The organism is Nocardia neocaledoniensis (assembly GCF_029868625.1).
GTDB classification, from domain to species: Bacteria; Actinomycetota; Actinomycetes; order Mycobacteriales; family Mycobacteriaceae; genus Nocardia; species Nocardia neocaledoniensis_A.
Genome location: NZ_JARWOJ010000133.1, coordinates 1 through 55,643 on the forward strand (window position 1 = coordinate 1; position 55,643 = coordinate 55,643).

At 69.7% G+C, this 55,643-nt stretch carries 52 protein-coding genes and 1 pseudogene; 34 read left to right on the forward strand and 19 right to left on the reverse strand.

Annotated features, from left to right (window positions below):
• The coding region (locus QH270_RS09570) for a dihydroxyacetone kinase subunit DhaK (RefSeq protein ID WP_280340238.1) at window positions 1-656 on the reverse strand (656 nt) is incomplete at its 3' end.
• Window positions 657-667: 11 nt separating this feature from the next.
• On the reverse strand, window positions 668-1,405 hold the full coding sequence (locus tag QH270_RS09575; RefSeq protein WP_280340239.1) for an MIP/aquaporin family protein: 738 nt from the start codon (window positions 1,403-1,405) through the stop codon (window positions 668-670).
• Window positions 1,406-1,521: 116 nt separating this feature from the next.
• Between QH270_RS09575 and QH270_RS09580 the strand changes: the two genes are divergently transcribed.
• The 9 genes from QH270_RS09580 to QH270_RS09620 all read left to right on the forward strand — a co-directional run bounded on the left by QH270_RS09580 (window position 1,522) and on the right by QH270_RS09620 (window position 10,754).
• Complete coding sequence (locus QH270_RS09580; RefSeq protein ID WP_280340240.1) at window positions 1,522-2,268, forward strand: IclR family transcriptional regulator; 747 nt, start codon at window positions 1,522-1,524, stop codon at window positions 2,266-2,268.
• Between the two features lie 106 nt (window positions 2,269-2,374).
• Entirely contained in the window at window positions 2,375-3,109 is a 735-nt protein-coding gene (locus QH270_RS09585; protein WP_280340241.1) for an IclR family transcriptional regulator, read from the forward strand.
• Between the two features lie 308 nt (window positions 3,110-3,417).
• Window positions 3,418-4,500 carry an ABC transporter substrate-binding protein gene (locus QH270_RS09590; RefSeq protein WP_280340242.1) on the forward strand — a complete coding sequence of 361 codons (1,083 nt, stop codon included), beginning with the start codon at window positions 3,418-3,420 and terminating at the stop codon, window positions 4,498-4,500.
• Window positions 4,497-5,357 carry an ABC transporter ATP-binding protein gene (locus tag QH270_RS09595; RefSeq protein ID WP_280340243.1) on the forward strand — a complete coding sequence of 287 codons (861 nt, stop codon included), beginning with the start codon at window positions 4,497-4,499 and terminating at the stop codon, window positions 5,355-5,357. The genes QH270_RS09590 and QH270_RS09595 overlap by 4 nt, the downstream gene beginning before the upstream one ends.
• Window positions 5,350-6,243: an ABC transporter permease gene (locus QH270_RS09600; protein ID WP_280340244.1), complete on the forward strand. Its 894-nt coding sequence runs from the start codon at window positions 5,350-5,352 to the stop codon at window positions 6,241-6,243. Before QH270_RS09595 ends, QH270_RS09600 begins: the two co-directional genes overlap by 8 nt.
• Before the next feature lie 14 nt (window positions 6,244-6,257).
• Complete coding sequence (locus QH270_RS09605; protein ID WP_280340245.1) at window positions 6,258-7,598, forward strand: LLM class flavin-dependent oxidoreductase; 1,341 nt, start codon at window positions 6,258-6,260, stop codon at window positions 7,596-7,598.
• A gap of 105 nt (window positions 7,599-7,703) precedes the next feature.
• On the forward strand, window positions 7,704-8,639 hold the full coding sequence (locus tag QH270_RS09610; RefSeq protein WP_280340247.1) for a TauD/TfdA dioxygenase family protein: 936 nt from the start codon (window positions 7,704-7,706) through the stop codon (window positions 8,637-8,639).
• A 190-nt stretch (window positions 8,640-8,829) separates the two neighbouring features.
• Window positions 8,830-10,419, forward strand: coding sequence for an FAD-binding protein (locus QH270_RS09615; protein ID WP_280340248.1), 1,590 nt, complete (start codon window positions 8,830-8,832; stop codon window positions 10,417-10,419).
• Window positions 10,416-10,754 carry a ferredoxin family protein gene (locus QH270_RS09620; RefSeq protein ID WP_280340249.1) on the forward strand — a complete coding sequence of 113 codons (339 nt, stop codon included), beginning with the start codon at window positions 10,416-10,418 and terminating at the stop codon, window positions 10,752-10,754. Before QH270_RS09615 ends, QH270_RS09620 begins: the two co-directional genes overlap by 4 nt.
• On the opposite strand, the gene QH270_RS09625 is transcribed toward QH270_RS09620, so the two are convergent.
• A complete protein-coding gene (locus QH270_RS09625; protein ID WP_280340250.1) occupies window positions 10,744-11,469 on the reverse strand; it encodes a 2'-5' RNA ligase family protein in 726 nt (241 codons plus the stop codon). The two genes, QH270_RS09620 and QH270_RS09625, sit on opposite strands and share 11 nt — an antisense overlap.
• Before the next feature lie 254 nt (window positions 11,470-11,723).
• On the opposite strand from QH270_RS09625, the gene QH270_RS09630 reads away from it, so the two are divergent.
• The gene (locus tag QH270_RS09630; protein ID WP_110038771.1) at window positions 11,724-12,065 is read left to right on the forward strand and encodes a hypothetical protein; all 342 of its coding nucleotides are present in this window, start codon (window positions 11,724-11,726) and stop codon (window positions 12,063-12,065) included.
• A 52-nt stretch (window positions 12,066-12,117) separates the two neighbouring features.
• Here the strand turns inward: QH270_RS09630 and QH270_RS09635 are convergent, their stop codons facing one another.
• A complete protein-coding gene (locus QH270_RS09635; protein WP_110038772.1) occupies window positions 12,118-12,489 on the reverse strand; it encodes a YybH family protein in 372 nt (123 codons plus the stop codon).
• A 668-nt stretch (window positions 12,490-13,157) separates the two neighbouring features.
• Here QH270_RS09635 and QH270_RS09640 point away from each other — a divergent pair.
• The 9 genes from QH270_RS09640 to QH270_RS09680 all read left to right on the forward strand — a co-directional run bounded on the left by QH270_RS09640 (window position 13,158) and on the right by QH270_RS09680 (window position 23,545).
• Window positions 13,158-13,691, forward strand: a complete 534-nt coding sequence (locus QH270_RS09640; RefSeq protein WP_280340251.1) for a hypothetical protein — start codon at window positions 13,158-13,160, stop codon at window positions 13,689-13,691.
• Between the two features lie 15 nt (window positions 13,692-13,706).
• Window positions 13,707-15,311 (forward strand): MFS transporter, encoded by a 1,605-nt coding sequence (locus QH270_RS09645; protein ID WP_280340253.1) that lies wholly within the window; start codon window positions 13,707-13,709, stop codon window positions 15,309-15,311.
• A gap of 171 nt (window positions 15,312-15,482) precedes the next feature.
• The gene (locus QH270_RS09650; RefSeq protein WP_280340255.1) at window positions 15,483-15,914 is read left to right on the forward strand and encodes a DUF7144 family membrane protein; all 432 of its coding nucleotides are present in this window, start codon (window positions 15,483-15,485) and stop codon (window positions 15,912-15,914) included.
• Between the two features lie 28 nt (window positions 15,915-15,942).
• Complete coding sequence (locus QH270_RS09655; RefSeq protein ID WP_280340257.1) at window positions 15,943-17,259, forward strand: diacylglycerol kinase family protein; 1,317 nt, start codon at window positions 15,943-15,945, stop codon at window positions 17,257-17,259.
• Between the two features lie 431 nt (window positions 17,260-17,690).
• Window positions 17,691-19,112 carry a condensation domain-containing protein gene (locus QH270_RS09660; protein ID WP_280340258.1) on the forward strand — a complete coding sequence of 474 codons (1,422 nt, stop codon included), beginning with the start codon at window positions 17,691-17,693 and terminating at the stop codon, window positions 19,110-19,112.
• A 4-nt stretch (window positions 19,113-19,116) separates the two neighbouring features.
• Window positions 19,117-20,373, forward strand: coding sequence for a glycosyltransferase (locus QH270_RS09665; RefSeq protein WP_280340260.1), 1,257 nt, complete (start codon window positions 19,117-19,119; stop codon window positions 20,371-20,373).
• The gene (locus QH270_RS09670) at window positions 20,370-21,317 is read left to right on the forward strand and encodes an ATP-binding cassette domain-containing protein (RefSeq protein WP_280340261.1); all 948 of its coding nucleotides are present in this window, start codon (window positions 20,370-20,372) and stop codon (window positions 21,315-21,317) included. The genes QH270_RS09665 and QH270_RS09670 overlap by 4 nt, the downstream gene beginning before the upstream one ends.
• A gap of 21 nt (window positions 21,318-21,338) precedes the next feature.
• Window positions 21,339-22,160 (forward strand): ABC transporter permease, encoded by an 822-nt coding sequence (locus QH270_RS09675; protein WP_280340262.1) that lies wholly within the window; start codon window positions 21,339-21,341, stop codon window positions 22,158-22,160.
• A gap of 11 nt (window positions 22,161-22,171) precedes the next feature.
• The gene (locus QH270_RS09680; protein WP_280340263.1) at window positions 22,172-23,545 is read left to right on the forward strand and encodes a hypothetical protein; all 1,374 of its coding nucleotides are present in this window, start codon (window positions 22,172-22,174) and stop codon (window positions 23,543-23,545) included.
• Between the two features lie 69 nt (window positions 23,546-23,614).
• Here QH270_RS09680 and QH270_RS09685 read toward each other — a convergent pair whose 3' ends face one another.
• The 3 genes from QH270_RS09685 to QH270_RS09695 form a co-directional block, all read right to left on the reverse strand.
• On the reverse strand, window positions 23,615-24,520 hold the full coding sequence (locus tag QH270_RS09685; RefSeq protein WP_280340264.1) for a CPBP family intramembrane glutamic endopeptidase: 906 nt from the start codon (window positions 24,518-24,520) through the stop codon (window positions 23,615-23,617).
• A 107-nt stretch (window positions 24,521-24,627) separates the two neighbouring features.
• Entirely contained in the window at window positions 24,628-25,284 is a 657-nt protein-coding gene (locus QH270_RS09690) for a response regulator transcription factor (RefSeq protein WP_280340265.1), read from the reverse strand.
• On the reverse strand, window positions 25,281-26,420 hold the full coding sequence (locus QH270_RS09695) for a sensor histidine kinase (protein WP_280340266.1): 1,140 nt from the start codon (window positions 26,418-26,420) through the stop codon (window positions 25,281-25,283). Before QH270_RS09695 ends, QH270_RS09690 begins: the two co-directional genes overlap by 4 nt.
• A gap of 160 nt (window positions 26,421-26,580) precedes the next feature.
• Between QH270_RS09695 and QH270_RS09700 the strand changes: the two genes are divergently transcribed.
• The gene (locus tag QH270_RS09700) at window positions 26,581-27,045 is read left to right on the forward strand and encodes a DUF6326 family protein (protein WP_280340267.1); all 465 of its coding nucleotides are present in this window, start codon (window positions 26,581-26,583) and stop codon (window positions 27,043-27,045) included.
• A 31-nt stretch (window positions 27,046-27,076) separates the two neighbouring features.
• Here the strand turns inward: QH270_RS09700 and QH270_RS09705 are convergent, their stop codons facing one another.
• The 4 genes from QH270_RS09705 to QH270_RS09720 all read right to left on the reverse strand — a co-directional run bounded on the left by QH270_RS09705 (window position 27,077) and on the right by QH270_RS09720 (window position 31,348).
• Entirely contained in the window at window positions 27,077-27,943 is an 867-nt protein-coding gene (locus QH270_RS09705) for an alpha/beta hydrolase (protein ID WP_280340268.1), read from the reverse strand.
• 66 nt (window positions 27,944-28,009) lie between these two features.
• Window positions 28,010-28,756, reverse strand: coding sequence for a helix-turn-helix transcriptional regulator (locus tag QH270_RS09710; protein ID WP_280340269.1), 747 nt, complete (start codon window positions 28,754-28,756; stop codon window positions 28,010-28,012).
• Window positions 28,757-28,792: 36 nt separating this feature from the next.
• On the reverse strand, window positions 28,793-30,016 hold the full coding sequence (locus QH270_RS09715; RefSeq protein ID WP_280340270.1) for an MFS transporter: 1,224 nt from the start codon (window positions 30,014-30,016) through the stop codon (window positions 28,793-28,795).
• 6 nt (window positions 30,017-30,022) lie between these two features.
• The gene (locus QH270_RS09720) at window positions 30,023-31,348 is read right to left on the reverse strand and encodes an FAD-dependent oxidoreductase (protein WP_280340272.1); all 1,326 of its coding nucleotides are present in this window, start codon (window positions 31,346-31,348) and stop codon (window positions 30,023-30,025) included.
• Between the two features lie 100 nt (window positions 31,349-31,448).
• Here QH270_RS09720 and QH270_RS09725 point away from each other — a divergent pair, with 100 nt between their 5' ends.
• A complete protein-coding gene (locus tag QH270_RS09725) occupies window positions 31,449-32,369 on the forward strand; it encodes a helix-turn-helix domain-containing GNAT family N-acetyltransferase (RefSeq protein WP_280340273.1) in 921 nt (306 codons plus the stop codon).
• Here QH270_RS09725 and QH270_RS09730 read toward each other — a convergent pair.
• The 7 genes from QH270_RS09730 to QH270_RS09760 all read right to left on the reverse strand — a co-directional run bounded on the left by QH270_RS09730 (window position 32,327) and on the right by QH270_RS09760 (window position 37,862).
• The gene (locus QH270_RS09730) at window positions 32,327-32,845 is read right to left on the reverse strand and encodes a MerR family transcriptional regulator (RefSeq protein ID WP_280340275.1); all 519 of its coding nucleotides are present in this window, start codon (window positions 32,843-32,845) and stop codon (window positions 32,327-32,329) included. The genes QH270_RS09725 and QH270_RS09730 overlap by 43 nt on opposite strands.
• On the reverse strand, window positions 32,842-33,189 hold the full coding sequence (locus tag QH270_RS09735) for a hypothetical protein (protein ID WP_280340277.1): 348 nt from the start codon (window positions 33,187-33,189) through the stop codon (window positions 32,842-32,844). The genes QH270_RS09730 and QH270_RS09735 overlap by 4 nt, the downstream gene beginning before the upstream one ends.
• A 123-nt stretch (window positions 33,190-33,312) precedes the next feature.
• Window positions 33,313-33,723: an arsenate reductase ArsC gene (locus tag QH270_RS09740; protein WP_280340278.1), complete on the reverse strand. Its 411-nt coding sequence runs from the start codon at window positions 33,721-33,723 to the stop codon at window positions 33,313-33,315.
• A 35-nt stretch (window positions 33,724-33,758) separates the two neighbouring features.
• Complete coding sequence (locus tag QH270_RS09745; RefSeq protein WP_280340280.1) at window positions 33,759-34,430, reverse strand: arsenate reductase ArsC; 672 nt, start codon at window positions 34,428-34,430, stop codon at window positions 33,759-33,761.
• A gap of 70 nt (window positions 34,431-34,500) precedes the next feature.
• On the reverse strand, window positions 34,501-35,613 hold the full coding sequence (gene arsB, locus QH270_RS09750; protein ID WP_280340281.1) for an ACR3 family arsenite efflux transporter: 1,113 nt from the start codon (window positions 35,611-35,613) through the stop codon (window positions 34,501-34,503).
• Complete coding sequence (locus tag QH270_RS09755; protein ID WP_280340282.1) at window positions 35,610-35,978, reverse strand: ArsR/SmtB family transcription factor; 369 nt, start codon at window positions 35,976-35,978, stop codon at window positions 35,610-35,612. Before QH270_RS09755 ends, arsB begins: the two co-directional genes overlap by 4 nt.
• A gap of 87 nt (window positions 35,979-36,065) precedes the next feature.
• A complete protein-coding gene (locus tag QH270_RS09760; protein ID WP_280340284.1) occupies window positions 36,066-37,862 on the reverse strand; it encodes a lipase family protein in 1,797 nt (598 codons plus the stop codon).
• Between the two features lie 354 nt (window positions 37,863-38,216).
• On the opposite strand from QH270_RS09760, the gene QH270_RS09765 reads away from it, so the two are divergent.
• The 5 genes and pseudogenes from QH270_RS09765 to QH270_RS09785 all read left to right on the forward strand — a co-directional run bounded on the left by QH270_RS09765 (window position 38,217) and on the right by QH270_RS09785 (window position 42,782).
• Entirely contained in the window at window positions 38,217-38,672 is a 456-nt protein-coding gene (locus QH270_RS09765) for a hypothetical protein (RefSeq protein WP_280340285.1), read from the forward strand.
• 157 nt (window positions 38,673-38,829) lie between these two features.
• Complete coding sequence (locus QH270_RS09770; RefSeq protein ID WP_280340287.1) at window positions 38,830-41,754, forward strand: AAA domain-containing protein; 2,925 nt, start codon at window positions 38,830-38,832, stop codon at window positions 41,752-41,754.
• 69 nt (window positions 41,755-41,823) lie between these two features.
• Window positions 41,824-42,075 (forward strand): annotated as a pseudogene (locus QH270_RS09775) (ATP-binding domain-containing protein); the annotation flags it as partial.
• Window positions 42,076-42,092: 17 nt separating this feature from the next.
• The gene (locus QH270_RS09780) at window positions 42,093-42,455 is read left to right on the forward strand and encodes a VOC family protein (RefSeq protein WP_280340289.1); all 363 of its coding nucleotides are present in this window, start codon (window positions 42,093-42,095) and stop codon (window positions 42,453-42,455) included.
• Between the two features lie 141 nt (window positions 42,456-42,596).
• A complete protein-coding gene (locus QH270_RS09785; protein ID WP_280340290.1) occupies window positions 42,597-42,782 on the forward strand; it encodes a DUF6119 family protein in 186 nt (61 codons plus the stop codon).
• 177 nt (window positions 42,783-42,959) lie between these two features.
• On the opposite strand, the gene QH270_RS09790 is transcribed toward QH270_RS09785, so the two are convergent.
• Window positions 42,960-45,140, reverse strand: a complete 2,181-nt coding sequence (locus tag QH270_RS09790; protein WP_280340292.1) for a malate synthase G — start codon at window positions 45,138-45,140, stop codon at window positions 42,960-42,962.
• 223 nt (window positions 45,141-45,363) lie between these two features.
• Here QH270_RS09790 and QH270_RS09795 point away from each other — a divergent pair, with 223 nt between their 5' ends.
• From QH270_RS09795 to QH270_RS09830, 8 genes are all read left to right on the forward strand, one after another.
• A complete protein-coding gene (locus tag QH270_RS09795) occupies window positions 45,364-46,023 on the forward strand; it encodes a TetR/AcrR family transcriptional regulator (protein WP_280340294.1) in 660 nt (219 codons plus the stop codon).
• A gap of 2 nt (window positions 46,024-46,025) precedes the next feature.
• Window positions 46,026-47,315 carry an acyl-CoA dehydrogenase family protein gene (locus tag QH270_RS09800; protein ID WP_280340295.1) on the forward strand — a complete coding sequence of 430 codons (1,290 nt, stop codon included), beginning with the start codon at window positions 46,026-46,028 and terminating at the stop codon, window positions 47,313-47,315.
• 87 nt (window positions 47,316-47,402) lie between these two features.
• The gene (gene betT / locus QH270_RS09805) at window positions 47,403-49,556 is read left to right on the forward strand and encodes a choline BCCT transporter BetT (RefSeq protein WP_280340296.1); all 2,154 of its coding nucleotides are present in this window, start codon (window positions 47,403-47,405) and stop codon (window positions 49,554-49,556) included.
• A 14-nt stretch (window positions 49,557-49,570) separates the two neighbouring features.
• Window positions 49,571-51,085, forward strand: coding sequence for an aldehyde dehydrogenase family protein (locus QH270_RS09810; RefSeq protein WP_280340298.1), 1,515 nt, complete (start codon window positions 49,571-49,573; stop codon window positions 51,083-51,085).
• Window positions 51,082-52,635 carry a GMC family oxidoreductase gene (locus QH270_RS09815; protein WP_280340299.1) on the forward strand — a complete coding sequence of 518 codons (1,554 nt, stop codon included), beginning with the start codon at window positions 51,082-51,084 and terminating at the stop codon, window positions 52,633-52,635. Before QH270_RS09810 ends, QH270_RS09815 begins: the two co-directional genes overlap by 4 nt.
• Before the next feature lie 272 nt (window positions 52,636-52,907).
• On the forward strand, window positions 52,908-53,450 hold the full coding sequence (locus tag QH270_RS09820; RefSeq protein WP_280340301.1) for an HNH endonuclease: 543 nt from the start codon (window positions 52,908-52,910) through the stop codon (window positions 53,448-53,450).
• Complete coding sequence (locus QH270_RS09825; RefSeq protein WP_232998661.1) at window positions 53,447-53,701, forward strand: WhiB family transcriptional regulator; 255 nt, start codon at window positions 53,447-53,449, stop codon at window positions 53,699-53,701. Before QH270_RS09820 ends, QH270_RS09825 begins: the two co-directional genes overlap by 4 nt.
• 110 nt (window positions 53,702-53,811) lie before the next feature.
• Window positions 53,812-55,479 (forward strand): VWA domain-containing protein, encoded by a 1,668-nt coding sequence (locus QH270_RS09830; protein WP_280340302.1) that lies wholly within the window; start codon window positions 53,812-53,814, stop codon window positions 55,477-55,479.
• Window positions 55,480-55,643 lie beyond the last annotated feature (164 nt).

Consider the following 55,643-nt stretch of genomic DNA (forward strand, 5'->3'; position numbering starts at 1 on the left):
TGGATGCCGATCCCGATCTCCATCTCGTCCGCACCGAGTTCGAACGTCGGTTTCCCCGCGGCGGGCACGGTGCACGAGGTGAGCGCCATGCCCATGCTCCTGGTGCGCTCGTTCACGGCACGGGCGACGGCGGCCACCTCGGGCAGCGCACGTCCCTGCTCGGCGGCGGCACCCGCGATCTTCTCGACCAGCACGGTGCCGCCGACCCCGCGCCTGCCCGCGGTGTAGGTGCTGTCCCGTACGGCCACGTCGTCGTCGACGATCACCGAGACCACCTCGGTGCCGGTCTCGGCGGCGGCCAGCTCGGCGGCCATCTCGAAGTTCATCACGTCGCCGGTGTAGTTCTTCACCACGTGCAGCACCCCGGCGCCGGTATCGACCGCGGATGTCGCCGCCAGGATCTGGTCCGGCACGGGCGAGGTGAACACCTCACCGGCACAGGCCACATCGAGCATGCCCTGCCCCACGAACCCGCTGTGCAGCGGCTCGTGCCCGGACCCACCGCCGGAGAGCAGCGCGACCTTGCCGGGCCGGGCCGGCTCGGCGCGGAACACCAGGCGGTTGTCCAGGTCGACCCGCAACGCAGGGTGCGCGGCGGCCAGTCCCGACAGCGCGTCGTTGATCACCGTGGCCGGGTCGTTGATCAGTTTCTTCATCTGCCTTCTCCTCAGGCGGTCGTGTCGGCGGTGACACGGACGGTGTCGGTGCGGGTGAGCGCGCGCACCACCAGCGCGGCGGCGGCGCCCGCACAGAATTCGGCGGCGAGATAGACCGGGGCCTGGCTCCAGTCGACGGCGCCGCCCCAGAGCTGCTGCACCAGCATGGGCCCCAGGGTGCGCGCGGGATTGATGGACGCGCCGGTGGCGGGGGCGACGGGCACGATCGCGGCGAAGACGACCAGCCCGATCGCGATCCCCGCGAAACCGGGCGGCGCGGCCCGCTGGATCACCAGCAGGACCGTCAGCACCAGGATGAACGTGCCGACGAACTCCGCCACGAAGGCCTGCCCCGCACCCACGCCGTCGGCGTAGGCCGCGACGCCGAGGCCCACCTCGCTGGCCCGCCGCCCGAGCACCCCGACGATCGCGAGCGCGCCGAGCACCGCGCCCACCAGTTGCGCGGCGAGATACGCCGGGACACGTCGCCACGGGAACTGGCCGGACAGCGCCAGCGCCAGCGTCACGGCCGGATTGATGTGGTTGCCCGAGACATGGCCGAACGCGTAGACGGTGGCGACGACGACCGTGCCGAAGGCCAGTGAGATGACGCCGAGGTCGGCCATCGTGAACGGCGCGTCTCCGTTGACGATGAGGGTGGCGGGTACCGAGCCGACACCGATGAAGACGAGGAACGCCGTGCCGAGCACCTCGGCGGCGAGCTGCTGCGGGATGCGCAGTCCATCCATGGGGATCTCCCGAGTGTTTACGAATCACATTCGACAATGTCGAATTGAATTCGTAGAGTACGTTGATGTTGCGTGGGTCACAAGACCCCCTCGATGATTCCTCGAAAGGGCGCAATGTGATCCAGTCGGTCGATCGAGCCGTCCGCATCCTGTTCGCCCTGCAGGGCTCCCGGCGGATGACGTTGTCGGAGCTGGCCGCCGAGCTCGGGCTGCCCGCCACCACGGCACACGGCATCGTCCGCACCCTCACCGCGCACGGCATGGTGGTCCAGGAACACGGCGGCGGCCGCTATCAGCTCGGCCCCGCGGTGCTGCGGCTGGGCAACGTCTACCTCGACACGCTCGACCTGCGCGCCCGCGCCCTCACCTGGGCACACGAGCTGGCCAAACAGACCGGGCTCGCGGTACGGGTCGGGGTGCTCCTCGGCGAGGACATCGTGATCATCCACCACGAGCCGCGACCCGACGGGAGCAGGCAGATGCCGGAGGTCGGCATCGAGATCCCCGCGCACGCCAGCGCCCTCGGCAAGGCCGTCCTCGCCCACCTCGAGCCCGCCCAGGGCGCGCTGCGCAGCATGACCGGGGCCACCGTCACCGACCCCGCCCTCCTCACCGACCAGCTCCGCGAGGTGGCCGCCACCGGTATCGCCTACGAGTGCGACGAAGCCGTGCTCGGCGAATCCTGTGTCGCGGGTACGGTTTTCGACCGGGCGGGCGCCGCCGTCGGCGCGGTCGGCGTGGTGTTGCCGACCACCGAGTGGCCGGCACCGGAGGCCACCGTCGACGCCGTCCGCACCACCGCCCGCACCATCTCCCGGGAACTCGGCGCCACCACCTGGCCCGCACCGCCCGCGCGGTCCTGAACCGCCCCCGCCGCGGCCGCGAATTCCGCTATCGCTGCGCGGAAGCATTGTGCCCGCGCTCCGCAGTGGCCATAGTTCACGGCACTTCGTCCCGAGGGAGGCCGCCATGACCGCTACCGAACCGCCGCGTTCCGGCGCGCAGGCAGTCGACCGTGCGGTGCACGTGCTCAACTGCTTCCACGGCGGCGATCCGGAACTCTCGCTGAGCGAGCTGGCACAGCGCTCAGGGCTCCCCGTGAGCACCACCTTCCGTCTCGCGCAGGCGCTCGTGCGCGGCAGGCTGCTCGAACAGGACCGGGCCACCGACCGGTACCGGATCGGGCACGGTCTGGCCTGCCTGGCGCGCCCGGCGCTGTCGCGGCTCGGCCTCGACGCGGCCGCGCCGCACCTCTACGCACTCGCCGCGGGCATCAAGATCACCGTGAGCCTCAGCGTCCCCGATGCCGGCGAGGCGCTCACCGTATTCCAGGCTCGACCACCGGTGTCCTTCTGCCACAACCAGATTCCGCAGGAGCGCAGGCCCCTCGAGGCCAGCGCCGTAGGTCACGCCCTGCTCGCGCACACCGCCACCGATCGCGGCAACGGCGAACTTTTCGACACGGTGCGCCGACGCGGGTTCGCCGTGGAGGAGATCGACGCCGACGAGCCGATCCGCGCGATCGCCGTCCCCGTGCTCGGCCCCGACCGCCAGGTCTGGGGTGCGCTCGGCGTCCAAGCGCGCGCGATCCGGCTCGACCGCGAGCTGGTGCGGGCGGTCGTGCCCGCCATGCATCAGATCGCCGTGCGGATCGGCCCGTACTTCCACACCGCCGCCGCTGGTACGGGATTCGACGCACCATGATTTTCACGATGCGAAAACGCCGTTGCCGCGCCGAGACCGCAGAGCGCACTATGGAATTCGATGCGGCGTAGCCTCCGCCGCACCTGTCACGAGAGTCCCGACATGATCGATTCCCCCGCGCTCGTCCGCCGCCGCACGGTGGACCTCATGCGCCTGTCGCCCGGATTCTGTCGCCGCTGACGACGCGGCGGCACCGTCCGTCGCCACTTTCTCCTTCTTCCCGGATATCCGTTCGCGCGGATCGTCGCGGCGTGCGCCCGTGTGGGCTCGCCGCGCGGTGACGCGTGCCGTCGAAAGCACCCCGAATCATGTTGTCCACCTTCTTCCGTCGACGTCCGCTCCGAGCGCTCGCCGCCACGCTCGTCGTTCCCGCCGCCCTCGCGGTGGTCACCGCGTGCGGCGCCGCCGAGGCGCCGACGACCGCCGACGGCAAGACCGTGCTGCGCTATCAGGGCCAGACCGGCCTGGTCACCCCCTACGAACTCGCCGACCATCTCGGCTACTTCAGCGAGATCAGCCTGAAGTGGGAAGGCGACACCACCAGCGGACCGGCCAATATCCAGGCCGCGGCCACCAAGCAGATCGAATTCGGCAGCGCGTTCAACGGCGCGGTGGTCAAGCTGGCCGCCGGTGGCGCACCGGTGCAAGCGGTACTGAGTTCCTACGGTTCCGACGCCAAGTCCTACACCGGATATTTCGTCCGTGAGGACTCCGGGATCACCGGTGCCCGCGACCTGATCGGCAAAAAGGTCGGCGTGAACACGCTCGGCGCGCACCACGAGTTCGTCACCCGCGAATGGCTGCATCAGCAGGGGTTGACCGAGGCCGAGATCAAGCAGGTCCAGCTGATCGTGGTGCCGCCGGTCAATACCGAGGAGGCGTTGCGCAGCGGTCAGATCGACGTCGGCGCGCTGAACAGCGTGTGGCGCGAGACCGCCGTCGGGCGTGGGGGTGTGCGTCCGTTGTTCACCGACACCGCCATATTCGGCGAATTCGATTACGGCACCTACGTTTTCCGCAAGGACTTCATCGCGCAGAACCCCGAGGCCGTCAAGGATTTCGTGCAGGGCACGGCCAGAGCCACCCGCTGGTTGCAGATCACCCCGCGTGACGAGGTGATCGCGAAGTTCACCGCGATCATCAACCAGCGTGGACGCAACGAGAACCTGAAGCTGCTCGACTACTGGCGCAGCTCCGGCATTCCGGTCCCTGGCGCGGTGATCGCGGACAAGGAGATCCAGATCTGGATCGACTGGCTCGAGCGCAACGGCGAACTGCCCGAGGGCAAGATCGCCGCCGCCGACCTGTTCACCAACAAGGACAACCCCTACGCCAACGGCACCTACCAGCCGGCCAGCGGCCCGACCGGAGAGGTGGTGGCCGCGAAATGAGCAGCACCACAGCCAAACTCGCCCTGCGCGGCGTCGGCAAGCAGTTCGTCGTGCGCGGCGCGGCCGAGAAGTTCACCGCGATCGACGACATCAGCATCGAGGTCGGCGCCGGCGAATTCCTCGTGCTCGTCGGGCCCAGCGGGTCGGGGAAATCCACACTGCTCGATCTGCTGGGCGGGCTGAGCACGCCGAGTTCGGGACAGATCCTGCTCGACGGGGCGCCGATCACCGGCCCCGGCCTCGACCGCGGCGTGGTGTTCCAGCAGTACGCCCTGCTGCCGTGGCGGACCGCCCGCGCCAATATCCAATTCGGGCTCGAAGCCAAGGGCATCGCCCGCAAGGAGCGGCGCGCGATCGCCGACCACTATCTGGAGCTGGTCGGTCTCGCCGGGTTCGGCGACCGATATCCGCACGAGTTGTCCGGCGGCATGAAGCAACGCGTCGCTATCGCCCGCAGCCTGGCCTTCGACCCGGAGGTGTTGCTGATGGACGAACCGTTCGCCGCGCTCGACGCCCAGACCAGGGAGTCGCTGCAGGACGAACTGCTGCGCATCTGGCGGGCGACGGGCAAGACGATCCTGTTCATCACCCACGGCATCGACGAGGCCGTCTACCTGGGCCAGCGAGTAGCGGTGCTCACTTCACGCCCGGGCCGGGTCAAGGCCGTGATCGACATCGAGATCGACCGCACCGGCGAGCTCGACGTCCGTTCCAGCGAACAGTTTCGCGACTACCGCCACCGCATCTGGACCGAACTGCGCAGCGAGGTCAGCCGGGCCCAGCGGCTCGAGCTCGCCACCGAAGACAGTGCCGCCGCGGCGGCCGCCTCGACCGACAGGAGCCCCGCCCATGCCTAGCGCCGTCCCCCTGCTCGTCCGTCCGCGCTCGGTAGCCGCCGCGCCGACCGCGGCGCCGACCCCCGTCCCGGCCTCGCCCGCCCTCGCGACCGGCCCGGCCCGCGCGGCCCGCACTTCGGTCGCCGCGCTGGTGCGCCTCACCAAACCGCTGCTCGCGTTCGCGCTGCTGCTCGGCGCCTGGGAACTCGCACCGCGGTTCGGCCTGGTCGACGAGGTGTTCCTGCCGCCGTTCTCGGTGGTGGTCCAGGCCTTCGCCGAGCTCAGCGCCAACGGGCAACTGGGCGAACACGTCTCGGCCAGCCTCACCCGCTCCGTGACGGGGTTCTCGATCGCGCTGGTGATCGCCGTCCCGGTGGGCATCGCCATCGCCTGGTACAAGCCGGTCTCGGATTTCCTCAACCCGGTGCTGGAGCTGTTCCGCAACACCGCCGCCCTGGCGCTGCTGCCGGTCTTCGTGCTGATCCTCGGCATCGGTGAGACCTCGAAGATCGCGTTGATCGGCTACGCGACCTTCTTCCCGATCCTGCTCAACACCATCACCGGCGTGCGCACCGTCGACCCACTGTTGGTCAAATCAGCCGTCTCGCTGGGTTTTTCGCCGATCCGGCTGTTCCAGAAGGTGATCCTGCCCGCGGCCATCCCGTCGATCTTCACCGGGATCAGGATGGCGGCGGCGGGCTCGATCCTGGTCCTGATCGCCGCCGAGATGGTCGGCGCCCGCGCCGGACTCGGCTATCTCATCACCGCAGCCCAGCAGAATTTCCAGATCCCGCAGATGTACGCGGGCATCGTCGCCATCTCACTGATCGGCCTCGCCTTCAACTTCGCCCTCGTCGCGCTGGAACGCCGCCTCTCGCGCTGGCGCACCTCGCCGACCGACGCCTGACCAGGAGAACCACCATGTCCCGCAAGACCTTCCACCTCAATGCCTTCCTCATGGGTGTCGGCCACCACGAGGCCGCCTGGCGCCATCCGCGGACCGACGCGCACCGTGTGCTCGATGTGCGCCACTTCCAGGATCTGGCGCGCATCGCCGAGCGCGGCACGCTCGACTCGGTGTTCTTCGCCGACACCCTCGCCGTCGGCCCGCGCATCGAACGCAACACCCTCGCGGTGTTCGAGCCGGTCACGCTGCTGTCGGCCATCGCCGCGGTCACCGAGCGGATCGGCCTGATCGCCACCGCGTCGACCAGCTACAACGAACCGTTCAACCTCGCCCGCAAGTTCGCCTCGCTCGATCACATCAGCGGTGGCAGAGCCGGGTGGAACATCGTCACCTCCGGAAACGCCGACGAAGCCTACAACTTCGGTCTCGACGCGATCCCCGAGCACACCCGCCGCTACGAGCGCGCGGCGGAGTTCGTCGACGTGGCCCTCGCCCTGTGGGACAGCTGGGAGGCCGAGGCGATCGTGCTCGACACCGAGGCCGGCGTCTTCGCCGACCCCGCCCGGGTGCACACCCTCGACTACGCCGGGGAGCGTTTCCGGGTACGCGGCCCCCTGAATTCGCCGCGCGGCCCCCAGGGCAGGCCGTTGCTGGTGCAGGCGGGTTCCTCCGAGTCCGGCAAGGAATTCGCCGCGCACCGCGCCGAAGCCGTGTTCACGGCGCAGCGTACCCTCGACGAAGGGGTCCGGTTCTACCGTGACCTCAAGTCGCGGCTGGCGAAATACGGTCGCGCCGAGCACGAGTTGAAGGTGCTGCCCGGCCTGGTGCCGTTCATCGCCGACACCGCCGCGGAGGCCAGGGCGCTCGAACGGGAGTTCACCGCGCTCATCTCGCCCGACTACGCGCTGCGCCAACTCTCGTCCATGCTCGGCGTCGACCTCACCGCGCACGCGCTGGACGCGCCGCTGCCCCCGCTGCCCGCCGAGAGCGAGATCGAGGGCGGCAAGAGCCGCTTCACGCTGGTCAAGGAGCTGGCCGAGACCGAGGACCTCACGGTGCGCCAGCTCATCGGCAAACTCGGCGGCGGCCGCGGGCACCGCACCTTCGCCGGAACGCCGGACCAGGTCGCCGACGAGCTGCAGACCTGGTTCGAGGCGGGCGCCGCCGACGGCTTCAACATCATGCCGCCGTACCTACCGGGCGGGCTCGAGGATTTCGTCGATCGGGTGGTCCCGATCCTGCGGGAGCGCGGGCTGTTCCGCAGCGCCTACGAGGCCACGACGCTGCGCGGTCACTACGGCCTCGATCCGGTGGAAAACCGCTTCGCCCAGCGCGATTCACGGGCGAGTGCCTGATGCCGCCGCGACGGCTCGACATCGAGTACATGCGGACGGTGAGCAGCTCCTGTCCGGGCCGCTGAGCACCCGCCTCCCGCCCGGCTTTCCCGAAGGACCAGACACATGACCACCATCGAAACCCCCGCCACCGCGACCACGCTGGACATCGCTCCCGTCGCCGGGCACATCGGCGCCGAGGTCACCGGCGTCGACCTGCGCACCGACCTCACCGACACCCAGGTCGCGGACCTCACCGCGGCCCTGCACCGGCACAAGGTGCTGTTCTTCCGCGACCAGCACATCGGCCACGCCGAGCAGATCGCGTTCTCCCGCCGCTTCGGTGCCGTCACCCCGTCGCACCCCTACGACGACGACGCGCCCACCGAGCACCCGGAGATCCTGGCCGTCGACAGCCGCCTCTACGAGAAGCGGTTCGGGCGCAAGAAGTTCAGCTACACCAACCAGTGGCACACCGACGTCTCGCCACTGATCAACCCGCCCGCCGCCTCCGTCCTGCGCGCCGAGATCGCCCCGGAACAGGGCGGCGACACGCAGTGGACCAATCTGGCCGCCGCCTACGCCGGTCTGCCGGAGTCGCTGCGCACCTTCCTCGACGGACTGCGCGCCGAACACCGCTTCGGCGGCCGGATCCCGCCGTGGGACGCCGACAGCGACTACGCCCGCAAGATCGCGGCGTCGCCGCTGGTCACCGAACACCCGGTGGTGCGGGTGCACCCGGTGACCGGCGAGCGCGTGCTGTTCGTCAACCCCGGCTTCACCACGCGGATCATCGGCCTGACCCCGGCCCAGAGCGACGCTCTGCTGCGGCTGCTCTTCGACGAGATCTCGCATCCGGCCTACACCGTCCGGTTCCGGTGGGCGAAGGGCAGCATCGCGTTCTGGGACAACCGCGCCACCGCCCATCTGGCCCCGAGCGATCTCGACCATCTCGACGTCACCCGGGTGCTGTACCGCACCACCCTCGAGGGTGACGTCCCGGTCGGCGTCGACGGCGCGGCCTCCCGCCCGATCGCCGGCGCGAAGTTCACCGGCGCCTGACATCCCCCGCGGGGGGGGGGGCCCCCCCCCCCCCCCCCCCCCCCCCCCCGGGGGCGGAGGGGGGGGGGGGGCACCCCCCCCCCGCCCCCCCCCCGCCGGGGGGGGGGCCCCCCCGCCCCCCCCCCCCCCCCCCCGGGGGCCCCCCCCCCCCCCCCCCCCCCCCCCGCCCCTCGAGGAAGAGAACGATGCGATGAGCGAAACCCTGCACGCGAGCACCGACGTCCTGGTGATCGGCGGCGGCCCGGCCGCCTGCTGGTCGGCGATCCACGCCAGAGAGGCCGGCGCGGAGGTGATCCTGGTCGACAAGGGCTACTGCGGAACCAGCGGCGCCACAGCGCCTTCGGGCACCGGCGTCTGGTACGTCGCACCCGAGGCCGAGGCCCGCGCTTCGGCCAAGGCGGCCAGGGAAGCGCTGGGCGGTCACCTGGCCGACCACTACTGGATGGACCGGGTCCTCGACCAGACCTACACCAATATGAATCGGCTCGCGGTCGAGGGCCGCTATCCGTTCCCCGCCGACCCGGTGTCGGGCGAGCCGCTGCGTACCGGTGTGCAGGGCCCGGAGTACATGCGCCGGATGCGCGCCTGGCTGCAGCGGATCGGCGTGCGGATCCTCGACCACTCCCCCGCGCTGGAGTTGCTCGTCGACGACGCGGGCTCGGTGCGCGGTGCGGCGGGACACCAGCGCCAACTCGACCGCGACTACCGGGTCACCGCGGGCGCCGTGGTGCTCGCCTCGGGTGGCTGCGCGTTCCTGTCCGGGGCACTGGGCACCAACGTCGACACCGGCGACGGCGCGCTGCTGGCCGCCGAGGTGGGCGCCCGCTTCTCCGGCATGGAGTTCTCCAACGCCTACGCGATCGTGCCCAAGGGTTCGACCATCACCAAGACCGCCTACTACGGCTACGCCACCTTCTTCGGCGAGGACGGCCGGGTGCTCGAGGACGCGGGCTCCACCAGGGGCCGGTCGGTGATCGCCCGGACTCTGTTGCGGGAGAAGGTGTTCGCCCAGCTCGACCGCGCCGATGCCACCGTGCAGGCACAGATGCGGGTGGGGCAGCCGAACTTCTTCCTCCAGTTCGACCGGCGCGGAATCGACCCGTTCACACAGCGTTTCGAGATCGATCTGCTCGCGGAGGGCACCGTGCGCGGCACCGGCGGCATCGACGTGGTCGACGACGACTGCGCCACCACGGTCCCCGGCCTGTACGTGGCGGGGGACGCGGCCACCAGGGAGCGCATCTGTGGTGGGTTCACCGGCGGTGGCAGTCACAACGCGGCGTGGGCGATGTCGTCGGGCAGCTGGGCCGGGGCGGGCGCGGCCCGTCACGCGCGCACCGCGCCCGGCGGTGGACAGCTCACCGGCGCGGGCCGGGTCGGGTTGCGGCCCAGCGGTTCCCGAACGCTCACCGCGGCCGAGGTGGTGACGGCCGCCCAGGCCGAACTGCTGCCGTTCGAGAAGAACTATCTGCGCCACGGCGACCGGCTGCGACCCGCACTAGCCCGGCTCGACGAGCTGTGGACGGCGGCGGCCCACGAGCTGGGCGGTGCGACCGGCGGCGAGCGGATCCGCGCCAGGCAGGCCGCCGCGATCACCGCCGTCGGCCGGCTCATGTACCGGTCGACGTTGTCGCGCACCGAAACTCGCGGGATGAGCAAGCGCGGCGATCACCCCGAACTCGATCCGGCGCAGCATCATCACGTGCTCTCCGGTGGGCTGGACGCGCCGTGGACCGCCACCGCCGCGCCCCGCCGTTCCGGGTCGGCGGTGGCGTCGTGATCGAACTGCTCCGCGCGCGGGATTGCATCGGCTGCGACAAGTGTGTCCTGGCCTGCCCCACCAACGTCTTCGACCGCACCGACGACGGGATACCGGTCATCGCCCGGCAGTCCGACTGCCAGACCTGCTTCCTGTGCGAGGCCTACTGCCCTACCGACGCGCTCTACGTGGCGCCCGACGCGACGCCGCTCGCGACGACGGACCCCCTGCCGCTCGAACAGATCGGCCGCTACCGCGAGCAGCTCGGGTGGGGACACGGCCGGACCGCCGGAGCCCGCCTTGCGGTGGGCCCGCGCCTGCCGCACGGGACGCCACCGCCGCGGCTCACCCCCTGAGGCCGGCCACCGGCCACCGCAGATCACCGAACAGCGGATCGTCGTACACGGTGCGCTCCACGACCGGCTCCGGTACCCGGAGCAGGTCGGCGCGGCTCACCTCGGCGAAGTCGTATCGTCCGTTCTCGCACTGCAATTCGGCCAGGGTGAGCGCCGCGACGGTGTCGTCGAGGGCGAAGTCGTCGAAACCGTCCGCGGCGAACACCGCGCGCACCTCGTCGACCGGTGCCGGGTCCCGCACGTGGGCCAGCGCCAGATAGGGCTTCAGTGGCTCACCGAATTCGGGGACGCGTTCACGGATCCACACGTCGGTGAGCGCCTCGGTCAGCTCTTCGCGGACGGCGAGCAACGGCGCGGGCGCGGTGATCGGTAACCGGATCGAGTCGGCGGCGACCACCGGCGGGCCGAACGTCACCTGGAACGGGGCGTGCCCGGCCAGCCGGGTCCGCGACCCGTCGACCAGCGCCGCCAGGTGCACACCCTTGACCCCGTCGACGAAGCCGACCCCCTGCACGCCGACGCGCAGGCGGGCCGCGTCGACCGGTTCGAGTCCGGGCAGCCGGGACAGCGTGGGTGCGAAGATCTCCACCAGCTTGTCGGCGACCGGCTGGGTCGGGGTGACCTGCCAGTCGTAGAAGGATCGTCCCGCCGTCCACCCCGGCCGCCACCACCAGCGGCTGGCAACAGTCATCTCGCCCGCGATCATCGTGCCCACCTCCCGATCCACGCCCAACGCCCCCAGCGAACATCCGGTTGACCGGCGAGGCTGTCCACCATCGACAGCTTCGACCAGTTCACCCCGACGCGACCGGACACGATCGGCACCCATGCTGCGATGTCAGTTACCTGTCAGCGACGGTATTACCCGCTCCGGCCGCCCGCAACACGACGAGACCGATCCGTTGCAGCTTCGATCCCCGGCACACGCACTGCCCCGCCGGCGCCGCCGCGCGCACTACACTGGCCGTCATGCCTGTTCGTCGGCTGATCACGCTCTCCGCGTTCGCCCTCCTGCTGCCCTTCGCCGCCTCCGCCTGTTCCATGTCGGGTGACGGCTACTCCTCCGAGTGCACGGTCAGCGGGTGCACCGTCACCTTCGACCGCGGCGTGAACGCGAAGGCCTCGGTGCTCGGGATCGACGCCGAACTCGTCGCGGTCGACGGCGACATGGTCACGCTGAAGATCGGCGGCCAGAACGTCACGGTGCCGGTGGGCCAGTCGCAGGAGTCCAACGGCACCGATGTGCGGGTCACCGAGGTGACCGACCAGAAGGTGGTCGTCGTCCTGAACTCCGGCCTGACCCCGAACTGACCCACGAAATCCGTTGGGTGGCGGCGGTTCCCGGCCGGGCCCGCCGCCGCGCTCAACCCAGCACGTTCGGCTGGTCCAGGATCCAGCGCCAGCTCCCGTCGGGTTGCCTGCGCGCCACTTCGACGGTGGCGCCGGTACCGCCAGGAAGCCGCGTCGACGTCATCGCCAGGTCGCCCGCGCGCAGGGCGGGGGCCTGGGCGCCCGGCTGGAACACCGGACGGTCGGCGACGAGCCGGGTGTAGGCCGCCCGGATCTCCTCGATCCCGGTCGCCACGACGCCGTCGGGCAAGGCCAGGACCGCCTCGGACTCGTAGAGCTCGACCAGCCCCTCCACATCACCGGCGTTCAGCCGCTCGACCACCAGGCGGCTCAGATCCTCCGGCCGCCGCGCTCGTTCACGCACACCGTCGACACTGTCGGTCATCGTCACCCTCCTCGATATGGGCTGTGCGCCAACGGTAGCGCCGGGGTACGACACAACCGGCCTTCGCCTTCGTGACAGCGAAAACCCCCGGCGCCGAGGGCTTCCGGGGGTTTTCGCGGGGCAGAACTCAGACGGTCACAGCGGCGGGAATCCCGACGAGCCGGTCGCCATCCAGTTCCAGAACTCGGCGGCGCGGTTGAGAACCAGGGCCATGATGTCGAGGACAGTGCTTCCCATCAAGCTTCCTAACATTCGGATGTACGATTCGCTTGCCCACCATAGCAACTCGCCACGAACGATCACGAGGCGATCTCGACGGGCTGGAACATTTCCAGCCGGATCGCGCGCGCATTCGTTTCACCGACCACCCGAACATCGTTTCAGCAGGTGAGAGCCTTGCTGGGGCGGATCGGCCCGATGCGGTGAGGGCTGTCCGCGACGGGAACTTCCACTGATCAATTGCGGGCCTGCCGCATTTTCGACGGCCGCGTCGAGCCCGCGATATTCACCCGCGACATATTCGACGCATGGTCGAAACGTCACCGTCGCCACTTCGCCGCGGCACCGATGTCGAACATCCTCGCGGCCGTGGCGAACCGAATACAGTACACAGGGAGTGAACCTTCCGACGTGCGACCGGTAGTGCCCCACGAACACGGTGAGGACAGATGGACGGCACCCCCCACGAGCTCCTGCACAGGCCCCTGTTCTCCCGGGTCCCCCTCGACCAGCGGAACGCGGCCAGCCGCATCAGCGCCTATATTTACGGGAACGTGCTGATCCTGGCCGCCCTGATCCCGGTCGCGCCGTCGGTCGAGCACGTCGGCATCCTGGTCGTCCTCGGGACCGCTGTCTCCACGTTCGTCGCGCACGCGTTCGCGGAGAGTGTCGGGCAATCGGTGCGCCAGGGTGGGGCCGTGCCGGCCGCTCCGCGCTGGGCGAATCTGCGTGATTCGCTGCCCATTCTCACTTCCGCTGTGCTGCCGTGCGCGATTCTCGCGGCCGCGGCCGTCGGGTGGCTGCAACCACGCACCGCGCAGATCCTGGCGGAGGTCGTGATGCTCGTGCGCATCGCGGGCATCGTGTTCGTGATCCAGCGGCTGCAGGGCCGTCGCCCCGATCGCTCGACACTCATCGGCGCGGTCCTGCTCGGCTGCGCGGCCACCACCGTCGTAGCGGTCAAGATCGCCCTGACCCACTGAGCAGAGGAGGAGCGGATGTCGGCGCCCCCGGTGAGATCCCGGTCGTTCGTCCTGATCGTCCTCGCGGCGGGCCAGTTCCTGATGACCCTGGACAGTTCGGTCATGAATGTGTCGATGGCCACCGTCGCCGACGATCTCGACACCACGATCACCGGAATCCAGACCGCGATCACGCTCTACACCCTGGTCATGGCCTCGCTGATGATCACCGGCGGCAAGGTGGGCGCCATCGTCGGCAGGCGCCGGGTGTTCGGTATCGGACTGGTGATCTACGGCCTCGGCTCGTTCGTCACCGGCCTGGCGCCGAATCTCGCCATCCTGCTGGTGGGCTGGTCGCTGCTGGAGGGTGTCGGCGCGGCGCTGATCATGCCCGCGATCGTCTCCCTGGTCGCGGGCAACTTCCCCGCGGAGCGGCGGGCGGCGGCCTACGGGATGGTCGCGGCGGCGGGCGCCATGGCGGTCGCGGTCGGGCCGTTGCTCGGTGGGGCGGTGACGACATTCGCGTCCTGGCGCTATGTGTTCTTCGGCGAAGTGATCATCGTGGCGGCGATCCTGCTGGTGCTGCGCCGCATCGAGGACGCACCCGCCGAGCGGATCCGGCTCGACCTGCTCGGCTCGGTCCTGTCGGCCGTCGGGCTCGGCGCGATCGTATTCGGCGTGCTGCGGTCGAGCGAATGGGGCTGGGTGCGCCCGGAATCCGGCGCACCGGTGTTGTTCGGGTTGTCGGCGGTCATCTGGCTGCTGCTCGGCGGACTGTGCACGCTGTATCTGTTCCTGCGCAGGCAGGGCTACCTGGTGGACCGCGGCCGGGATCCGCTCGTCGACCCGGCACTGTTGCGGAACCGGCAGCTCGTGGGCGGGTCGACGATGTTCTTCGCGCAGTTCGCCGTGCAGGCCGGAGTGTTCTTCACCGTGCCGCTGTTCCTGTCGGTGGTGCTCGACCTCAGCGCGGTCGAGACCGGGGTGCGCATCGTGCCGCTGTCGGTCGCGCTGGTGCTGGCCGCCGCCGGTATTCCCAAGTTCCGTCCGCGGGCCGACCCGCGCCGGGTCGTGCGGCTGGGATGGGGCGTGGTCATCGTCGGGGTGCTGATGCTCGCGGCAGGGATGGATCCCGGCGCCGACGCGGCGGTGGTGTCGATCCCGATGCTGCTGATGGGATTGGGACTGGGTGCGCTGGCCTCCCAGCTCGGTGCGGTCACCGTCTCGGCCGTGCCCGATTCGCGCAGCTCCGAGGTCGGCGGGATCCAGAACACCGCCACCCAGCTCGGCGCCTCGCTGGGGACCGCGCTGATCGGGTCGGTCCTCATCGCCACGCTGACCACCTCGGTCGTCACCGGCATCGAGCAGAACTCCGCAGTGCCGGTCGCCGTGCAGCAACAGGCCACCACAGAGCTGGCCGCGGGCGTGCCGTTCCTGTCGGACCGGCAGCTCGCCGACGCCCTCGACAACGCCGGGGTCGACGACGCCACGGCCGAGGCCATCCGGTCCGTCAACGCCGACGCCCGCCTCGAGGCGCTGCAGGTGGCGTTCGCGGTGACCGCCCTGATCGCGGTGCTGGCACTGTTCGGCACCGGCCTGCTGCCACGCCGGCCGACGGCGGCGCCCTCCTCGACGACATGAACCCGAAGCCCGTCCCATTCCTTGTTCAGCGGAAACTGTTTCGGTAAAATCAGGACGTTCTTCGATCGATGTCGTCGAGCTCGCCGACTTCGTCCCCTCGGAGTGTCGGCCGAATTTTCGTCGACCTCTTTCGCGACGGGCCGGTGGCCTCAAAATCGCGAGGAGTGGAACATGACCGGCAATACCTCGTCGGCGCATCGCGCGCCACCCGACGCAGAACCGTTCCAACGACAAGCGGTGGCGGAGGGAATTTCCATCACCGCCGCGTGCATGCTGCTCATCTTGGCGGCCGTCTCGGTCCTCCAGGGTATTTCCGCATTACTGGAAGACGAAATATACGTCGCCGGAGTCGACTACGTGTACGAGTTCGACACGACGACCTGGGGATGGATTCATGTCGTGCTCGGCGCGCTGGCACTGCTCGTCGGCGTCGGCCTCGCCATCGGCGCCACCTGGGGCCGATACAGCGCGCTCGCCGTCGCCGGGCTCGTGATCGTCGCGAACTTCCTCTCCCTGCCCTACTATCCCGCCTGGTCTTTCATCATCATCGCCCTCAGCGTGGTGATCATCTGGGCGGTCTCCACCTGGAAACCACAGCACTGAGCCGCCCTGTGCCACGATGGGCCGGGTGATGAGCGGCGACTCCGGAACGCGGCTCCGGAGCTGGTCGGCGCGTGGCGCCTTCGTGTTCGCGGCCCTGACAGCGGCGATCCCGATCCTGTTCGCGGGCGTGGCGGGAACCCTCGGTGTGCTGATCGTCGGTACCGGCGGCGTGGTCGTCACGATCGCCGCGCTGTACTGGTTCCTGACCAGGTACGGACTGCTGCGCTGGGTGGCGCTGGCGATCGCGGCGCTCACGCCGATTGTCGTCGTGATCGTGTTCGTCCGGGCCCGGCTGCTGTGGGTGGTGGTGCTCGCCGTCGCGGCGGCCCTGCTCGCGGTGGCCTGCGCGCGCGTCGCGCTGCGCGCCCGACCATCACCCGCCGCGTCCGCCGTGCCTGCCCCGCCGGCCCGGCGCCCGTTCCTGATCATGAATCCGCGGTCCGGCGGCGGAAAGGTCGAGAAGTACGACCTGCGTCGCCGCGCCGAAGAGCTGGGCGCGGAAGTAGCGCTGCTCGACGGCGAGGTCGATATCGAGGAGCTGGCCCGGCAGGCCGTCGCGCGGGGCGCCGACCTGCTCGGAGTCGCGGGCGGTGACGGGACCCAGGCGCTGGTGGCCGGTGTCGCGGCCGAGCACGATCTCCCGTTCTTGGTGATCAGCGCCGGGACACGGAACCACTTCGCGATGGACCTCCACCTGGATCGCGATGATCCGGCCGCCGGGCTCGACGCGCTCCGTGACGGCGCGGAACTGCGCGTCGACCTGGGCCGCATCAACGGCCTGCCGTTCATCAACAACGCGTCGTTCGGCGTCTACGCCGAGATCGTGCGCAGTCCCGCCTACCGTGACGACAAGACCGCGACGGTCCTGCACCTACTGCCCGATCTGCTCGCCGGCCACACCGGCCACCGGCTCGTCGCCCGGATCGACGGCACGACGGTCGCCGGGCCGCAGGCGATCCTGGTGAGCAACAATCCGTACCGCACGGGCGATCTCGCCGGCCTCAACCGCCGCGATCGGCTCGATCTCGGCATGCTCGGCGCGGTCACCGTCTCCGTCGCGGGCACCCGCGACGCGGTCGGTCTCCTCCGGCACACCCGCGGCCGCGGGCTCACCCAGCACACCACCACGCAGGTCGATGTCGACGCTGACGCGCCGCAGATCCCGGTCGGCGTCGACGGTGAATCCCGCCGGTTCGACACGCCCGTACGCTGCGTCATCGAGCGGGGCGCGCTGCGCGTCCGGGTGCCGCGGAACCGGCCGAGCGCGCCGCCCGCACCGCCGACGATCGATTGGCTCCGCCTGCGCGACTTGGCCCTTCGCGGCGATGCGGGGACGACGCACTGAGGACGCCCCGATTCCGGCGGATCACTCGCTGCCGGCCATGCGCAGGATGAACGGCGGGAGAACAGCACAGGACAACGGGCCACTCGCGCTGTGATGACCGCGACAACGCGCGCCGGCTTCGGATGAACAAAAATATCGGCGGACAATACTGTGCACGACTGATTCCATCCGAAATATTCTGCGGGACAGCCGCAGTCCATCACGTCCTCGTCGATGAGCGCGCGCGGCGGAGTTTTGTTCAGCGAAACCGGTGACGGCTGTCACAGGCATGAATTCCGACCTCCCGGTTATAGCATCAGATCCGCCGAGACTTCCCGGAACATCTGCCGCCGAAGTACCCGCGCACCAGTGGTGACACATCGACGTGCCCCCTCTTTTTCGAATCCACCTTCTGCCGTTCCGGCAGGTATTCGTCACGAGGTGAACCGGTCATGGAATACACCCATTTGTCCGAATTCGAGATTCGTTCCGGCACGTTGTCGCTCTGGACGCCGGAACTCCCCGCGGACGCGTGGCAGCCCGACGACCGACCACTGTCCAGCGTGCACGCCGGCTATTGCGCGAGCATCGACCCCGCCGACCCGCGGCCCGGCCGTGGCCGCTGGATCGGCACCGTCTTCGAGATGGACGCTCCGCTCGATCGCGCCGCGTGGCGCGAGACCCTGCGCCGCTGGCATGCCAGGCACGAAGGGCTGCGCACGACGGTGCGCGCCGACGGCGAGGGCGAGCCCCGCAGGCTCCTCGCGCCCGCCACCGCGGTCGACATCGCCGAACAGGTGGTCGACGGACACACCGACGGGGCCCGTATCAACGAATTCCTCTGCGGTGCACTGGAACTGCGCCTGTCACCGCTGGTGTGGCCGCATCTGCTCGCCGTGACCGTCGAACACACCGCGACCGCGGACTTCACCGTGCTGGTGGCCGCGGACCACTCGGTGCTGGACGCCTACTCCCAGGCCATCCTCATTCTGGAGCTGCGCACCCTCTACAGCGAGGTGCTGGCGGGCGCGCGGCCACGTGAATCGGCCACGTTCGGTAGCCCCGCGGACTTCGCGGTCGCCGAACGGGCCGCCGCCGCCCAGCTCGACACCGAGTCGCCCGCCGTGGCGGTCTGGCGGGAGTTCCTCGCCGGCGACGACGGCACCATGCCACGGTTCGCCCCGCACGCGCACCGGCCCGTGGCCGCCGAACTCGCGCAGCCGAGTGTGTCGCGGCGGGTGATCGCGCTCGACCGGCTCGAGCAGATCGAGGCAGCCCTCGACCAGGTGCGGCATCGGATGTCGGTGGCGGTGTTCGCCGCACTGGCCGTGGCCCATCAGCGCCGGTTCGGCACGGAGCGGATGCGCACGGTGATGCCGATCGCCACCCGGCCCGACCTGCGCTGGCTGGAAGCGATGGGCTGGTTCGTCAATGTCGTCCCGGTCGACATCCGGCTCGAGGCGGGTGCGGGGATGACCGCGGCGATGGAGAGCACACGCACGGCGTTGCGCCGGTCGCGGACGGCCAACGACGCGTCGTGGTGCCGCGTCCTGGACATCCTCGGTGTGCGGGACACGCCCCGGTTCGGCATCTCGTTCCTCGACATCCGCGTGCTACCCGGCTACGAGCTGGTCGCGGACCTGCGCGGACGTACCCTGCGGGCCGAATCGTATTCGAGCGACGAGGTGTTCCTGTGGATCGTGCGCGCCGCCGACGGCCTCTACGTCTCCACCCGCTACCCCGCGGGCCTGCCCGCCGAGGTGATGGACGAGTTCCTCACCGCCTTCGGCGAGGCGCTCTCGGAGATCACGGCGGCGGTCCACCTCGACGCGCTCGCGCCCGTCACGGCGCCGGTCGTCGCGCAGGCGGTGTGAACCGATGCGAGCACTGTTGGCTTTCACCGGCAGCCGGGGCGACGCACAGCCCGGTATCCTGCTGGCGCGCGCCCTGCGCGCCCGCGGGCACGAGGTGACCCTCGCGCTCGCGCAGAACCTCGTCGACTTCGCGACCGAGCGCGGGGTACCCGCCGTTCCGTTCGGCCGGGACAGCGCCGAGCTGCTGCGCGCCCAGCGCGGAGACCCTCGACTCGGTTCCCACAATCCGTGGTCACGCGCGCGGGCCGTGCTCGACCTGCAGCGGCGCGGGGTGCCGGAGATGGTCGCCGACCTGCGCGAACTCGTGGCCGGTCACGATGTGATGGTGGCAGGTATGGCGGGCGAGGAGGCCGCCGCGGCGGTGGCGCGCGAGACGGGGCGGCCGTTCGCGGCGATGCATTTCTTCCCCATTCAGGCCAACACGGTCGTCCCGGTCGTTCCGGCGCGGTGGGCGGAGCGGGTCCCTGGCGTCGTGCACCGCTGGGGGTGGTCGGCGCTGGCCCGCGCGCGGGCCGCCGCGCTGGCCCCGGTGCTGACGCCGGGCGAACCACCCGTCCGAGTGCGCATCCAGGCGTACGACCCCGCGCTGTTCCCCGGCCTGCGCGACGAGCTGCCCGGACCGTTCACCGGATTTCCGGTCGACGCCGACGGTTTCCTCGCCGCGGCGCCGACCGATCCCACCTCCGGTGGCGATGCCACGACGGCGGTCCACCGGTGGCTGGCCGCCGGTTCCGCACCCGTCTACGTGGGGTTCGGCTCGATGGATGTCGGCGATCCCGTCGAGTTCGTCGCCATGCTGCGGGAGGTCTGCGTGCGCCGCGGCAGCAGGCTCCTGCTGGCCTCGGGGTGGGCCGCCATCGCACCCCACATGGACGCCGACCTGGCCGTGGTGGGCCAGGTCGGCCCCGCCCCCGGGTTGGCGCAGTGCGTCGCCGCGGTGCATCACGGCGGCGCGGGCACCACCGCCGCCGCATTGAGAGCCGGTGTGCCGCAGGTGATCTGCGCGGTTCAGGCCGACCAGCCCTACTGGGGACAGGCACTGCGGCGACGTGGACTGGCGGCGACCACCCCGGCCCGCACACTCACCGCCGCGCGGCTCGCCTCGCTGCTCGACCGCGTCACGACCCCCGAGGTGCGCCGCCGGAGCACCGACTACGCCACGACCTTCACCACCGACGGTGTCGAGCGCGCCGCCGACGCTGTCGCGGCACTGGCTCCGCTCGTGCCCGAATTCATCGACGCCGCAGGGAGAATGCCATGAACCCCGACATCGCCATCCGGATCACCGGACTCGGCAAATCCTACGGCGACTTCACGGCCGTGGACGCGGTCGACCTCACCGTCGCGGCGGGCACCGTCTTCGCCCTGCTCGGCCCGAACGGCGCAGGCAAGACCACCACGGTGCGGATGCTGGCCACCCTGCTGCGTCCCGATCGCGGCAGCGCCGAGATCTTCGGCTACGACATCGTGCGGGAGGCCACCGCGGTGCGCTCGATGATCGGGCTCACCGGCCAGTACGCCTCCGTCGACGAAACCCTCACCGCCGGGGAGAATCTGCGCCTGTTCGGCCGACTGCTCGGGCTCTCCCGCCGCGAGGCCGCCGCGCGCAGCATCGAACTGCTCGCGGAGTTCGAACTGAGCGCGGTCACCGATCGCCCGGTCGGCCGGTTCTCCGGTGGCATGCGGCGGCGGCTCGATCTGGCCGCGACGCTGATCACCGATCCCCCGCTGATCTTCCTCGACGAGCCGACCACCGGCCTGGACCCGCACACCCGCGACCGCATGTGGGGCATAATCCGCAAGCTCGTCGCCCGCGGTGCGACGGTTCTGCTCACGACCCAGTACCTCGAGGAAGCCGACGCCCTGGCCGACCGGATCGCGGTGATCGACCGCGGCACCGTCGTCGCCGAGGGCACCGCCGCCGAACTCAAGTCCGCGATCGGTGAGCAGGTGCTGCGGCTGGAACTCGCCGACGTGGCCCAGTCCGCGCACGCCGAGGCCATCGTCGCCGGTCTCACCGGCGAGGTGCCCGAGGGCTCGTCCGCCGGGGTGCTGACCGTCGCGCTCGCCGACGCGGGCACCGCCGCCGACATCGTCGCGGCCTGCCGCGGCGCCGGCATCACCCTGCGTGGCTTCGCCGTCGACCGACCCGACCTGAACGAGGTGTTCCTCGCTCTCACCGGCACGGCGCGCGCCGCCGCCTGATCACGGAAGCCGAGGACCACCATGACCGTCACCATCGTCGGGCGCACCGCGCCGCCGATCGAGCGCCGTCCCCGCGTCACCCACGTCAGCCTGCGCGCCTCGCTGACCCAGTCGCTGCTCATGGCGTGGCGCGGCCTGCTCACCTTCCGCCACAGTCCGCAGCTGCTCTACGACGCCCTGCTGCTGCCCATCGTCGGGCCGTTGCTGTTCGGCAGCATCTTCGGCACGGCCATCGCGGGCAGCACGCAGGCGTATCTGCCGATTCTCGTCCCTGGCGTGCTGGTGCAGATCGTGCTCACCTCCTCCGTCGCGACGGGGGTCCAGCTGTCCGAGGACATCCGGTCCGGCGTGTTCGACCGCTTCGTCGCCATGCCCATCGCCCGCTCCGCACCGGTCGCCGGAGCGCTGCTGGCCGGGGCGACGCGGTATGTCATCGCCGCGACCACGGTGGTGCTCGTCGGCTTCGCCATGGGCTACCGGCCGGCCCACCCGGTGAGTTTCCTCGCCGGCGCCGCGCTGGTGGTGGTGGCGACCACCGCGATCAGCTGGTTGTTCGCGTTCATCGGGGTCACCGTCTCGCGGCCCGCCGCTGTGCAGGGCCTGTCGATGCTCGTGTTGACGTTCCTCAGCTTCGCCTCGAACGCCCTGGTGCCCGAGGCGTCGATGCCCACCTGGCTCGGCCACGTCTCCGACTACAACCCGGTGTCGTACCTGGTGTCGGCAGTGCGCACGCTCGCCGAGGAAGGGACGGTCGGTGCCGACGCGGGCTGGTCGATCGTAGCTTCGCTCGTCGTCGTCGCCGTGTTCGCGCCCCTGACCGTTCGTACTCTGCGCGCTCGTTGAGAGGAGCCACCATGACGCGCACCGCTCCCGCTGTCGCCCCCGTCGCCGCCGTCAACCGGCTCACCGCCGATGACGATCTGTTCCTCAAGTTGCACGGACTCTACGGCAACGCCCTGGTCAATCAGCTGGCCTGGCGGTTCGACGAACCGCTGGACCGTGACCTGCTCGACCGCTTCCACGCCCACCTCGCCCTCGGCTTCCTGGCTCGCCGGGTCCAGCGCACCCGGGTGCCGTTCGCCAGGCCCTATTGGCTTCCGGCTCCGGAATCGCTGCCCCTCGGCTGGGACTCGGAGCCCGTCGCCGACGACGAGATCCTCGACTGGTACTTCGCCCAGAGCCGGGTGGATTTCGACCCCGAGGCCGGCCTGGTGTGGCGATTGTCCGCGGCCCCGACCACGGCGGGCGGAACGCTGGTGTCCCTGGTGACTTCGCATGTCGCCTCCGACGGTGGCGCGGTGCTGTTCGCGGTCGGTGACGCGCTGGCCCGCCTGGACCGCGACGAGACGCCCGACCGCTCGGCGAGCTCCGGTGGCTTGGTGGGCGTCGCACCCCAGAACACGCTGAGCGCCGACCTTTCCGATGCCGGGGCGCAGCTCAGCGCGGTGGCCCGAGGCATCCGCGCGGCCTACTCGGCGCGCGCCGTCACCGAACCCGCACGCACTCCCCGCCCCGCGACCCACCGGCTGCCGCTCCCCGAGCAGTGGGCGCCCGCGGACATCGTCGTGCGGCTCGACCTCGACCAGTGGGACTCCGTCGCGGCAACGCACGCGGGCACCACCAATGGTCTGCTGATCGCGCTCGGTGCCGGCCTGCTCGGCCGCAGTGGCCGCGTCGGCGACGCCGCCGACATCCGCGTCGACATCCCGCACTCGATGCGCACCGCGAACGACCCGCGCGCGAATGCCACCACCGGCCTGCCGATCTCGGTCCGCTACCGCGCAGCCGACCGCGTCGACCTCGGCGCGATCAGGGCGGCGGTCAAGCGCGCGGCGACCGCCTACCGCGACCCGGCGACGACCCCCGCCCTCCAGCACCTGCAACCCCTGCAGATGATCCTGCCCCGGGTCGTCCTGCACCACTTCGCCCGCACCGCCAAGGCCCCGGAGTGCCTGTGCACCAACCTCGGCGAAACAGCCTCGGGGGTAGCCGATCTCGGCGGCCACCGGGCGGCGGAGGTCCTCATGCGCCCGGTCGTCTGCGTCAACGACCCGGCCATGTTCCGCCGAGTGGAAGCCGGCGTGAACCTGTCCTTCTCCACCGACGGCCACACCGTCACCCTCGCCGTCACCGCCGCCGATCCCGACCGCTTCCCCACCCGCGCCGCCCTCCGCACTCTGCTCACCGCCGAATTCGACTCCTGGGGCCTCACACCCCACTACTGGTGATCGACATGGACACCAGACTCCAGCGGTCCGATTCCCGCGTGGACGACGGCACTCGTGCCGCAGGCTTGGTCAGGGCTGCTCGGCTGCTCGCTCTTCGCCGCCGGGATTCGGAAGAGCGTGAGTTCGCTTGGCTCCCTGAACGACTGGTGCCGGGCTCCTGCGCATCAGCCACACCGCCGCGGCGAGCGTCAGTAGCCAGCCGATCACCTCGACAAGAAGATGATCGGTCGCGTCGGGAACGGATTGCAGCAGGTACACCCGGACGCTGTTGATCGCTCCGTGTGCCAGGACGGCCGGCCAGACACTGCCCGATCGCCACCGAAGGGCGAGCAGCAGCGGCGCCCACGGCAGCATGCCCGCGAAATAGATGACGATGTCCCACGGTGGGCGATCGCCGATGACGGCGAGCACCGGAAGGTGCCAGACGATCCAGACCGCGCCGCTGACGAGGGCCAGTGGCCAGAATCCCCAGGACGCCGCGCGGGTCGCCAGCCAGCCGCGCCAGCCGAACTCTTCGCCGATCGCGAAGACCGACTGCATGAGGAAGACCGGAACGACCCATACCGTCGCCGCCGCGATCTCGTCGAGCGGGTTGAGCGGCCAGATCCCCAGGGCCAGTGCGATACCGGTCTGGATCGCGGCGATCGCGGCGATGAGGCCGATGCCGATGGAGGCCCACCCGGGGGCGCCCCGCCACCCGGTGGCGAAGGTCTCCCGGAACGTGCCGGGTCGTCGAGCGAGCCACATGATGATCGCGGCGAGCAGCGGGGTCAGCTGCAGGATCGGAACGATCAGGTTGTCGACATCCGTGGGGACGAGCCGAAAGACCATCGGTACCGACAGCGCGTAGCACAGCACGATGGCGATCGCGAAGAACCACGCTACTTCGGCCGATCCGTGAGAACTGTCGCCCACACGCCCTGCCGTCATCGCTGCCCGCCAGTTCTGGCCGGAGAAGCCCCGCCTTCGCGTCATGCACGGACCGTAGCAACATGTTTCGGTCTCCCGATTCCGGAAAGCCCCGGAGGTTCACCCTGAAAAGTCGCGTACCCGCGGAACGCAGCGACCGGCACGGGAACCCGCTAATCGGCTCGTACGCGCCTGGTGTCGTAGGCCCACATCGCGATCTCGACGCGGTTGCGGGCGCCGAGCTTACTCATCAAGGAAGCGACGTGGCTCTTGACCGTACTCAGGCCGACGAAGAGCTCGGTGGCGATCTCGGCGTTGGTCCGGCCGCGTGCCACCAGCGCGAGCACCTGCTCCTCGCGCTGGGTGAGCGGGTCGATGGGCTGGACAGGTCGCTGCGGCGTCTGGTCGGCGAAGGTGGCCAGCAGCCGGCGGGTCACGTTCGGGGCGATCAGCGCGTCCCCGTCGGCCGCCGCGCGGACGGCCTGCACGAGGAGCTCCGGTCCGGCGTCTTTGAGCAGGAACCCACGGGCGCCGGCGCGCAGCGCGCCGAGGACGTACTCGTCGAGGTCGAAGGTGGTGATCACGACGACCGCCATCGGGTGCGTGACGTCCGGTCCGGCCAGACGCCGCGTCACCTGGACACCGTCGAGGCCGGGCATCCGGATGTCGACGAGGAGGACATCGGGACGCAGCCGGGTCGCCAGGTCGAGCGCCGCGAGCCCGTCGGCCGCCTCTCCCACGACCTCGAGGCCGGGTTGCGCGCCGAGGATCATCACCAGCCCGGTCCGGACCAGGTCCTGGTCGTCGGCGACGACAACACGGATGCTCATACCGGCATCTCCACAGGCAGCGAAGCCTCGACCACCCAGCCGCCGTCGGGACCCGGACCCGCGGCGAGCGATCCGCCGAGGAGCTGGGCGCGTTCGGCCATGCCGAGCAGGCCGAATCCGGGCTCCGGGACCGGCCCCGGCTCGGTCTGTCCGTCGTCGCTGACGCGCAGTGTGACGATGTCACCCTCGTGGCGTACGACGATCCCGACCCGGGTCGCGTTCCTGGCGTGCCGCACGGCGTTGGTCAGCGACTCCTGCGCGAGCCGGTAGAGCGCGGCGTCCACGGGCCGTGCCAGGCGGGGCAACGAACCGTCCAGCGACACCTCGACAGCGGGCGTCGTGCCCGCGCGAGCCAGGGCGGGCAGGTCCGCGACACCCGGCTGCGGCGTGTAGGCGACGGCGTCATCCTCGCGCAGCACCCGCACCATGGATCTCATCTCCGCCAGCGTTCGCGACGCCTCCGACTCGATCGCGGCCAGGATTTCGGCGGCCTTCTCAGGCCGGCTGCCTGCGATCACGCCACCGGCCTGCGCCTGCACCGCGATGGCCGAGACGTGGTGGGCCACGATGTCGTGCAGCTCGCGCGCCAGCGCCACCCGCTCCTGGTTGCGGATCTCGCGCTGTCGGCGATGCCAGAGGTCCGCGCGGTAGCGGAACACCGCCGCGAGGGCGACGAACAACAGCAGGAGGACGCTTCCGCCGAACACGTCGGCCCAGCCCGCGGCGGAGGCGTACATCCCCAGGGCGACGACGACTGTCACGAACGCGATCCCGCAGACGATCTCCCGTCCCGAGCCCCACCGCACCAGGGCGTAGAGCAGGACCAGGACGGCCATCATGGCGTAGAGGCCGAGGTCCCCGGCGTGCGCGGCCAGCTGGACGACCGAGAGCAGCCCGGCGACGGCCCACCCGAGCAGGGCAGCCGTCAGTGGTCGGCTCCGCCGCCAGAGCAGGGCCGGCACCAGCGCCGAGGCGAGCACCACCTCCAGGGGTCGCCAGGCCGAGCCCGGCCTAACGATCCCCTCGACCGAGGCGGCGGCCACGAACACGCCCACCAGCAGCCAGTCGAGCCGACCGAGGGGTGGGGCGCCGGCAGGCCGCGGCTCGTGCCAGAGGGAGCGCCGGACAGTGACCACGGCTTCAGCATAGGGATCGGCACCCCCTTGCCGTACCCGCCGAAAGTACGAGACGGCGATCATCCCATCGGCCAGGTGAACCCGAGCCTCGGGGCCGGTGCGTCCGCCGCCGGGCACAGCGATCGTAGATCTACCGATCCGCACCGCAAGGGAGCCCAACATGCGAACACGACCTCTGGAAGACCAGCCGATGCCGGTGCGAGCCAAGCTCGCCGCCACGTGGACGAGCTTCATGTTCCTCTATGTCTACGTGGACATCCTCAACTTCTTCACGCCCGGCGTCATCGAAGACATCCTCGCCGGCAGGGTCTTCGAATTCGCTCTCTCCCAGACGTTTTCGACCACCGCGCTGACCCTCATGGCCGTCCCGATCCTGATGGTCGTGCTGTCGATCACCTTGCCCGCCAGGGTGAACCGCGTCGCGAACCTCCTCGTGGCTGCGCTCTACATCCCCGTCACGGCCTTCAACGCGCTCGGGGCGTCCTGGTTGTACTTCTACGGCCTCGGCATCGTCTTGGAGGTCGTCCTCCTCGCCCTCATCCTGCGGTACGCCTGGACCTGGCCCAGCACCGCGCCGGCGGCTTCCCCGAACCGGGAAACCGTTCGCGCACAGCCGCGTGCGTGAACCCGGGCGCAGCCCTACCTCGACACCGCCGCTACTCCGCCGCGGTGTCGGGCCGCTCGCCGCGCAGCGTCCGGTCGATCCAGGCGATGACCTCGGCCAGGATCGCCGGCCCCTCGGGTTCATCCTCCACCCCGTGGTAGACGCCCGGGCAGGTCCGCAGCGTCGCCGACGGCACGAGGTCGACCACCCGGCGGCTGGCGGCGAGCGGATTGATCAGATCGGCGTCTCCGTGCACCACGAGCAGTGGTACCGCGACACGAGTGGCGGCCGACGCCACGCGATCCATCTGGGCCAGGACGTCGATCGCGAAACGCGCGGTCGCTCGCCCATGGATCAAGGGATCGGCGTACCGTTCGGCGACGACGGCGGGGTCGCGATTGACACGCTCGAACCGCAGCCCGTTCGGCAAGCTCAGGGTGCCGACAGCGCGGCCGAGGCTCCTGACCACGGCCACCTTGACCCGCTGATTGCGCAGCTCCGAGTCGAAAGCGGGTCCGGTCACCACCACCGCGGCCAGCTCGGTGCGCGGCCGGTCCGCCGCGTAGAGGAACGCGTAGAGCCCGCCCAGGCTGTGGCCGTACAGCACCACCGGTGCGCCGCCTGTCCGCGCACGCTCGTGTGCGATGAGATGGTCCACGGCCCGCGCCGTCGACTGGTATCGGACGTCGCCGCGGCGTCCTTCGGATCGCCCGAACCCTTCGTAGTCCAGGGCGAGCACGGAGAAACCGGCCGCGGTGAACATCCGGGCCGTGCTGTCGTAGCGGGCGGCGTGCTCGCCGAGACCGTGCATGATGACGACGCTGGCCCTCGGGTGCCCGCTCGGGGCCCAGTGGACCGAGCTGAGCCGGGGGCCGCCGCCGTCCGGTGTGAAGGAGTCGAGGTGGGGTGAGGTGGTCACGAGCAGTTCCTTTCCGGTCTGCTCCAGCCTCGCCGCTGTCCCGCTGTCCCGGATTGGACCAACCTGCTAGATCGGCGAGATCTCCCACCGGATCGTGCTGAACGCGGTCGGCGGGCCGCCGAAGGTTCGGCGACATGTCCTCGTGAGGTGGGAGCTGTCGGTGAAACCCGCCAGATGCGCTGCCTCGGTGAGCGACTCGCCCTGCGCGACCGCCGCGGTCGCCCGCAGCAGCCGGAGCCATCTGACATACGCCCGAAAGGTGATGCCGAGGTCCTGGGCGAAGAGATGGGACAGCCTGCTCTCCGACAGATGAACCGCCGCGGCGAGGTCGCGCAGCCGGACGGGTCGTGAGTCCAGCTCGGCCTGCAAGCGCGTGCACGCGGCGGCGACTGCCGGATGCAGCGAAGCATGCGCGGTGGGTGCCGGAAAGCGCAGGCGCCCTTCCTCATACGCGGTGTGGCCCTTGGTCATGGCCTGTCCGGCGTGATGCCAGGCGCCGGCGTTGGACGGATCGTCGACCAGCGCGAGCAGCTCGGCACCCAGGCGGGACCGGGGCTCGACGTGTGCGACGACGCCCCAGGCGCCCGCGGCCCGGAACGCGTGCGGCTGACCGGCGGGCACGATCGCCGCGTTCGTCCGTCGCCGACGGCCCTGGAGATCCTCGATGACGAAGGTCCCCTGATGGGCGACGGCCACCTGCACAGAGTGGTGAGCATGCCGCGGCAGACTTCCCAGCGGCCCCTCGATCTCGAGCACCCCCGGCCGCAGACGCCCGGTGCCGGACCACCGCGAGATCACCGGTTGTTCCTGCATCGGCTGAAATATACGTGACACCGCGGCATCCGCCACCTACCCATCAGCAGGTCTCGGGTCGCGCGGAGAGGTCGCCAGCGCGAACACGGCCGACACCGCGGCGATCGCGGCCAAGAGGAGATAGGTGCGGGCGTAGCTGCCGGTCCAGGTGGCCAGCACGGTTCCCGCCCACGGGGCCAGGGCCGTCACGATGACGATCGGCGCCCACATGAGGCCGGTGAGCCGACCGTAATGGGTGGCACCCCACCGATCGGTGACGGCCGTCGCCTTGACCAGGGTCATGATCCCGCGGATCAGGCCGGCGCCCATCGACACCGTGATCAGCGCGAACGCCGTTGTCGCCCCGCCGAGTAGCGCTGTCGCCACGGCCGTCGCGGCGAAGGTGCCGACGATGCGGGTGCGGGTGCCGGTGTGGGTGACCAGCGGCAGGTAGCCGATCCGGCCGAGCACCTGTCCCACTCCGCCCAGACCGAGGGTCACCGCCGCGAAGGCGGGCGAGAATCCGCGTTCGATCAGCAAAGGCACCAGGTTGAACACCGCGGCGACCGCGGCGAAGGCACCCAGGCTCAGCGAGATGATCAACGCGAGAAAGGCAGGGCTGCGGACGATTCCGCGGTGATCCGCTTCGACGGCGGTGGCGGGTGCAGGAGCGGGGGGCCATGGCCCGGCGAGCCCGAACACGTGCCCCGGCACCGTGACGATCGCGAGGACTGCCGCCAGCACGAGATAGGCCGCCCGCCAATCGGTGTGGCGCGCCAGTTCGGCGGTCACGGGCGCGAAGACGGTACTGGCCAGGCCACCGGCCAGTGTCAAGATCATCAGCGCCTTGACGTGGCCGGTCCCGTACCAGCGGGTCAGGGCCGCGAACGCGGGCGGATACAACACCGCGCCCATCGCGACTCCCGCCGCGAGCCACCCGAGGTAGAACACCGGCGCGTTCGGTGCCAGCGCGACCATGATCAGGGCGGGCACCGCCAGTACCGATCCCCCGGTCATCACCGCGCGCGGACCGACCCGGTCCAGAACGCGCCCCACGGGAATACCGGTGAGCGCGGCGGCGAGCTGGCTCAGCGAGAACGCCCCGGCGATCGCGGACGGTGACCATCCGGTATCGGTCGCGATCGAGACCGAGAGCACGGGGAAGGCGTAATAGAGGATGCCCCAGCTCGTGATCTCGGTCAGGCACAGCGTGATCAGGACCCGGCGCCGCAGACCGGCGGCCTCAGCCGTCGCGGTCCACGGCGCCGTTGCCGTCGACATGGATCGTCAGCGGACGAGCGAAGGCGCGCTCAGCGTCAGCACTTCCGGTGCGGGCGCGCAGCAGCCGCCCGAGCTCGCCGCGCCCTCGGGGTCATCGAAAACGCCTGCGCCACCGCACACCCCGCTTTCCGGGAGCCTGAGTTCGACTCGGGCGGCGGATTCGTGGTCGCCGGCGAGTTCGGCGGCGACGGAGCGAACCTGTTCGTAGCCGGTCATCGCCAGGAAGGTCGGTGCGCGACCGTAGCTCTTCATGCCCGCCAGGTAGAGGCCCGGTTCCGGGTGGGACAGTTCGGCGGCGCCGTGCGGGTAGACGGTCCCACAGGAGTGCACGTTCGGGTCGATCAGGGGCGCGAGCCGGATCGGGGCCTGCAGGACCGGGTCGAGCTCCAGGCGCACCTCCGAGAGCCACGACAGCTCGGGCCGGAAACCCGTCAACGCGATGACGTTGTCGATGTCGCCGAGCCGCCGCCCGTCGTCGGCGATCAGGCCGACCCGCCCGTCGGCGTCGGATTCGATGGCCGCGGTGCGGAATCCCGTCACGACGTCGAGCAGCCCGTCCTCGACGGCCTTCTTCGCCCGCGAGCCGAGGGCGCCGCGGGCGGGCAACTCGTCGGCCTCGCCGCCGCCGAAGGTGGCATCGGTCTGTCCGCGACGCAGGATCCAGGTCAGCCGGGTGCCCGGCTCGCCGGCGAGTTGAGCGAGCGCGACGATCGCGGTCAGCGCCGAGTGCCCGCTGCCCGCGATCACGGTGTGCTTGCCCTGGTAACGCTCACGTTCGGTGTCGACGTCGGGCACCCGGTAGGTCACCGCGTCGCTGACGCGTTCGCCGAGTGCGGGAAGGCCCTCTCCCCCGAGCGGATTCGGCGAGCCCCAGGTGCCCGAGGCATCGATGACCGCGCGGGCGGCGATCCGCTCCTCGGTGCCATCGCCCCGGCGCACGTGCACCGAGAACGGCTCGGTGTCGCGTCCCGCGTCGACGACACGGTCACGGCCGCGGCGGGCGAGGCCGATGACCTCGGTGTCGTAGCGGACCGTGTCACCGAGGGCCGCGGCCAGGGGGACCAGGTAGTGGTGGGCCCAGTCCTGTCCGGTCGGGTAGTCCTCGTCGGCCGGGGCGGTCCAGGCGGTGGCCGCGAGCAGTCGACGTGCGGCGGGGGCGATGAGCTCGGCCCACCGGGAGAACAACCGCACGTGATTCCATTGCGCGACCGCGGCACCCGCTTGCGATCCGCGCTCGAACACGACCACGTCCACATCACGTTCACGCAGCTCGGCAGCGGCGGCCAGGCCCACCGGGCCGGCTCCGACCACGACAACAGGCAGATCAGTCATCAGACGCTCCATTCATCGACACCCATCGATTTATCGCCTCGAACTCTATCGAGTGACATCGATGAATGCAACCATCGATCATCGTCGATATACTGCGTTCATGACGTCACTGGACATGCCCGTCGTGCGCGCGGACACCACGCCACGCACCGACACCGTCTCGATCGACGACGCCACCATCTACGCCGAGTGGTTCGCCTGCCTCGCCGATCCGACCCGGGTGCGCCTGCTGCACCTGGTCGCGACCCACCCGTCCGGGATCAAGGTGGGCGAGTTGACCGACACGCTCGGGATCAGCCAGGCCACGGTGTCACACCACGTCAAGAAGCTGGCCGAGGTCGGATTCGTCAGGGTGCACAAGGCCGGGACATCGACCGTCGTCACCGTCAACCCCGCCTGCTGCACGGGCTTGCCCCATGCGGCCGACGCGGTGATGGGTGTGCTCGCGGCGCGTCCCTGCTGCCCGGTCGACCTCCCGGCCGACGTCGCCGTGCGCGCGCTGACCGCCGACGACTGGAGCGATGTCCGCCGCATCTATCGCGAGGGAATCGCCACCGGCAACGCCACATTCGCCACCGAAGTCCCGACCGAGGCCCACCTCGACGCCACCTGGCTACCCGGCCATCGTTGGGTAGCCGAGATCGACGGCGTCGTCGTCGGCTGGGCGGCGCTGTCGCCGGTCTCGGCACGCGAGTGCTACGACGGGGTCGCCGAGACCTCGGTGTATGTGGCTGAGCGGGCTCGCGGACGTGGCGTCGGGAAGGCTCTGCTACACCGGCAGGTCATCGCCGCCGACTCGGACGGGCTGTGGACACTACAGAACTCGATCTTCCCCGAGAACCGGGCGAGCATCGCCCTGCACCATGCGGCCGGCTTCCGCACCGTGGGTGTTCGCGAACGCATCGCCGTGCTCGGCGGCGTCTGGCGCGACACCGTTCTCCTCGAACGGCGTTCGGCTGTCGACAATTCGGAGGGCGTTCAGCGGGGCAGCCGGCCGCCCGGGTCATGCGCCACGTGCTGATCACAAGACGCCACGGGCGAGGACACTTCGATCGCCTGAGGTGAGCCGGCGGTGACGGTACGGTCCGTGGGTTCGAACGGCACCGGGCACGTCGGGCTCTCGCCGCACGTCAGCAGATCGTCACAACCTGCGGCCACGGCGGCTCGCAGGGTGTCGCGGATCGCGGTCAGCTCGGCCAGTTCGGTGTCGATCTCGGCTAGTTTCTTCGTGGCACGGGCCTGCAATCCGGCCTCGGCTCGTCGGCGGCCGCGGTGGGTGGCCGCCAGGAGTTCGGCGATCTCGTCGAGGGTGAACCCGAGGCGTTGGGCGGCCTTGATCACGCGCAGCACGGTCACCGCCTGCTCGGGATAGAGCCGTTGCCCGCCGAGTGTGCGCTCGGGTTCGGCCAGCAGGCCGCGACGCTCGTAGTAGCGCAGTGTCTGCGTGTTCACACCCGCGGCCGCGGCTACTTCGCTGGTGCGCAGCCTCGCGCTCATCGCTGATCCGCACCGATCGCGGCAGCGACCCGGCCCGCGAACGCGTCGAGCACCGTGACATAGGTGGCCGGAACATCGACGGTCATCACCGTCCCGGCATCGGCGGTGTCGAAGCCGAAGGTGAAGAACGAGCAGCAACTCCTCTCCCGAGCGGCGAGGTCCCGGCCCGCCTCTTCGGCGCCCTCGACCACATGGAGGGTGAGCCGGGTCGGCGCGGGCCTGTCGATCTGACGCACCGATTCGGCGAAGAATCGGTCGAACTCGGCCACCCGGATCGGTTGCTCGACGGTGGGTAGCGTGCACGCGTCCGGCACCCAGTCGGACGGTGTCGGCGAAATCGTCATGAATCCACGGTAACCCTGTACCCGGGTACCGGATGCAAGCCTTCGCACCGACAATTCGGGGGCTTGGAAACAGGTAGCGCCTCGGGTGTGCGGGGGCGAGGCACTGCGGGTTCGAACCCTCGATCAGACGTCGGCAGGCAGCAGCTCGGCGATCAGTTCCTCGACACGTTTGCGGATCTCGTCGCGGATCGGGCGCACCGCTTCCACACCCTTGCCCGCGGGATCCTCGAGGGCCCAGTCCCGGTAGACCACGCCGGGGAAGTATGGGCAGGCGTCGCCGCAGCCCATGGTGATCACCACAGTGGAGGTCTCCACGGCGTCGGGGGTGAGGATCTTCGGCTTCTGATCGGTGATGTCGATGCCGACCTCCGACATCGCCTCGACCGCGGCCGGATTGATCGTCGCGGCCGGAGCACTCCCCGCGGAACGGACCTCGATCCGGTCACCGGCCAGCTCGCCGAGGAAGCCCGCGGCCATCTGGGAACGGCCCGCATTGTGGACGCAGACGAACAACACGCTGGGTGTGGTGGACATGGGGTGCAATGCCTTTCGGTGGGCGGCGGAGTGGATCAGGTGGTGGGGATGTCGAGTTCGGCCAGCAGGTGGCGGACTCGGGTTTCGATGTCGTCGCGGATCGACCGGACAGCGGCGACATCGTGGCCCGCGGGATCGTCGAGTCGCCATTCCTCGTACCGCCGCCCCGGATACAGCGGGCACGCGTCGCCGCATCCCATCGTGATGATCACGTCGGCGGCCCGCAGGATCTCCTCGGTCCACGGCTTGGGGAACTCGCCGGTGATATCGATGCCGACCTCGGCCATCGCGGCCACCGCGGCTGGATTGATCTCATCGCCCGGCTCTGAACCACCCGACCACGCCACCGCGTTGTCCCCGGCCAGGTGGGTGAAGAAGCCCAACGCCATCTGCGAGCGACCGGCATTGTGGGTGCACAGGAACAGCACCGTGGGCTTGCCGGTGTGCGCCTTGCCCTCGACACGAGCGAGCGCGTGCAGACGCTGGCGAGCGAAGCGCTCCGCCAGCAGCGGCAAGAAGTTCACCACGGTGGCACGACCGGCGAACTGATCGTAGGAAGAGTGCAGGAATCGTTCGATCGTCTCCAACCCGAACACGGTCTCGAACTCACGGTGCAGCCGCGTCGCTGCCGTTTTCAGCGCGTGCTGCTGGTCCAGGGTGAGGTCGTGGCGCAGGTGGTGTGCGTGCACGAGCGGGCTGTCGGTCATGACGTCGTCCCTCTGATCGGGTATCTCGTGGGTGGTCGGCACCGTCTGAACGCCGCTGCCGGAAAGGGTGTTACGACGTCGAGTCCGGCGCGACCGCCGCGGCGGTGACGTTCGACGAGTCGTCGGAGAAGCGTTTCCGCAGCGCGAGCGAGACGTAGACCAGCGCCACCAGTACGGGCACTTCGATGAGTGGACCGACGACACCGGCGAGCGCTTCCCCGGAGGACGCGCCGTAGGTGGCGATGGCGACGGCGATCGCCAGCTCGAAATTATTGCCCGCGGCGGTGAATGCCAAGGTGGTCGTCCGCGCGTAGCCCAGGCCCATGACGGCGCCCAACAGGTAACCGCCACCCCACATCAGGGCGAAGTACGCCAGCAGTGGCAGCGCGATCCGGACCACGTCCAGCGGCTGGGAGGTGATCTGCTTGCCCTGCAGGGCGAACAGGATGACGATCGTGAACAGCAGCCCGTACAGCGCCCACGGGCCGATCCTGGGCAGGAACGACGACTCGTACCAGTCCCGGCCCTTGGCCCGCTCCCCCAGGCGCCGGGTCAGGTAGCCCGCGACCAGCGGAATACCCAGGAAGATCAGCACCGATTTCGCGATCTCCCACGGTGAGGTGTCGATGTGGGCTTGCTCCAGCCCCAGCCAGCCCGGCAGCACCGAGAGGTAGAACCAGCCGAGCACGGCGAACATGAACACCTGGAACACCGAGTTCAGCGCGACCAGCACGGCGGCGGCCTCACGATCGCCGCAGGCCAGGTCGTTCCAGATGATGACCATCGCGATGCAGCGCGCCAGCCCGACGATGATCAGCCCCGTTCGATACTCGGGCAGGTCGGGCAGGAAGATCCAGGCCAGCGCGAACATCAGCGCCGGGCCCAGGATCCAGTTCAGCGCCAAGGACGCGGCCATGAGTTTGCGGTCGCCGGTGACGGTGTCGAGGCGGTCGTAGCGCACCTTGGCCAGCACCGGGTACATCATGATCAGCAGCCCGACGGCGATGGGCAGCGAGATGCCGTCGATCTCGACCGCGCCCAGCGCGTCACCCAGGCCGGGAATCAGCCGACCCAGCAAAAGGCCGGCGACCATCGCGACGCCGATCCACACGGGCAGGAACCGATCCAGCGTCGAGAGCTTGCCGACCACCGGGGTCGGCGCGGAGGTGGTCGTCGCGCTCACGCGCCCACCGCCGCGGCCCCGTCGATCAGCACTGTCGACAGTCGCGCCAACGCCTGCGGCACCACCCGGTAGTAGACCCAGGAGGCCCGGCGCTCACTGGTGAGCAGCCCCGCTTCCCGCAGCACCTTCAAGTGATGCGAGATCGTGGGCTGGCTGACCTCGACCCCGTCGGAGATGTCACACACGCACGCCTCGCCACTGGCCCGGCTGGCGACCAAGCTCAGCAACCGCAGCCGCACCGGGTCCGACAACGCCTTGAACACCGCCGCGAGCTCGGCGGCGTCACCCGGTGTCAAGGGTTCGCGCACGAGCGGCTCGGTGGCGCACGTCGCGCTCGCCGTCAACTGCAGCCCCGACTTAGACATAGCTCGATATTGACGCATATCTATGTCACTTGGCAAGCAAACATCCGGTGAACACAATCGGTGTTCACCGACGACCCACTGAACGGCTCACTCCACGCCGCAGGTCGGGGTCGGGGGGAGGCCGTTCCAGCGGTCGAGGGTCCACTGCACGAGCTGCGGGGTGAGGGGTGAGTCGGCGGCGACGAGGCTCATGTGACTCAGACCGGGGAAAGTGCGGTAATCGATCGGCAGGCCCGCCGCGCAGCGCGCGTCGACCCATGCTTGCTGCAGTTCGGGCTTGACGAGGGGGTCCGACAGTCCCTGGGCGACCAGAACCGGCGCGGGAAAGGGACCGACGGGCGTCTGCTCCTTCAGGCGGGCGCCGAATTCACCGTCGAGCAGCCGGTCCGGAAAGAGCTGGTTCGGGATCTGGGAGCCGTGCAGCAGCGCGGGCAACGCGTCTTTGCCGTTGAAACACAGGTCCTCGATCTTGCCGACCCCGTGCCGCGAACCCGGTGTGAGTTGTTCGGCGAGGCGCAGCTCGGGGTAGAGGCGATTCCACGTGGCCGCGATATAGGCGGAGACGGTTTTGCCTCCGATCTCGGTCTTGTCGACCTCCGCGAGTCCGAAAAGGTCGGCGGCGGGAGCGAAGGCGGCGACACCCTTGACGCGGAATTCGGGGGCGTAGGTCGCGGCGAGCTGTCCCGTCCACAGCGCGGCCTGGCCACCCTGCGAGTGGCCCCAGACCACGGTGTCGGCGGTGGTGGATATCTCGTCGAACTCCCGGGCGGCTCGCGAGGCGTCGAGCACATTGCGCGCTTCGGCCGCCCCGACCAGGTACGGATGCGTTCCCTGCGTGCCGAGGCCGATGTAGTCCGAGGTCACCGCGACCCAGCCGTGCTGAGTCACCATCTCCCGCAGCGCGGTTCCGGCGCCGTCGTCGAACGGTGCGGGGGCGAGGGAAGGGGCGCATTTCGGTGCGATGCCGGTGGTTCCGTGGGCCACGGTCAGCAGCGGATACGGGTCGGGCGACGGATTCTCCGGTGCGAGGATCGTGCCGCTCGACACGGCCGCCCCGCCGTCGGGATGCGTTGTCGTGTACAGAATTCGCCACCCCCGAGCGCCATCGGGAACGCCCTCGTCGATGGGTTCGGACCGCAGCAGCCTGCCGGGTTCGGCGGGAACGTTCGCGGGCGCGGTGTAGAAGGGCCCCGGTTCGGGGAGCGGCACGCCCGACAGCACCCGCACGCTGCCGTAGGCGAGCAGCACAGCGAGCACCAGTGCCGCCGCGGCGGCGACCGTACGCGGCCACCCGCGCCGCTGCCGGACCCCGTGCCGCGCGCAACGTTCGATCAGCGTGGTGAACAGCAGGTGCAGTCCGAGGAAGACGAACCACGCCGCGACCCCGAAACGGAACACCACCAGGGTGAGGACCGGCCAGGCGAACACCACGACACCCACGGTGATGCTCGCGAGCGCGGTGAGCGCGGCGCTGATCCGCCGATCTGCCCGCGCGTCCCCGCCCACGACCACCTGCCACACGCCGAACAACCCGTACACGATGAGCGCCGCACCGATGAGGAAGGCGAGACCCGGTGCCCCGGCACTCGGCCAGATCGCCATCGCCACACCGAGCAACACGAGCACGCCGCCGAGCACCCGCGCGGGCAACCCCACGCGCCCGTCCCCATGGGGAAACAGCGCGACGACAACCCCCACCAGCGCGAACCCGATGCCGGTGACAAGCGCGACGGTCTGCACCCGCATCGGCGCGAGGAACAGCAGCGCCCCGACCGCGACAGCCACGATCCCGACCGCGAGACGCGACGGCGTCGAGGCACGCAGCGCCCAGTCCCGTCTCGACGCGCCGGGCACTGCTCCCTGATCCGACGAATCGTCGCTCAACACAGACCCTTCCGCCGCCGATGACCCTGTCGGCGCAGAATATCCCCCTGTCAGGACGGATCGTGATCGCCGAGCCGAAGGCAGCCGGCAGAATTCCGGATGGTGCTGCCGCGACCACGCGGGACACGCCTGGGCCGTATGCGGACGGGACTGCTGCAGGATCCGGTGACAGATATGGTGGTCAGCCACATGACGATCTATGGCGACAAGCCGCATCTCATTTGCAGGTTGCATTTACCACCGGGGCCCGCAGCACAACCTCCGGCATGATGTCCTGGTGGACAAGCTCCTGGTGCTGATCAACGGACTTCCAGGGTCGGGCAAGACACACTGGGCCGGTCGCTCGCCCCGGCATTGAACGCCCAGTTCCTATCGAAGGACGCCATCAAGGAAGCCCTGGCGACCTGCATCGAGAACCCCATCGATATTTCCGCACCGGGCGGGATCGCGATGGACACGGTATGGGCCCTCGCATGCGCAATTCCTGCGACCGTGGTGATCGACTCGTGGTGGTTCAAGCCACGCGATCTGGCCTGGGCCAAGGCCGGAATCGAGACAGCGAGTGCCGACCGTATCGCGGAAGTCTGGTGCGAAGTCCCCGTCCATGTCGCCAGAGACCGCTACAAGAACCGGCAACGGGACGCCCTGTACAAGGACACGCAACGCCTGGCCAGCGACTGGGACACATGGGCCGAGCACGCCTCACCTCTGGGACTCGCCCCCACCGTCCTCGTCGACACAACCCGACCCGTCAACTGCGCCGATCTCGCCCAATACATCGAGCACGCAGCCACCCCTCCGCAAAAGTGACAACTACACAGTCGGTGTCACGAGTGCCATGGCTCGAACACGGAGATAGCGCCCGTTCCGGGGACGTCCACTAGGATTGCCAACTGCTGAGACCGAGTCGAGGGCGGGGGCGGAGATGGCGTCAGACGCGAGGCGGGCGGATATTGTCAACTTTTGGTTGACGACGGAGATGTTCAACCCGCAGAAGGTCGACAAGGTGGACCATGAGCGTCTGGTCTTTGCCGTCGAGCACGGTCGACCGCTGCCCTGGGAACCGGCGCACGAACTCGCCGACCGGCGGCTCAAACCCCACCAGGCGTGGCAGCACATCGTCTACTTGGGCGTCTACCAGCTCGACAAAGCCACCGATCTGTTGGCGACGGTGTTCGAGCCCGATCCTGACAGTTTCGACGAGCGCCCGACCGGTGACAGTGCGATCGCTGCGTTCGCGGTCGCCGAAGATGGTCGTGCCGTTGATGATTCAGAAGTACTGTCCAGCTGTGCGTGGGCCGTGGCGAAGGTTCTGCGAGCCGGGCCGGACCACGATTGGGTGGCCGACTTCCAGGATTCCTCGATGGACTTCAGCCGCGAGTGGCGGGACTTCGTCACCGCGGCGGAGCCCTCGTCGCCACCGGAGACCGAAGCACCACAACCGACCCGGCGCGTCCTCGACGTCGACGGTCTCCTCACGTGCCTGAGCTCGGCGGTCGCTACGACCGGCATCGGCTCGGAGCTGCCCCACACCGAGATTCGCATCCACAGCAAGATCGTTTCTCGTCGAACCGCAGGACGGGCCGCTGAGACCGACTTCCTCAACAGCTTCATCATGGGCGATCTCCGGCTGGTCGCCGAGCAGACCGCCAAGGCGAACATCGGTACCGCGTTGGCCGACTACCTTCGCCCCGATGCGGAGATCCACACCGGCGCCCGAACCGACGTGCGCAAGGAACTGGGCACGGTACTGGCGCTCGCAGCGCCGGATCGAGTTCCCGGCGGACGGTGGCTCAGCGATCCCGAACACGCGCTCGCACTCAACCAACAACTGGCGGTCAACGCCGCGCTCGGTATTCCGGGCGCCGGGGTCGTCGGCGTCAACGGGCCGCCCGGAACGGGCAAGACGACCATGCTGCGCGACCTCGTCGCCGAGATCGTTACGGACCGGGCTCGCCGGCTGGCGGCCCTCTCCGCCCCGATGGACGCCTTCACGCAGCCGGAAACACGGTGGAAGACAGGGCAGTACACGCGTGTAGTCCGCGCGTGGCGACCGCAGCTGACCGGATTTGAAATCGTCGTCGCGTCGGCCAACAACGGTGCGGTGGAGAACGTTACCGACGAGATACCGGCCGCCGACGCGATCGCCGACGCCTGGCGCGACCATGCCACGGAGGCAGACTATTTCGCCGACATCGCCTCCGCATTGCTCATGCCCAAGGACGCGCCGCCACCGCCGCTCACTGACCCGCAGGCCGGATGGGCGCTGGTGGCCGCACGGCTGGGCAACAAGGAGAATCGCTCCCGCTTCGCCGACATGTTCTGGTACCACAAGCCCGACGAGGCCGACGCCGCCAACGACTGGCGGGGCCTGCTGCACAGGCTCAAGGAATTCGAGCAGTCCGGCCCCGAACGTCCCTGGTCGGAGGAGACCGCCGAGTTCGGCGCGGCTCTCGCGCGGGTGGAGGCGCTGCGAGACGCGCGGTTGACCGCGTACCGAGACATCGACCGAAAGGCGCGGCTGACCGCCGAATCGATCGAATCGGCGAACGCGTGCACAGCGGCCGTTCGGCGAATCGAGACCGCGCGAGAGCAGCGCGCCACCGCGATCCAGACGATCAGCCGGCACGAGATCGAGGCCGAACGCCTCGCACGAATAGGCCACGCCGAGCAGGAGCGCGCGGCCCGCGCACGTCGCGACACCGCCGAACGCACCTTGGCCGACCATCAGGCCGAGGTGCACCGGATCAAGGAGGGTCGCTGGGCCACCGCTGAACGAGCAGTTCGCTCATGGGAGGCCGAGCTCGGTCGACGCTGGCAGACCCGGGCCGAACATCAGGCGCGCCGCCCAGGCCAGTGGCAGCGCCTGCGGACTCTCGGTGCTGCCGGACGCAGCTGGGAACGCCAAGATAGTTGGCTCGCCGCCGAAATCAGCCAGGCAGGCGAAGAACTGGAGGCAGCCCAGGCCCGGTTGGGCGAGATTCAGGCCGAGGTGGACAGGGCGACACACGCCGTCGAGATCACCAGTGCCGAGCTGGCGGCGGCGCAACGCTTCCTCGAGGGCGGGGCACCCCGAACGCGCATCACCTACGAGCCACTGATCACCGCGCAGCGGCACCTCGCCGCTGTCGAGGAGGAACTCGCTGCCGCGTTGCGCGCTGAAGCCAGGCACGCATCAGCCCGGGAAACCTGCGAGCGCGAGCTCGAGGCGACCGTCCGACAGCTCGACGAATCGGCCGCCTCGTTGGGGAAAAACTTCCCCGACAGCACGTGGTGGCAGGAACGGGAGCGGCGCGAACACACCGCGCTGTGGACCGACCCGGAATGGAACCGAGCCCGCAGCGAACTGTTTCTCGCCGCGTTGACACTGCACCGAACGTTCTTGCAGCACACCGCATCAACGATGCGCCGTAACCTGCAGGCGGCGGTGGACCTGCTCTCCGGGGCCGCGCCTCGAACCATCCCGCAGGAGGCGGCCCAGGCAGCGTGGCAGAGCCTGTTCCTCGTGGTGCCCGTGGTGTCGACGACGTTCGCGTCCTATGGGCGCCTTTTCAGTCATCTGGGTCGGGAAGCGCTGGGTTGGCTCCTCATCGACGAGGCCGGACAGGCCACCCCGCAGAGCGCAGTCGGCGCGCTCTGGCGCACACAGCGGGCTGTCGTCGTCGGCGATCCGCTACAGCTCGAGCCGATCACCAGCCTGCCCTACAGCGCCGAACAGGGCATCCGCAACGAGCTCGGTGTCGACGAGCAGTGGTCGCCGAGCCGCACGTCGGTTCAGCGTCTTGCCGATCGGCTCACCGCATTGGGCACCGAACTTCCCGACGTCGACGGGACAACCTGGGTCGGCGTACCGCTGTCGGTACAACGCTCGCCGGACTGGACTTCGACATGACCGAGGTGATGGTAGTCGGACCGTTCCGCGACATCGCCCCGCCAACTCCGCACCCGCGCACGAAAGTACCCGGGCCTGGTAGCAGGCACTATTCACACAGCCCAGGGTAAACAAGCCGATGTGGTCATCCTCGTGCTCGGCAGCGACCCGGACAAACCCGGGGCCCGAGGGTGGGCAGCCGCCAAGCCGAACCTGCTCAACGTCGCGGTGAGTCGAGCCAAGCGCCGCCTCTACGTCATCGGCAACCACAAGGCATGGGGGACCCAGCGATACTTCGGGACGTTGGCGAGGCAACTGCCCCGGCACGCAGCCGGCGAATGACTACTGAGGAGTGGACCATGCCGATCGCCACGGTGCGAGGCGTAACTCTGGACTGCGCTGACCCACGGGCTCTTGCCCGGTTCTACCAAGATCTGACAGGCATGCAGGTCGCCTATGACGCTGATGAGTACGTCGCTCTGAGTGATGGTTCGGGTTGTGAGCTGGGCTTTCAACGGGTCGATGGATTCCGAGCCTCGCGGTGGCCCGGGCAGGACGCGCCGCAGCAGGTGCACCTGGACCTCAGGGTCGCCGACCTCGACGACGCTGAGAAGTTGGCGGTGGGGTTCGATGCGGTCCGGCCGGACCACCAGCCGGGCGGCGACCGGTGGCGGGTGCTGCTGGATCCGGCCGGTCACCCGTTCTGCGTGGTCGTCGACTGATAGCCGACAACTCGGGCTGCCATATCAGGCCGACCGAAACACCCAGGCCGACAACGATGGTGCTTGCGCCGGTCACTTGGACGTCGTTCACGTGGTCGCCGCGTGTGCGTCGAGCGCTGCGAGTGCATAGCGCCGCCGCTGATGGCGTGGTACCTGCTGCGCGACATCGGCGGCATAACCATCGTCGTCGCCATCCTTCTCAACGATGGCGACGACATCACCATCGACTCCATGTTCCCGTTCTCGTTGCTATCACTGCACCAGTCGATGATCACGCTGCGCGGAATGGGCGTAAGCGTGCGAGTGGTCAGCCTCGAGCGCGCCTGAAGACCACTGTGCAGACCGACAGCGACGGCACCACGCTCGAATACGTGACCGTTTGAACGTGACATGCCGGCATCTGGCCGAACTTTTCGGGGACGACAGAGGCCCCGTCTCGAACGCATCCGAAACGGGGCCTCAAGCGAAAAGAGCTGTTAGAAGCTACTTTTCAATCACTGGAGATCAGCCGTTGTTGGCGGCCTTGAACTCGCGGCGACGCCGGTGCAGGATCGGCTCGGTGTAGCCGTTGGGCTGCTTGGTGCCTTCGAGCACCAGTTCCTTGGCGGCCTGGAAGGCGATCGAGGCGTCGAAGTTCGGCGCCATCGGGCGGTAGGCCTTGTCGCCGGCGTTCTGGCGGTCGACGACGGGGGCCATGCGCTCGAGGCTGGCGATCACGTCGGCCTCGGTGACGATGCCGTGGCGCAGCCAGTTGGCGACCAGCTGGCTCGAGATGCGCAGGGTGGCACGGTCTTCCATGAGGCCGATGTCGTTGATGTCGGGCACCTTGGAGCAGCCGACACCGTGGTCGATCCAGCGGACGACGTAGCCCAGGATGCCCTGGGAGTTGTTGTCCAGCTCCTGGCGCTTCTCCTCGTCGGACCAGTCGGTGGACTGTGCGAGGGGGATCTCCAGGATCTGGTCGACGGTGGCGCGCGGGCCGCCCTTGGCGATCTCGGACTGCCGCTTGAACACGTCCACCTGGTGGTAGTGGGTGGCGTGCAGGGTGGCGGCGGTCGGCGAGGGCACCCACGCGGTGTTGGCGCCGGCCTTGGGGTGGCCGATCTTCTGCTCGAGCATGCCCGCCATCAGGTCCGGCATGGCCCACATGCCCTTGCCGATCTGCGCCTTGCCGGGCAGGCCCTTGGCCAGGCCGGTGTCGACGTTCCAGTCCTCGTAGGAGGCGATCCAGGTCTGGGTCTTCATCTCGGCCTTGCGGACCATGGGCCCGGCCTCCATGGAGGTGTGGATCTCGTCGCCGGTGCGGTCCAGGAAGCCGGTGTTGATGAACACCACGCGGTCCTTGGCGGCCTCGATCGACGCGGCGAGGTTGACCGTGGTGCGGCGCTCCTCGTCCATGATGCCGACCTTGAGGGTGTTGCGGGTCAGGCCGAGGACGTCCTCGATCCGGCCGAACAGCTCGTTGGTGAACGCGGCCTCGTCGGGACCGTGCATCTTCGGCTTCACGATGTAGACCGAGCCGGTGCGCGAGTTGAGGCGCTGGGTGTCGCCGTTGAGCGAGTGGATGGCGATCAGCGAGGTGATCAGGCCGTCCATGATGCCCTCGGGCACCTCGTTGCCCTCGGCGTCGAGGATCGCGTCGGAGGTCATCAGGTGGCCCACGTTGCGCACGAACAGCAGCGAGCGGCCGTGCAGCACCAGCTCGGAACCGTCGAGCGCGGTGAAGACGCGGTCGGGGTTCATGGTGCGGGTGAAGGTCTTGCCGCCCTTGGTGACCTCTTCGGCCAGGTCGCCCTTCATCAGGCCGAGCCAGTTGCGGTAACAGACGACCTTGTCGTCGGCGTCGACCGCGGCGACCGAGTCCTCGAAGTCCATGATCGTGGTGAGCGCGGACTCGAGCACGATGTCCTTCACACCGGCGGTGTCGGTGGAGCCGATCGGCGAGTTCGCGTCGATCTGGATCTCGATGTGCAGGCCGTTGTGCTTGAGCAGCACCGAGGTCGGGGCCTCGGGGTCGCCCAGGTAGCCCACCAGCTGCGAGGGGTCGGCCAGGCCGATGTCGGTGCCGTCTTCCAGGCCGACCTCGAGCTCGCCGTCGACGATCTTGTAGTACGAGGAACCGATGTGCGAGCCGGTGATCAGGGTGACCGCGTCGTCGAGGAAGTTGCGGCCCCACTCGATGACCTTGTCGCCGCGCACGCGGTTGTAGCCGGTGCCCTTCTCGGCGCCGTTGGCCTCGGAGATGGCGTCGGTGCCGTAGAGCGCGTCGTAGAGCGAACCCCAGCGCGCGTTGGCGGCGTTGATCGCGAAGCGCGCGTTCATCACCGGCACCACGAGCTGCGGGCCCGCGGTGGTGGCGATCTCGGCGTCGACGTTGCCGGTGCCGATCTGGAACGGCGCGGGCTCGGGCCGCAGGTACCCGATCTCGGTGAGGAACTGCTTGTAGGCACCCTTGTCGTAGTTCGCGCCGGGGCTCTCCTGGTGCCAGGCGTCGAGCTTGCCCTGGATCTCGTCGCGTTCGGCCAGCAGGGCGCGGTTGCGCGGGGCGAGGTCGTTGATGACCTGCTCGGCACCGGCCCAGAACGCGGCGGAATCCACACCGGTACCGGGGAGCGCCTCGTTCTCGATGAAATCGTGGAGAACGCTGGCCACGCCGAGCCCGCCGACCTGAATCCGCTCTGTCATCTACTGCCTCACTTTTGAGATAGCCGGGTGGGAAAGTCGATGTCATGTTACCCGTGGGTAGTGCTGACACCTCGTGTGGGTACGAACGCCCCAGGGGCTTCGACCATTCCGCCACGCCGAGGCGCCGGGTCGGCGCGGTGGGCGTGGCGGCTCACCTCTTGATTGTAGGCACCGCCCAGAATAATGTACTGACCGGAACATTTACCGGCCGAGTGGAGACACCGTGACCAGCGCGCGACCCGATGAGCCCGTGGCTCCGGTGCGCCGCCGCGGCAGGCCGCGCGCGAACGAACGCGGGGCCGCCGACACCGGATCGCGCATCCGTGCCGCCGCCCTCGACCTGTTCGCCGAGCGCGGATTCCACGCCACCGGCGTCGCCGAGATCGGCGCCAGGGCCGACGTCCAACGCGGCGCGCTGTACTACCACATCGGCTCCAAGGAGGAGCTGCTCTGGGAGATCCTCGGCGACTACACCCGGCTGCTGCTCGCCGACGCCGAGCGGATCGTCGACCGCGGCGCCGACCCGGTCGAGACCCTGCGCCTGCTCATCCGCAGCCATGTGGAGCTGATCGTCACGCACCGGCGCGCGGTCGCGGTGCACCTGCGCGACGGCGACGCGCTGACGGGTGCGCGCGCTGCCGATCTGCAGCGACTGCGCGATCGCCTGCAATGCCTCTGGCAGGAGGTGATCGACGCCGGGCACGCGGCCGGACAGCTGCGAACCGCCGACCACGTCGTCACCAACGGCCTGCTCGGCATGCTCAATTCCCTCGGCTTCTGGTATCGCGAGCGCGGGGCGCGCTCCCCCGCCGAGATCGCCGACATCCTCACCGAGACCGTCCTGTCCGGGCTGACCGCCACGGGCGCCGACACGAAAGGCTGACCATGGCTTGGGATTTCGAGACCGATCCGGAGTACCAGCGCAAGCTCGACTGGGTGGCGGAGTTCGTCCGCACCGAGGTCGAACCGCTGGACCTGCTCTACCCCAACCCCTACGACCGGACCGACCCGGAGATCCGGGCACTCATGCGGCCGCTGCAGCAGCGGGTCAAGGAACAGGGCCTGTGGGCCTGTCACCTCGGCCCCGAACTCGGCGGACCGGGATACGGTCAGCTCAAACTCGCCCTGCTCAACGAGGTGCTCGGGACGTCGATGTGGGCGCCCCTCGTCTTCGGTTGCCAGGCACCGGATTCCGGCAACGCCGAGATCCTGGCCCACTTCGGGACGCCGGAGCAGAAGGAGAAATACCTCCGGCCGCTGCTCGACGGGGAGATCGGCTCCTGCTACGTGATGACCGAGCCCACCGGTGGCTCGGATCCGACGGCGTTCAAGACCACCGCGGTGCGCGACGGCGACGAGTGGGTCATCAACGGCGAGAAGTGGTTCAACTCCGCCGCGGAGTTCGCCACCTTCCACATCGTGATGGTGGTGACCGATCCGGACGCCGAACCGCACCTGCGGCTGTCGATGTTCATCGTGCCCGCCGACGCCCCGGGTCTGGAGATCGTGCGCAACTTCACCGTGCCGGGATTCAGTGAGCACGAAGGACATCTGCGCTTCACCGATGTCCGGGTGCCCGCCGACCACCTGCTCGGCGCGGAGGGCGCCGGGTTCGTGGTCGCCCAGACCCGGTTGGGCGGCGGCCGGGTACACCACGCGATGCGGACGGTCGCGCTGGTACGCAAGGCGTTCGACATGATGTGTGAGCGCGCGGTGTCGCGGCCGGCCCGCAAGGGTGTGCTGGGCGGTTTCCAGATGACCCAGGAACGCATCGCCGACAGCTGGATCCAGATGGAACAGTTCCGGCTGCTGGTGTTGCGTACGGCCTGGCGCATCGATCAGGCCGCCGACTACCGGGCCGTCCGCAAGGACATCGCCGCCATCAAGGTCGCGATGCCGACGGTGATGAACGACGTCGCCCGCCGCGCGCTGCACCTGCACGGCGCGCTCGGTGTGAGTACCGACCTGCCGTTCCTGGACATGACCACCTACGCCGAGGTGATGGCGATCGCCGACGGGCCCACCGAGGTCCACAAGATCACCCTGGCCAAGGAGGTGCTGAAGAACTACGCGCCCGCCGACCCGGTGTATCCGAGCGGCTACCGTCCGGCACTGCGGGAACAGGCCCGCGATCTGGTGGCGCGCAGGCTCGAACACGAGGTCGGCAACCACTGAACCGGGCCGGTCAGGGGCTCAACACGCGGTCGGCGGCGCCGGTCGAGGTCCCCGACATGCGGGGGCGCACGAACTAGCCTTCCCGGCATGGGTGGTGTCAGCGAACCCGGGGACGACAGCACTGACCGAACACCTACCGGGACCGCGCACGACGCGGTCCCGGTGCATCCGGTCGCCGACCGGCGCTCGGTGAACAAGCCGGTGTTCCTGCTCGCGGCCGGCATCGTGCTCGCCTTCGCGATCTGGGCGCTGGCCTCCCCGTCGAGCGCGGAGACCGTGGTCGGCGAGGTGAAGACCTTCATCTCCACCTGGTTCGGCTGGTGGTACTTCGTACTGGCCACCGTCATTCTCGGACTGGTGATCTTCCTCGGTGCCAGCCGCTACGGCAGGTACCGGCTGGGTCCGGAGGAATCACGACCGGAGTACAGCCTGTTCTCCTGGACGGCCATGCTGTTCGCGGCGGGCATCGGCATCGACCTGATGTTCTTCTCCGTCGCCGAGCCGGTCTACAACTACCTGCGCCCGCCACTGGGTGAGCCGGGCACCGATCAGACCGCCCGCGACGCGGTGACCTGGACGATCTTCCACTACGGGGTCACCGGCTGGGCGATGTACGCGCTGATGGGCGGCGCGCTGGCCTACTTCGCGTTCCGGCACAACCTGCCCCTGACGATCCGCGCGGCCCTGTACCCGATCTTCGGTAAACGGGTGCACGGCCGGTGGGGCGACGCGATCGACGTGGCCGCCGTGCTCGGCACCATCTTCGGCATCGCCACCTCGCTGGGCATCGGCATCGTCCAGCTCAACTACGGCCTGCACCAGCTGTTCGGCGTCCAGCAGGGCAAGGCCGCCCAGATCGGGCTCATCGCGCTGTCGGTCGCCATCACCACGATCTCGGCCACCACCGGCGTCGACAAGGGCATCCGCCGGTTGTCCGAGCTGAATGTGATCATGGCGATCGCGCTGCTGATCTACATCCTGGTGGCCGGGCGCACCGACTTCCTGCTCAACGGGCTCACCCAGAACGCCGGCGACTATCTGTCGACCTTCCTGGATCGCACCCTCGACACCTTCGCCTGGGAACGCAATCCGGAATCGCCGAACGCGCCCTCGACCTGGCTGGACAGCTGGACCCTGTTCTTCTGGGCGTGGTGGGTGGCGTGGGCGCCGTTCGTCGGCCTGTTCCTGGCCCGCATCTCGCGCGGCCGCACGCTGCGCCAGTTCGTGTTCGGCGTGCTCGTCGTGCCGTTCAGTTTCACGCTGATGTGGATCTCGGTGTTCGGCAACAGCGCGCTCGAGGCTGCCAGGGAAGACCGCTCCTTCGCCGAGCAGACGGCGGCCAGGGCCGAACTCGGTTTCTACTCGCTGCTCGAGAAGTATCCCGGCGCCACCTTCCTGCTCGGCATCGCCACCGTCACCGGCCTGCTCTTCTACGTGACCAGCGCGGATTCCGGATCGCTGGTGATGGGCAACTTCACCTCGAAACTGCCCGACCCGATGGCCGACTGCGCGCGCGGCACCCGCATCTTCTGGTCGGCCGCCATCGGCCTGCTGACGCTGTCGATGCTGTTCGCCGGCGCCGGTGGCTCGATCACCACGCTGCAGAACGCCACCATCATCATGGGCCTGCCGTTCAGTTTCGTCCTGGCCCTGATCGGCATCGCCATGCTGCGCGCCGTGCGCAACGAGTCCTACAAGATCGACAGCTATCGCGCCTCGCTGCCCAAGGCGATCGCGGTGGGGCGCGGACCCAACGACCACAGCAGCTGGCGGCGTAGGCTCATCGCCACCGTCCACTATCCCGGCTCCGCGGCGACCAGGAAATTCGTGGCCAACACAGTCTTGCCCGCGATGCGCGAAGTCGCGGCGGAATTCGAGCGGATGGGCGTCACGGCCACCGTCGACGAATCCGAGCAGCACGAAGGACTGCCCTCGCCGCGGCTGATGGTGGACCAGGCGAACGAGCCACGCTTCGAGTACATGGTGTGCCCGGTCTCGGCACCCGCGCCCGCCTACGCGGTGCTCGCGCAACGCTCCGGTGACCGCTACTTCCGCTGCGAGGTGTATCTGTCCGAGGGTTCGCAGGGGTACTCGCTCAACGGGTACAACCGCGAGCAGACGATCGGCGACATCCTCGACCAGTACGAACGGCATCTGGGCTATCTACACCTGCGCCGCACCGCCACCGATCACCACGAGCCCGAAGCCGGCGACGTCGACACCTCCGACAGCGAACTGTGAAGGGACGAACAGCCATGAGCGAGACCCTCTACATCGACGGCGCCTGGCGGCGCGCGGCGTCCGGGCGGACCCGCGACATCCGTTGTCCGGCCGACGGTTCCCTCGTCGGCGTGGTCGCCGAGGCCGACGCCGAGGACACCGTCGTCGCCATCGCCGCGGCCCGGCGGGCCTTCGCCGAGGGCTCGTGGCGGCGGACCTCGGCCGTCGAACGCGGTGACCTGCTGCTGCGGGTCGCCGACGCGATCGACGACCGGCGCGCCGACTTCGTCCGGGCCGAGACCCTCGACACCGGCAAGCGGCCCTATGAATCCGACATCGACATGTCCGACATCGCGAACTGCTTCCGCTATTTCGGCAAGCTCGCCGCCGAGGACGCGGGCCGGGTGGTCGACGCCGGGTCGCCCGATGTCGACTCCCGCATCGTCTACGAACCGGTCGGTGTCTGCGGGTTGATCACCCCGTGGAACTATCCGCTGCTGCAGGCGGCCTGGAAGATCGCGCCCGCGCTCGCGGCGGGCAACACCTTCGTGCTCAAGCCGGCCGAGCTCACCCCGCACACGGCGATCCTGCTGATGACGGTGCTCGACGACCTCGGCGTGCCGCCGGGCGTGGCCAACCTCGTGCTCGGCGCAGGCGCGACCGCGGGCGCGCCGCTGTCGGCCCACCCGGACGTCGACCTGGTCTCGTTCACCGGCGGCCTGGCCACCGGCAAGGTGATCGCCCGCGAGGCCGCGGCCACGGTGAAGAAGGTGGCGCTCGAGCTGGGCGGCAAGAATCCGAACGTCGTGTTCGCCGACGCCTGCGACACCGACGAGCGGCTCGCCACCTGCGTCGACAACGCGCTCAACGCCGCGTTCCTGCACTCCGGGCAGGTGTGCTCGGCGGGCGCGCGGCTGGTGATCGAGGCCTCCGCGCACGACCGGTTCGTCGACGAGCTCGTCCGCCGTGCCGAACAGATCCGCCTCGGCCTGCCGTTCGCCGAAGGCACCGAGACGGGCCCGTTGATCTCGGCGGCCCACCGCGACAAGGTGCACGCCTACGTCGAGCGGGCGCGCGCCCAGGGCGCCGTGATCCGCACCGGCGGCGCGTTCGCCACCGGCGACCAGGGCTCGGGTTCCCTCGACAACGGCTGGTTCTACCTGCCGACCGTCATCGACGGGGCCACCCGCGCCATGGCGTGCGTGCACGACGAGGCGTTCGGACCGACCGTGACCGTGGAGACCTTCACCACCGAGGACGAGGCGGTCACCATCGCCAACGACACCGAGTACGGCCTGGCCGGTGCGGTGTGGTCCGCCGACGCGGCGCGCGCCCGGCGTATCGCCGCCAGGCTGCGGCACGGCACGGTGTGGGTCAACGACTTCGGACCCTATCTGCCGCAGGCCGAATGGGGCGGGTTCGGGCATTCGGGGGTGGGCCGGGAGCTCGGTCCGTCCGGACTGCACGAGTACCGCGAGGCCAAGCACGTCTACGAGAACCTCCGGCCGGGTGTCACCGGCTGGTTCGCCGACCGAGGGGAGCAGCAGTGAGCGACTTCGACTATGTGGTCATCGGTGGCGGTTCCGCGGGTGCCGCCGTCGCGGCTCGCCTCTCGGAGGACCCCTCGGTGACGGTGTGTCTGCTCGAGGCCGGGCCCTCCGATGTCGGCGATCCGGCGATCCTGCGCCTCGATCGCTGGATGGAGCTGCTCGAATCGGGCTACGACTGGGACTACCCGATCGAGCCGCAGGAGAACGGCAACTCCTTCATGCGCCACGCCCGCGCCAAGGTGCTCGGCGGCTGCTCTTCACACAACAGCTGCATCGCGTTCTGGGCGCCGCGCGAGGACCTCGACGCCTGGGAGCGCGAGCACGGGTGCACCGGGTGGGGCGCGGATTCCGTCTACCGCCTCTACACCGCGATCGAGACCAACGACGCGCCCGGCGAGCACCACGGCCGCGGCGGGCCGGTGCACATCATGACCGTGCCGCCGGCCGATCCGTGCGGTGTCGCCGTGCTCGACGCGTGCGAGGCGATCGGCATTCCGCGCACGGAGTTCAACACCGGACGCACCGTGGTCAACGGCGCCAACTTCTTCCAGATCAACCGGCAGGCCGACGGCACCAGGGCCTCGTCCTCGGTGAGCTACCTGCACCCGATCCTGGATCGCCCCAATCTGACCGTCCGGACGGGCGCGTGGGTGAAGAGGATCGTGCTCGACAACGGGCGGGCCGTCGGCGTCGACCTCACCGACAACGCGTTCGGGCGCACCACCAGGATCGGTGCCGGACGCGAGGTGATCCTGTCCGCGGGCGCCATCGACGGGCCGAAGCTGCTCATGCTCTCGGGCATCGGGCCCGCGGATCACCTGCGCGAACACGGGATCGACGTGCTCGTCGACTCCCCCGGTGTCGGCGCGCATCTGCAGGACCACCCGGAGGGCGTGATCGGCTTCGAGACGACCCGGCCGATGGCGCGCACCTCGACACAGTGGTGGGAGGCGGGCATCTTCACCACCACCGTCGACGGCCTCGACCGGCCGGACCTGATGATGCACTACGGCAGCGTCCCGTTCGACATGCACACGCTGCGGCAGGGCTACCCGACCGCCGAGAACACCTTCTGCCTCACCCCCAATGTCACCCACGCCCGCTCGCGGGGCACGGTGCGGCTGCGCTCGCGCGACTTCCGCGACAAGCCCCGGGTCGATCCGCGCTACTTCACCGATCCCGAGGGCCACGACCTGCGGGTGATGATCGCGGGACTGCGCAAGGCCCGCGAGATCGCCGCCGCCGCGCCGCTGGCGGACTGGGTGGCCAGGGAACTGTATCCGGGCCCGTCGGTGAACTCCGACGCCGAGCTGGCCGACTACATCCGGCGCACCCACAACACCGTCTACCACCCGGTGGGCACGGTCCGGATGGGTCCGGCCGACGACCCGATGAGCCCGCTCGACCCGCAGCTGCGGGTCAAGGGCGTCACGGGTTTGCGGGTCGCCGACGCCTCGGTCTTCCCGGCACACACGACGGTGAATCCGAATATCACCGTGATGCTGGTCGGCGAACGCTGTGCCGAACTGGTGGCCGCCGACCGAAAATAAATCACCCGACAATTCCGGCGCCGTATGTCACCATGATTCCCACGCGGCCGATCGCACCGGGCGAGGCCGCCGGAGCAGTACGGAGAGGAGGAGACGATCGTGGAATACCCTGTGCGACAGCATGAGTCAGGGACAGCAGCGCAGGTCGCCGATACGGCGGCCAAGTCGCGGCGCAATGCCGTGAGCGGTCGTCTCCTGATCGCGCGGCACTGACGCCCGCATTCTTTTTCCCTTTCTCTGCTCAATTCTTTCTGTGAAACATGGTGATCCCGATGTTGATTCGTCATGCCGTCGACCCGGTGGTGCCCACCGCCGAATCCTGGATACACAGCCGCGTGCTCGTGCTCAACGCCAGCTACGAGGCCCTCGACGAGATCACCGCCGACCGGGCGGTGACCCTGCTGCTCAGCGGCGCCGCCGAAACCGTGATCGACCGCGTCCCGCGGTTCCCGATCCGCTCCCAGCGGCTCGACATCGCACTGCCGGAGACGATCCGGTTGCTGCGCTACGTCTACCTCGGCCACCTGGCGCCGGTGGGCGAGGACAGCCGCGCCACGCTGGCCGCGGTCCTGCGCCGCGACAGGCACCGCTGCGGCTACTGCGACAGCTGGGCCCAGACCGTCGACCACATCCGCCCGCGCAGCAGGGGCGGACCGAACACGTGGGGCAACCTCATCGCCTGCTGCGGGCCCTGCAATACGAGCAAGGCCGACCGCACCCCCGAAGAGGCGGGCATGCGGTTGCTGTGGGAGCCCAAGGCTCCCGACCCGCTGGCTCGCACCCAGCGCCGGATCTGGAAGGAGTACGCACCGTGACCACCACCGAACTCGCACTGACCGAACTGCTCACCCTGTCCGATTCGGGCCGGTGGCACCGGGCCGCGTGCCGGGGCGACCCGAACCACGAGGCGTGGTTTCCGTACCCGTCGCAGGACTTCGACTACGCCCGCCGGATCTGCGCCGGGTGCCCGTTGCTCGCGGGGTGCACCGAGTACGCGGCACGCACCGGCCAGTCGGGCGTGTGGGGCGGTCGTGAGTACGACCGCGGCCGGGTGATCCGCGAATGACGCGGTGAGGCCGGGTGTCCGTCGTGACACCCGGCCCCTCGTGTGACCAGGGCGATACGGACCGGCATGCGCCGTGCGACGGCATGGCGCGATGTCCTTAAACTTGCCGCGTGGGTACTCATCGCAGCGCGGCCAGATCTCGGGGAATCAGCAAGGGTCCGGTGATCGCCGCAGCGGTACTCGTGCTGGTCCTCGTGGCCGTGTTCGCCTGGTTCCAGCTCAGCGATCGGGCCGCCAGCAGCGACGACGCGGCGGCGGCGGAATGCGTCGAGGGCCCGGCCGCGCTGGATGTCACCGTCGATCCGGCCATCTCGGGACCGGTGCGCGCCGCGGCCGATCGGTTCAACGCGAGCAAGCCGCGGGTGCGCGACCATTGCGCGCAGGTGCGGGTGGCGGTGCACCCGTCGGCGGCGGTGGCCGCGGGCCTGGCCGACATCGGCGCCTGGGATCCGGCGCTCGGCGCGAAGCCGGGTCTGTGGGTCGCCGATTCCAGCCGCTCGATCGACCAGGTCCGGGTGCCCGGCCTCATCGAGGGGACGCCCGCCTCCATCGCGACCAGCCCGATCGTGCTCGGGGTCCCCGACGCGCTGCGACAAGCTCTCGAACAGCATCAGGTCGCGTGGGCGGATCTGCCTCGCCTGCAACAGGGTTCGCTCGACGAGGTCGGGCTGTCGGGCTGGGGCGGGCTGCGGATGGCGCTGCCCGAGGGCGACGCCACCACGGCCGCGGCCGCCGCCGTCGGCGGCGCGGTGTCGGGCACCGACCCGCTCACCGCGCAGGCCGCCGGCTCCGGGCAGGTCGTCGCGGCGATCTCCGGGCTCGCCGCGGGTGCGCAGGAACCCGCCGACCTCGCCTCGGCGATGGCGGCGGTCAGCGCCGACCCGAGCGCCGACGAGGTGCACGCCGTCGCCGCGACCGAGCAGCAGCTGCGCACCGGCGGGCTCACCGCCTTCCGGCCCGTGGGCACCGCGCCGCTGGCCGACTATCCGGCCGCGCTGCTGTCGGGTCCGTGGGTGGACAAGACCCAGAATCTCATCGCGTCCCGGTTCATCGACTTCCTGCGGGCCCCCGAGCAGGCGGGCGCGCTGGCCGGTGAAGGTTTCGGCCCCGCCATCGGCGCGGCGCCGGCGAACCCGGACAAGGCGGCACTGGAGAAAGTACGGTCCACGCTCGCGAATCCGGTGCTCGGTGTGAATGCCACGGTGCTGCTCGATGTGTCGTCGTCGATGGGCAATGCCGAGGGGTCGACCACCCGCCTGGCCAACGCGGGCGCGGCGGTCGCCTCCACCTTGACGGTCATGCCACCGGACTTCGGCCTCGGCCTGTGGACATTCGGCAAGAATCTCGACGGCACCAACCCCTACAAGGTGCAGGTCCCCACGGGCCTGCTGACCGACACCCAGCGCAATGCCGTCGGCTCTGCCGTCACCAGCGTGAAGGCGTCCCAGAGCAGCACCGACCAGGCCTACCCGAGCCTGCTCGCCGCCTACAAGGCCGCGGTCTCGGCCCACTCCCCCGGCCGCACCAACTCGATCCTGGTGATCACCGACGGCCCCGACGACGACTCCACCCTCACCGGTCCGGCGCTGATCGAGCAGATCACCGCCGCGACCTCGGCGAACACACCGGTCCGGGTCGACGTCATCGTGATCGGCGGCCAGGGCACCCAGACCCTGCAGACCATCGCCGCCCAGACCGGCGGCACCTACACGCGCCTGCCGACCAGCAACGACCTCGGCTTCGGCACCGCGGTCGTCAAGGCGCTCACGACGCCCTGACCCGGAGCAGCCGCACGGCAACACCGTTCACCACGCGGGCCGGGCCACGACGCGGGTGTCCGCGCCGACCGAGCACGGCGGCGGCGCGGCCGCGCCGCCCCCCCCGCCGCGGGCCGCCGCCGCCCGGGGGGCAGGGGGAGGCCGGCCAACCCCCCCCCCCCGCG

Coding starts and splice junctions, on each gene's coding strand:
- QH270_RS09575 (WP_280340239.1), bottom strand. CDS start 1,405: ATGGATGGACTGCGCATCCCGCAGCAGCTCGCCGCCGAGGTGCTCGGC.
- QH270_RS09585 (WP_280340241.1), top strand. CDS start 2,375: ATGACCGCTACCGAACCGCCGCGTTCCGGCGCGCAGGCAGTCGACCGT.
- QH270_RS09590 (WP_280340242.1), top strand. CDS start 3,418: ATGTTGTCCACCTTCTTCCGTCGACGTCCGCTCCGAGCGCTCGCCGCC.
- QH270_RS09595 (WP_280340243.1), top strand. CDS start 4,497: ATGAGCAGCACCACAGCCAAACTCGCCCTGCGCGGCGTCGGCAAGCAG.
- QH270_RS09600 (WP_280340244.1), top strand. CDS start 5,350: ATGCCTAGCGCCGTCCCCCTGCTCGTCCGTCCGCGCTCGGTAGCCGCC.
- QH270_RS09605 (WP_280340245.1), top strand. CDS start 6,258: ATGTCCCGCAAGACCTTCCACCTCAATGCCTTCCTCATGGGTGTCGGC.
- QH270_RS09610 (WP_280340247.1), top strand. CDS start 7,704: ATGACCACCATCGAAACCCCCGCCACCGCGACCACGCTGGACATCGCT.
- QH270_RS09615 (WP_280340248.1), top strand. CDS start 8,830: ATGAGCGAAACCCTGCACGCGAGCACCGACGTCCTGGTGATCGGCGGC.
- QH270_RS09630 (WP_110038771.1), top strand. CDS start 11,724: ATGCCTGTTCGTCGGCTGATCACGCTCTCCGCGTTCGCCCTCCTGCTG.
- QH270_RS09635 (WP_110038772.1), bottom strand. CDS start 12,489: ATGACCGACAGTGTCGACGGTGTGCGTGAACGAGCGCGGCGGCCGGAG.
- QH270_RS09640 (WP_280340251.1), top strand. CDS start 13,158: ATGGACGGCACCCCCCACGAGCTCCTGCACAGGCCCCTGTTCTCCCGG.
- QH270_RS09645 (WP_280340253.1), top strand. CDS start 13,707: ATGTCGGCGCCCCCGGTGAGATCCCGGTCGTTCGTCCTGATCGTCCTC.
- QH270_RS09650 (WP_280340255.1), top strand. CDS start 15,483: ATGACCGGCAATACCTCGTCGGCGCATCGCGCGCCACCCGACGCAGAA.
- QH270_RS09655 (WP_280340257.1), top strand. CDS start 15,943: ATGAGCGGCGACTCCGGAACGCGGCTCCGGAGCTGGTCGGCGCGTGGC.
- QH270_RS09660 (WP_280340258.1), top strand. CDS start 17,691: ATGGAATACACCCATTTGTCCGAATTCGAGATTCGTTCCGGCACGTTG.
- QH270_RS09665 (WP_280340260.1), top strand. CDS start 19,117: ATGCGAGCACTGTTGGCTTTCACCGGCAGCCGGGGCGACGCACAGCCC.
- QH270_RS09670 (WP_280340261.1), top strand. CDS start 20,370: ATGAACCCCGACATCGCCATCCGGATCACCGGACTCGGCAAATCCTAC.
- QH270_RS09675 (WP_280340262.1), top strand. CDS start 21,339: ATGACCGTCACCATCGTCGGGCGCACCGCGCCGCCGATCGAGCGCCGT.
- QH270_RS09680 (WP_280340263.1), top strand. CDS start 22,172: ATGACGCGCACCGCTCCCGCTGTCGCCCCCGTCGCCGCCGTCAACCGG.
- QH270_RS09685 (WP_280340264.1), bottom strand. CDS start 24,520: ATGACGCGAAGGCGGGGCTTCTCCGGCCAGAACTGGCGGGCAGCGATG.
- QH270_RS09690 (WP_280340265.1), bottom strand. CDS start 25,284: ATGAGCATCCGTGTTGTCGTCGCCGACGACCAGGACCTGGTCCGGACC.
- QH270_RS09700 (WP_280340267.1), top strand. CDS start 26,581: ATGCGAACACGACCTCTGGAAGACCAGCCGATGCCGGTGCGAGCCAAG.
- QH270_RS09710 (WP_280340269.1), bottom strand. CDS start 28,756: ATGCAGGAACAACCGGTGATCTCGCGGTGGTCCGGCACCGGGCGTCTG.
- QH270_RS09715 (WP_280340270.1), bottom strand. CDS start 30,016: ATGTCGACGGCAACGGCGCCGTGGACCGCGACGGCTGAGGCCGCCGGT.
- QH270_RS09720 (WP_280340272.1), bottom strand. CDS start 31,348: ATGACTGATCTGCCTGTTGTCGTGGTCGGAGCCGGCCCGGTGGGCCTG.
- QH270_RS09725 (WP_280340273.1), top strand. CDS start 31,449: ATGACGTCACTGGACATGCCCGTCGTGCGCGCGGACACCACGCCACGC.
- QH270_RS09730 (WP_280340275.1), bottom strand. CDS start 32,845: ATGAGCGCGAGGCTGCGCACCAGCGAAGTAGCCGCGGCCGCGGGTGTG.
- QH270_RS09735 (WP_280340277.1), bottom strand. CDS start 33,189: ATGACGATTTCGCCGACACCGTCCGACTGGGTGCCGGACGCGTGCACG.
- QH270_RS09740 (WP_280340278.1), bottom strand. CDS start 33,723: ATGTCCACCACACCCAGCGTGTTGTTCGTCTGCGTCCACAATGCGGGC.
- QH270_RS09745 (WP_280340280.1), bottom strand. CDS start 34,430: ATGACCGACAGCCCGCTCGTGCACGCACACCACCTGCGCCACGACCTC.
- QH270_RS09755 (WP_280340282.1), bottom strand. CDS start 35,978: ATGTCTAAGTCGGGGCTGCAGTTGACGGCGAGCGCGACGTGCGCCACC.
- QH270_RS09780 (WP_280340289.1), top strand. CDS start 42,093: ATGCCGATCGCCACGGTGCGAGGCGTAACTCTGGACTGCGCTGACCCA.
- QH270_RS09785 (WP_280340290.1), top strand. CDS start 42,597: ATGGCGTGGTACCTGCTGCGCGACATCGGCGGCATAACCATCGTCGTC.
- QH270_RS09790 (WP_280340292.1), bottom strand. CDS start 45,140: ATGACAGAGCGGATTCAGGTCGGCGGGCTCGGCGTGGCCAGCGTTCTC.
- QH270_RS09800 (WP_280340295.1), top strand. CDS start 46,026: ATGGCTTGGGATTTCGAGACCGATCCGGAGTACCAGCGCAAGCTCGAC.
- betT (WP_280340296.1), top strand. CDS start 47,403: ATGGGTGGTGTCAGCGAACCCGGGGACGACAGCACTGACCGAACACCT.
- QH270_RS09810 (WP_280340298.1), top strand. CDS start 49,571: ATGAGCGAGACCCTCTACATCGACGGCGCCTGGCGGCGCGCGGCGTCC.
- QH270_RS09820 (WP_280340301.1), top strand. CDS start 52,908: ATGTTGATTCGTCATGCCGTCGACCCGGTGGTGCCCACCGCCGAATCC.